A 56,609-nucleotide genomic window follows, 5' to 3' on the forward strand; every position below is an offset into this window, starting at 1 on the left:
GGTTGGCCTCGCCAAGCACCCGGCGCACCGCGGAATTCAGCACCGAGGCGAGCTGGTTGTTGGCGGTGGCGACGCTGCCGACGGTCTGATAGAATTTAAGCGCATCGGCGATCTGGTAGCGCACGAAAGCATCGACTTCGAGCCGCTGGTTGTCGGAAGCCAGCACTTCCTGGCTCGACGATTCGAGATCGAGAATGCGCCGGTCGAGGAAGACCACGGATTCGATGAACGGCAGTTTGAAATGCAGGCCCGGATCGGTCACCAGACCGCGCTCCGGCACCGGCTCGCCGAATCGCAACAGCAGCGCCTGCTGGGTCTGATGCAGTTCGAAGGTCGAGGACAGCGCCAGCGCCAGCACGAGAACCAGGCCAAGCAGCAGCGCGATGAGTTTCGGCTGGTTCATGGCTGGCCTCCCGTCGAGGGTTTGGTCTCGGACAGCAAGGGCGCCAGCGGCAGCAGCGGCGAAACGCCGGCGGCGCGGTCGAGGATGATCTTGTCGCCGGCGCCGAGCACCCGCTCCATGGTTTCGAGATAGAGCCGCTGGCGCGTCACGTCCGGCGCCTTTTTATATTCCTCGAAAACCTTGAGATAGCGCGCCGTCTGGCCTTTCGCCTCGGCCACCGTCTGTTCGCGGAAGGCTTCGGCGTCGCGCAGGATGCGGGCGGATTCGCCGCGCGCCTGCGGCACGATGCTGTTGGCCTGGGCCTGCGCCTCGTTGACGAAGCGGCTGCGGTCCTGCTGCGCCGCGGTGACGTCGCGGAAGGCGGCGATGACGGTCGGCGGCGGATCGACCGACAGCAATTGCACCTGCAAAATCGATACCCCGGATTGGTAGGAATCGAGAATTTTCTGCATCGCCGCCTGCGAGGCCGGTTCGATCACCTTGCGCTCCGCCGTCAGCAGGGCCTGAATCTGGGTGCGGCCGACGATTTCGCGCATGGCGCTCTCGCCCACCGCCTTGATGGTCTCGACCTGATTCTTGATGTTGAAGGCGAAATCCTCCGGGTGAACCGGATCGATCTGCCAGATGACGCGGAACTTGACGTCGGCGATATTCTCGTCGCCGGTCAACATAAGGCTTTCCTCGGGGATGTCGGTCAAAACCCCGGTATCGGTGCGGCCGCGCGCGCCGATGTCGATGGAATTGCGGTCGGTGACATTGAGCTTGAGATAGGAGCCGATCGGCTCCGGCCAGATGTAATTGAGGCCGGGCCCGGTTTTGCCGGTATAGCGGCCAAACACCAGATTGAGCCCGACCTGATTGGGATCGACGGTGTAAAAACCGCTGGCGAGCCAAAGCAGGCAGACCAGCGCCAGCAAGGCCGCGATGCCGCGCGGCGAAAAATCGCCGGCGGTGAGACTGCGCAATTTGTCCTGCGCCTTGCGGACAAAGGCTTCAAGATCGGGACCGGGGCCGCCGGGCGCGCCGCCTCCGGGCGGGCCGCCGCCAAATCCGCCGCCGCCCTGGCCCCAGGGGTTTTTCGGGGCGGAGCGCCAAGGGTCGGCTCTCGGATCGGATCTCGGGTCAGATTTTTGTCCGGGTCCGGCGCCCTCCGGCTGTTGCGGCGGCTCGCCGTCTTGATTGGACCAGGGCATGAATTCCTCGATATGTTGGCTTTGGGCTTTTACGGGCCTGCCGGACCGCCCTTATATAGGATGCGCGGCGCTGCGGCACAATCGAGCTTTTGCAGCCTGTTTGCACTGAAAACCAAGCCTCCGCGAAACCGGCGGGCGGCGCCGGGTCGGCCCGTCCGCTCAAAATGATATAAATGAATTTGCCCTGTCGAAGGCGCTGGTTCGCGGCGCCCCTGTCACAAGTCCGGAGACGTTTCCCTTGCGCGATATCGGCCCCGTTTTGATCACCGGCTGCTCAAGCGGCGTCGGCCAAGCCGCGGCGCGGGCGTTCCGCGCCGCCGGATTCGAAACCTTCGCCACCGCGCGAAATCCCGATGCGCTCCTGGAATTGCAGGCCATCGGATGTCGCCTCCTGCCTCTCGACGTCACCGACGAACCGGCGCGGCGCGCGGCGGTCGAGGCGGTGGAGGCCGAGTTCGGCGCGGTGGGCGTCTTGGTGAACAATGCCGGCTACGCCCAATATGGCCCGCTCGAGGAAATAACGCTCGACGACCTGCGGCGGCAGTTCGAGACCAATGTGTTCGGCGCGCTGCGCCTCGCGCAACTGGTCTTGCCCGCGATGCGCCGCGTGGGGCGGGGCCGCATCGTCAATGTGAGTTCGGTCGCGGGGCGGGTCAGCGTGCTCGGCGGCGGCCCCTATCACGCCTCCAAATTCGCGCTGGAGGCCCTCACCGACGCGTTGCGCCCCGAAGTCGAACCTTTCGGCGTCAAGGTCGTGAACGTGCTGCCCGGACCCATCGCGACGCGGTTTGAATCGACGCTGCTCAAATCCATTGCAGAACCCGGCGCGGACAGCCCCTATGCGCCGTTCCGCAAGCATCTGGCGCGGCGGATGCACGAATTCCTGCGCGCCGGCAGTTTTGGCGTGATGAGCGCCGAGGATGTGGCGAAAATCGTGCTCAAGGCCGGCGCGACGCCGCGCCCGCGAACCCGTTACCATGTCGGCTTCGTCGCCAGATTCGGCCCCTGGGGTCGCGCGCTGGTCCCGGACCGGCTGGTGGACGCGGCGACCCGCTGGCACATGTCGAGCAAGTGGAATTGACGACGCGTCGGCCAAAACCCGGCGGGGCGTCGCCTCGCCCGCGCGCCCGAACCCGATTTACCGCCGCTGGTAATCGACATATTCGAGCGCGAAATCGTCCCTTGCCCCGCATTCCGGCTTCTCGCGGCGCAATTCCCGCCATTGGCTCCAATCGACCGGAGGGAAGAAGGCGTCGGCCTCCGGCTCGCAATCGACCAGGGTCAGGCGCAGATATTCGGCCTGCGGCAAGGCCAGCCGGTAAAGTTCGGCGCCGCCCGCGACGATGATCTCGGCGGCGTGCAGGACGCGCCCGAGCCGGTCCGCCAGCCGCACGGATTCTTCGAAATCAAAGGCGACATGCAGGTTTTCCAGCCCTTGCCCGGAAAAATCGCGGTCGCGGGTGACGACAATGGTTTCGCGTCCGGGCAGCGGCTTGCCGATCGACTGGAAGGTCTTGCGCCCCATGATCAGCGGCCGGCCCCAGGTGATTTCGCGGAAACGCCGGAGATCGCTCGACGCGCGCCAGGGAATGGCGTTGTCCTTGCCGAGCGCGCCATTGCGGGCGATGGCGGCGACCAGCGTCATCGGCAGCAAATCGCTCATAGGGCCGCCTGCGCCCCCGGTTGACCCGAAATCGCTATGATGTGCTTCATGGGAAGGATCATCGTCGATTCGCGCTCAAGGTCAATCGCGTTGGAGCCGGCGCGGCGGGGCGGCCAGGTTCTGGCGGCCCTTTTTTTCCCGTAGTCCCTTGTCCGATCCGCCGGAGGGAAGAAAACCATGAGCAAATACGTTGGCGCCATCGATCAGGGCACGACGTCGACACGCTTCATCCTGTTCGACCGTCAGGGCGAGATCGTCTCATGGGACCAGAAGGAACACCGGCAAATCTATCCCAGGGCGGGATGGGTCGAACATGATCTGGCGGAAATCTGGCGCAACACCGGGGACGTCATTCGCGGCGCGCTGGCGAAGAAGGGGCTGAGCCCCGCCGATCTCGTCAGCGTCGGCGTCACCAACCAGCGCGAGACCGCCGCCATCTGGAATCGCCGCACCGGCGAGGCGCTGCATCATGCGCTGGTCTGGATGGACACGCGCACCGACGATCTCGTGCGCGAATTCGCCAAAGACGGCGGACAGGATCGCCTGCGCGCCAAAACCGGCCTACCGCTGGCGACCTATTTTTCCGCCCTCAAACTGCGCTGGCTGCTCGATCACGCGCCCGGTGCGCAGAAGGGCGCCAGAGCCGGCGAGGTGCTGTTCGGCACGATCGATTCGTGGATCGCCTGGAATCTCACCGGCGGCGTCGACGGCGGCAGGCATATTACCGACGTCACCAACGCCTCGCGCACGCAATTGATGAATCTCGAAACACTCGACTGGGACCAGGATATCCTGAACCTGTTCGACATCCCCCGCGACTGCCTGCCGGAAATCCGCTCCTCGAGCGAAGAAATGGGGCTGGGGACCGGCGTACTCGCCAATGTTCCGCTCGCCGGCATTCTCGGCGACCAGCAGGCGGCGCTGTTCGGTCAGGCCTGCCTCCAGCCCGGACAGGCAAAAAACACCTATGGCACCGGCTGTTTCATCCTCATGAACACCGGCGCGAAGCCTTATCCGTCGAAATGCGGCCTCATCACCACGCTGGGCTACAAACTCGGCAATGAACCGCCCGTCTATGCGCTGGAAGGCTCGATCGCCATCGCGGGAGCGCTCGTGCAATGGCTGCGCGACAATCTCGGCCTGATCGGATCGGCGGCGGAAATCGAGGCGCTGGCCCGAACCGTCCCCGACAATGGCGGCGTCTTTTTCGTTCCCGCCTTTTCCGGACTTTATGCGCCGTACTGGCGCGCCGATGCGCGCGGCGTCGTCGCCGGCCTGACGCGTTTCGCCAACAAGGGTCACCTCGCCCGCGCCGCGCTCGAGGCCACGGCCTACCAGACCCGCGAGGCGCTCGACGCCATGGCTCAAGATTCCGGCGTCCATATCAAGGAATTGCGCGCCGACGGCGGCATGGTCGTCAACGAGTTGCTGATGCAGTTCCAGTCCGACATGCTCGACGCGCCGGTGGTGCGTCCGAAAATCATCGAGACGACGGCGCTCGGCGCGGCCTATGCGGCGGGCCTTGCCGCCGGCTATTGGGATTCCACCGACGACATCGTCGCCAATTGGGCCTTCGACAAGCGCTGGCGGCCCTCGATGGCGCCGGCCGAACGCGACAGGCTCTATGCCCTGTGGAACAAGGCCGTGACGCGTTCTTTCGACTGGGTTGAAGGATAGGCGCGATGGAGCCGACCGATCCCGCCGGGGGGCGCATCCGCAAAATCATCCATCTCGACATGGACGCCTTTTTCGCTTCCGTCGAGCAGCGGGATCATCCGGAGTTGCGCGACAAGCCGGTGGCGGTCGGCTATGGGCGCGAGCGCGGCGTCGTCGCCGCCGCAAGTTACGAGGCGCGAAAATTCGGCGTGCGTTCCGCCATGCCGTCGGTGACGGCGTTGCGCAAATGCCCGGAGCTGATTTTCACGCCGCCGCGATTCGAGGTCTATAAAATGGTCTCGCGGCAGATCCGCGCCATTTTCGCGCAATTCACGCCGCTGATCGAACCCTTGTCGCTCGACGAGGCCTATCTCGACGTCACCGATTTTCTGCAAGGCGAGACGACCGCCACCGAAACCGCCCAGTCGATCCGGACGCTGATTCGCCGCGAAACCGGACTCACCGCTTCGGCCGGCGTCTCCTACAACAAATTCCTCGCCAAACTCGCCTCCGACCGGAACAAGCCCGACGGCCTGTGCGTGATCACCCCGAAACAGGGGCCGGCCTTTGTCGAAAACCTTCCCGTGGCCAAATTTCATGGCGTCGGGCCGGCGACGGCGGAAAAAATGCGGCGGCTCGGCATCGAGACCGGCCGGGATCTGAAAACCTGCCCGCTGGAATTCCTGCAGGAAAATTTCGGCAAGGCGGGTCCCTATTATTACGCCGTCGCCCGCGGAGTCGACGAAAGGCCGGTTCGCCCGGATCGGGAGCGCAAGTCGCTTGGCGCGGAAAGGACCTATCTGGAGGACCTCGTCACCTTCGAGCAAGCTGCCGCCGCCCTGCCCGCAATCATCGACAAGGTCTGGCGCGCCGGCGAAATCGCGCGGATATACGGGCGCACCCTGACGCTCAAAGTGAAATATTCGGATTTCCGGCAAGTCACCCGCAGCCGGACCGACGTCGCGCCGATCGCGACCGTCGCCGAATTCGAACGTCGCGCCCTGGCGCTGCTGGCGCCGCTCTTTCCAACCGAACGCGGCGTCCGCTTGCTCGGCCTGACCCTGTCGGGTTTTGGTCCAACCGCCCGACAAGGCGAGGCCCAGCTGAGCTTCGAACTGCTCGGGCAGGGTTCGAATGTGTCGGACGGGCCTCGGCGGTAATCGGTCCGGACAAGAAGTCCGGGCGTCCGGACGCCCTCGGCCGACCCGTCGCGCCCATCGCGAATGATCTTCGGACCTCCGCGACCGACGCCTGCAAACCGCGCCGATCGCTCTGTCGCGCTGCTGGCGCGCGCAACCAATGTGACCTATGCTGGCGCTGGAGGAAATTCGAGATGTGCGTCGGTTGCACCCCGGGATTTCGGCTGGCGTTTCAATCGCTTTCGCTTCCCTCGCGCCGCAACTTCCTGAAAGGCTCCGGCGCGCTCGCGGCCAGCGGCGTTTTTCTCGCCGAAGCCGTGGACGCCGCGAGGGCGGACGGCGAGATCAACGAGATTCTGACCGACGGCCTGATCGGGGCGCCCACGCCGGACGCGGCGGGCCCGGCGACGATTTTTACCGCCCAAAAAATCATCACCATGGAGCGCGCAGCGCCCGAGGCGACGGCGATCGCGGTCGCGGGCAAGCGCATCGTCGCGGTCGGCTCGCTCGAGTCGGTCAAGACGGCGCTCGGCGCGCGCCCCTACCGCATCGACGACACATTTGGCGCCAAAATCGTGATGCCAGGCCTGATCGACCAGCACCTGCATCCGATCCTCGGCGCCCTTACGCTCGCGGTCGAAGTGATCGCGACGGAAGACTGGAACCTGCCGGGAAGGACCGTCAAAGCGGCGGCGACGCCGGAGGAATATAGCCAGCGGCTCAAGGCCGCCGAGGCCGCTCTCAAGGACCCCGACGCATGGTTGCTGACCTGGGGCTATCATCGGCTCTGGCATGGCAAGCTCGACCGGGCCGCGCTCGACGCGATTGGCGCGACCCGGCCGATCGCCGTCTGGCAACGCTCCTGCCACGAGTTCTATCTCAACACGGCGGCGCTGAAGGCGCTTGGAATTTCCGAGGCCATGACTCAAGGCAAAGGGATCGCCAGCGAGCAGGCGAGCTGGAAGGACGGGCATTTCTTCGAGACCGGCCTGAATCTGATGATGGGGCCGATGTTGAAGGTGCTGGCGACTCCCGAGCGCCTTTCGTTCGGCCTCAGGCAGATGGTCGCCTATCTCCACGCCAACGGCGTCACCGCCTATAACGAGCCCGGCGCGCTCTACACGCCGGAGATGTGGAAGCTCTACGAGCAGATTCTCGGCGCTCCGGATGCGCCGATGTATGCGACATTCCTCGCCGACGGCCGCGGCATTCCCGACCGCGTAGGGCTGGCCAGGGCGCTGGACGCGACGGAAGAACAGATCGCGGTGTCGCCCGAAGGCCCCGGCAAGAAGCTGATGTTCTTTCCCGGTCAGATCAAGCTGTTTGCCGACGGCGCGATCATCTCGCAGTTGATGCAGATGAAGGACGGCTACACCGATGGCCACAAGGGCGAGTGGATCATGTCGCCCGAACAGCTGGAAGAGCGCGCCCGGCTCTACTGGAACGCGGGCTATCAACTGCACATTCACGTCAACGGCGATCTCGGGCTCGAGGTCGTGCTCGATACGCTGGAGCGCCGCCTCAAGGAAAACCCGCGCAACGACCACCGCACCGTGATCGTGCACTTCGCCAATTCGACCGAGGAGCAGGTTGCGCGCATCGCGCGGCTCGGCGCCATCGTCAGCGCGAACCCCTATTACCCCGTGGGCTTCGCCGACAAATACGGCTCTCAGGGCCTCGGCCCGGCGCGCGCCGACGCGATGGTGCGCGCGAACTCGGTGGTCTCCGGCAACATCCCGCTCTCCTATCATTCCGATCTGCCGATGGGGCCGAGCGATCCGCTGTATCTGGCGTGGTGCGGCGTCAACCGGATCACGCCATCGGGACGCGTTGCGGAGCCGGGGCAGCGCGTGACGGTGGATCAGGCGCTGCGCGCGATCACCATCGAGGCCGCCTATTCCTGGCGCAAGGAAGATTTGATCGGCAGCCTCGCGCCCGGCAAGATCGCCAACCTCACCGTGCTGGATCGAGACCCCTATGCGATCGAACCGGAAAAACTGAAGGATATCGGGGTCTGGGGAACGATGTTCGAAGGCCGCGTCTTTCCCGTGCCGGAGAGCGCGAAGCGGAAGGCATGAGTTTGACGCGGCGCTCTCTCACCGCGCCGACTGATGCAGGGGCACAGTAATGTTGATTGCGGGCGCCATCATCGACGACCTGAGCCGCGAGGCGCCCCTTGCCGTGACAGGGAGCCATTGGCGGCTGTTCACCGATCGGGTCATGGGCGGCGTCTCCAGCGGGACGATGGTCCGCGACGTCGTCGACGGCCGGCCCGCCATCCGCATGCGCGGTGAGGTCAGCCTCGAAAACAATGGCGGCTTTGTCCAGATGGCGCTCGATCTCTCGCCCGAGGGCGGAGCGGTCGACGCCAGCGGCTGGAGCGGCATTGAACTCGACGTCTACGGGAATGGGGAAGAATACGGCCTTCATCTGCGGACCGACGCCCTGACCAGGCCGTGGCAATCCTATCGCCAGATTTTCGCGGCCTCCGGGGAATGGCGGACGGTGCAACTGCCCTTCGACCGCTTTCTTCCCTACCGCACCGATGTTCCGCTCGAACCCCGCCGGTTGCGGCGCCTCGGCGTGGTGGCGATCGGCCGCGCCTTCGCCGCCGATCTTGCGCTCGGCGGGCTCCGGTTCATGGCTTAGCCGCGGCCGGCGAAGGCCGGAATCCGGGAACAGAAGCCTGACCGGGGGGCTGCTCGCGCAAGGCGCCATTCGCCGATGCGGTTTGACGCCGGGATCGCCAATTCCGGATCGGGAATCGTCAAGCTCGAAGCCGCAGAAGCATCCAAACCACTTCGTCTTGCCGCCGCAATGCGATTTTGCGGGCGCGCATAAATCCAATCGCGGGGAAGGCGCGTTTCAGCGTTATCGCTGATTTTTGGGTCGCGAGGGCGTTCATGAATTATCCGATCAGGATCGAAGGCGATTTCATGCGTCACGAACAGGAGAGACTGAAGGGCGGGCGATTCGAATTCGCGGGACTTGACGAAAATTGGCGATCGCCGGTGGCGCAGGTTTTTCTGCCCGGCGGGTTTGGCGACGAGATCTGGCTCGAAAACTCCATCGAGAACCGCATCTGGTGGCCCCATTGGGGCGACCACGTCTATTGCGAATGGGGCAAATACAAGGGGCGGTCCATCGCCGGGCGGGACAAGCGCATGGTCCTGCAACCGATCGGGGCGCCCAATCATTTTCGCTCGCCGGGAGCCGTCAAATTAACGATGATCAAGATTTCGACCTCGATGCTGAACCAGGTCGGGGAGGAGATCGGAACAGCCGTCGGCGGCCAGGCGCTGCTGCGCGACGATCTGGTGTTCTTCGAGGATCACGCCTTGCGCCGCGAGCTGGATTATTACGTCAAGCGCGCGCTCGATCGCGACGCGCCGCCAAGCCGGCTGGAAATGGAATCGCGGGCCATCATCCTTGTCGAACTTCTGCTCAGGCGACATCATCTCGACAAGGCGAAGGCGGAAAAGGGCGGCTTGAGCGCGCTTCAGACCAAACGCGCCCTGTCCGCCATCGAAGCGCACTTGCCGGCCGATCTTGGCGTCAAGGCGCTGGCCGAAGCCGCGGGCCTCTCGGTCTTCCATTTTTCACGCGCCTTCAAGAAATCGGTCGGCGCGGCGCCGCATCAATATTTGCTCCGTCTGCGGATCGACAGGGCCAGATCGCTGCTTGAAAACACCCATTTGTCGATCCTCGATGTCGCCGCGGCGGTGGGCTACGACGACCAGGGCAGTTTTGCCCGGAGTTTCCGAAAGGAAACCGGGCTGTCGCCGCGACGCTATCGTCTGGGCGGCTGAAGCGCCGCGCGTTTCGCCGGAAAATCGAGCGCAGGATCGGCCCAAAGCAGCAATTTTTGTACAGGCGGCGGCGGCGGCGAAGGTTTACGCTGCTCCGGGGGTTATGGCATGAAGGTTTTCGACGGCTGCAAGCGTGAACAACGCCGCGCGGGTTTGCGTCCCGGCGCCGCAATCGGCGCGTTCTTATGGAAGGCGCTCGCGCCGGTCGCCCTGCTGGCCGCCGCGTTTTCGATGCCGGCTGCGGCGCAGATGCCGCCGCCCGTCGTCATCACCTCGAAACCCCTGTCGCATCAAGTGCAGCGCTGGGAGGAGTTCAGCGGGCATTTCGAGGCGGTCAAGCAGGTGGAAGTGCGCTCCCGCGTCTCGGGCCTGCTCGAAAAAATCTGCTTTGCCGACGGCGATCTCGTCAAGCAGGGCGACGTCCTGTTCGAAATCGAGCCCAAGCCTTTCCAGATCGCCGTCGACGGCGCCAAGGCCGATGTCGAGCGCGCCCGGGCGCAATTGATCATTGCCGAACGCGATTTTCAGCGCGGTCAGACGCTCGCGACCGACAAGTTCATGTCCACCCGCGACATCGATCAGCGGCGCCTCGCGCTCGATGTCGCGAAAGCGCAGTTCGCCGCCGCCGGGGCCGCGCTGGAAAATGCCGAGCTGAATCTGGAATGGACCCGTGTACGCGCGCCGATCTCCGGCCGGGTGTCCGACCGGCGGGTCGACGCCGGCAATTTCATCACCCAGGGCGGCCAGATGACGTCCACACTGCTCACCACCATCGTGACGCTCGATCCGATTCATTTCGTCTTCGAGGAATCGGAATTCGATTACTTGCGCGGCAAGCGCCGCGCCGCCGGGCCGGGCAACGCCGAACGCGCGCCGGTGGCGAATATCGCGCGGATCAGGCTGGCCGACGAGACCGAATGGTCGCATCAAGGCGCGGTCAATTTCATGGACAATCAGGTCAACCAGCGTTCGGGGACGATCCGCGGCCGGGTGGTTCTGCCCAATCCCGGCCTGATGCTGACGCCGGGGGTTTTCGGCCACGTCCAATTGCTGTCCGACGACCGGCCGGCTCTGCTGGTGCCCGACGTCGCCATCGTGTCCGATCAAACCAGCAAGCTGGTGATGGTGGTCGGTCCGGACCGGACCGTGGCGGCGCGCGCGGTCAAGCTTGGACCGATTTTCGGCGGATTGCGCATCGTCGAATCCGGCCTCGCCGATACCGACGAGGTCATCGTCGGAGGTCTGGCAAATCCGATGGTGCGCCCCGGCGTCAAGGTCGAAACCAGGCCGGGTGAAATCCACCTGGCGTCGAACTGATCGGAAACGCCAATGAAAATCAGCCATTTTTTCATTGAGCGTCCGATCTTTGCCGCCGTCCTCTCGATCATCCTGACCATTGTCGGGGCCATCGCCCAGCGCAGTCTGCCGGTTTCCGAATATCCCGAAATCGCGCCGCCGACGGTCAATATTTCCGCCAATTATCCGGGGGCCTCCGCCGAAGTGATCGCCGATACGGTGGCGGCGCCGATCGAGCAGGAGGTCAATGGCGTCGACGACATGCTCTACATCACGTCGCAATCGACCGGCGACGGGGTGGTGTCGATCAATGTGACTTTCAAGCCGGGCGTCAATGTCGATCAGGCTCAGGTCCTCGTGCAAAATCGCGTCGCCGTGGCTATGCCGCGCTTGCCCGAAGACGTCACCAAACTGGGTGTGGTGGTCAAAAAGGCCTCGCCCGATCTGATGATGGTCGTGCATCTGATTTCGCCCGACGGGTCGCGCAGCCAGCAATATATGTCGAATTACGCCACGCTCTACGTCAAGGATCGGCTGACCCGCATCGACGGCGTCGGCGACGCGCGCATCTTCGGCGCCCGCGATTATTCGATGCGCATCTGGCTCGATCCGAGCAAGGTCGCGGCGCGCCACATGACGGCGGGAGAAGTGGTCCTGGCGCTGCGCGCCGCCAATGTTCAGGTCGCCGCGGGTTCGATCAACCAGCCGCCGGCCAAGAGCGCCGGCGCCTTTCAGGTTTCCGTCCAGACGCTGGGCCGATTGTCGGACCCGAGCCAATTCGACGACATCGTCCTGCGGGCGGACGCCGATGGCGTCGTTCACCTGCGCGACGTGGCGCGAACCGAATTTGGCGCGCAGGACTATACCGTCAACTCCTATCTGAAACGCGACAACGCCACGGCGATGATCATTTACCAGCGTCCGGGCTCCAATGCGCTGGCGACGGCGGCGGCGATCAAGGCCACGATGGAAGAAGCCCGCAAATCCTTTCCGTCGGGCGTAGACTACACGATCATCTACAATCCGACGGAATTCATCCAATTGTCGGTCGATGAAGTGGTCCGCACGCTTTACGAGGCGATCGGCCTGGTCGTTCTCGTCGTTATTCTGTTCCTGCAATCCTGGCGCGCCGCCATTATTCCGGTCATCGCCATTCCGATTTCGCTCATCGGCAGCTTCGCCATCATGCGCGCGGTCGGCCTTACCTTCAATACGCTGTCGCTGTTCGGTCTGGTGCTGGCGATCGGCATCGTCGTCGATGACGCCATTGTCGTCGTGGAAAATGTCGAACGCTATCTGGCCCAGGGGCTTTCGCCAAAAGAGGCGGCCCACAAGACCATGGACGAGGTTGGCGGCGCGCTGATCGCCATCGCGCTGGTGCTTTGCGCGGTGTTCTTGCCGACGGCGTTCATTTCCGGATTGCAGGGTTCCTTTTACAAACAATTCGCCGTCACCATCGCCACCGCCACGCTGATCTCGGCCTTTGTCTCTCTGACGCTGTCGCCCGCCCTCGCGGCCATCCTGTTGAAGCCGCATGTGGAAGGCCGACAGGGGCGCGGTCCGCTCGGCTGGTTCTTTCAAAGGTTCAATTCCGGCTTCGAAAAGCTTGCCAATGGCTATGGCGCCTTGACCGGCCGGATCGTCCGGAAAGGCTTCGTCGCGCTCCTTGTCTACGCCGGCCTGATCCTGCTGGCGGCGAAGCTGTTGATTCAGACGCCGACCGGGCTGATCCCGCAACTGGATCGCGGCTATCTGATCGCGGCCCTGCAATTGCAGCCCGGATCGACGCTTGAACGCACCGACAAAGTATTGCGTGAAGCCAATGAAATCATCTTGAATCACCCTGCGGTGTCGTCGAGCGTTCCCTTCGCCGGTTTCGACGGCGCAACCTTCACCAATGCGCCCAATTCCGGCGTGATTTTCGTCCCCTTGAAGCCTTTCGACGAGCGGGTGAAGTCCGGCTATTCGGCCGAGCGCGTGCAGGGGGAGCTTTACCAGAAACTCGCGGCGCTTTCGGAAGCCTTTGTTTTCGTGTTGCAGCCGCCCTCGGTGCCCGGCATCGGCACCGGCGGCGGCATCAAGGGCTATGTCCAGGACCAGGCGCAGAATGGCGCGGCCGCGCTGGAAAACGCGGCCTGGACGATAGCCGGGTCGGCGAGCAGGGAACCCGGGTTCGAACAGGCGTTTACGCTGTTCAATACCCACACGCCGCAAATTTTCGCCGATGTCGATCGCACCAAGGCGGAAATGCTGGGCGTTCCGGTCGGGCGCGTGTTCGAAGCGCTTTCGGTCTATCTGGGATCGGTGTTCATCAATGATTTCAATGTGTTCGGACGGACCTACCGGGTTACGGCGCAGGCGGACAATGCGTTTCGCCTGGGGATTACGGATATCGGCAATCTCAAGACCAAGAACCTTTCGGGCGAAATGACGCCGATCGGTTCGGTCGCCACCTTCAACGACAAGACCGGGCCTTTCCGCGTTCCGCGCTACAACCTCTATCCGGCTGCGGAAGTTCAGATGAATTTGGCGCGCGGCTTTTCGACCGGCCAGGCGATCGCCCAGATCGAACGTTTCGCGAGGGAAAGATTGCCGCCGGGGTTTTCCTTCGAGTGGACCGAGATCGCGTTGCAGGAAACGCTGGCGGGCGACACCGCGACATTGGCCTTCGGACTGGCGGTCGCCTTCGTCTTTCTGTTGCTGGCGGCGCTCTATGAAAGCTGGCGGCTTCCCGCTGCGGTGATCCTGATCATCCCCATGTGCATCCTCGCCGCCATGACCGGGGTGACGATGCGCGGGCTCGACCGGAACATTCTGGTTGAAATCGGTCTCGTCGTCCTCGTCGGGCTGGCGGCGAAAAACGCCATTCTGATCGTCGAATTCGCCAAGCAGGCGCAGGAGGCGGGCGCGGATCGCTACGAGGCGGCGACGCTCGCGGCGCGGACGCGCCTGCGCCCCATATTGATGACCTCGCTCGCCTTCATTCTCGGCGTGGCGCCGCTGGCGATCGCCGAAGGAGCGGGCTCCGAAATGCGCCAATCGCTCGGAACCGCCGTCTTTGCCGGGATGATCGGGGTGACGTTTTTCGGCTTGATGTTTACGCCGACTTTTTACGTCCTGGTTCGCGGCGGCGCCGGCGGTTCGATCGCCAGGACGCTGCAAACCCTCTCAACACGCCTGTCCGGCTGGCTGGGCGGCAAGGGAACCCAAGAGGAAGCGGGGGAATAAGACGAGATGCGAATGGGTCGGCGCAACAAGCATCTAGAGCAACCAGAAGAAGGCGCGAGGCCCAACGGTTCGATCGCCAAGTCCATTGCTTCGAGCGACAGACCGAACATCGTGCGGATCGGCAATCTCGGCAATCCGTTGTCTGACCTCTATTTTTTGCTGATTCAGATGAGCTGGCTGTCTTTCAGCCTGTTGTTCCTTTCATCTTTTTTTATCTTGAATTGTATTTTTGCCGCTTTATACCGCCTCGATCCAAACGGTTTGAGCGCGACATCCGATCTTCCACCTTTCTGGAAGGAGTTTTTCTTCAGCGTTCACACCATAGCGACCGTCGGTTATGGCAATGTATATCCTGTGAGCATTACGACAAACATTCTTTGTACGGTTGAAATAGCCTTCGGATTATTGTTCCTGGCTCTGACGTCCGGTCTCGTTTTTACCAGATTCGCCCGACCTCATGCGCGCATTCTGTTTTCCGACAAGGCGGTGGTCGCCGATTACAAGGGCGCGCCGACATTGATGTTCCGCGCGGCCAACAAGAGAAATAATTTCATTCTCGAAGCGAGCGTCACCTGCTCGGTGTTGCGCGGCGAAAACGCCAACGGCCGTCAGATGCGCAGCTTCCATGAAATGCGCCTGCTCCGGTCGAGAACCCCGGTTTTCGCACTGAGCTGGCTGGTGATGCACCCGATTGACGATAAAAGTCCGCTCCACGGCATGAACGCGGAACAGTCCAAGGACAGCGACGATGAAATCATCGTGCTGCTGACCGGCACGGACGCCAGCGTTTCCCAGCCGGTCCATGGCAGGATGGCCTATCAGACCAAGGATATTTATTGGAATTGTGAATTTGAGGATGTCTTGACGGTTAATGACAAGGGAACAAGAGTGATCGATTATTCAAAATTTCACGACATTGTCCCGGTTTGACCCTGCATGACTATTCCTGGATTGAATGTTCGGTATCCTGCAAACACCCGGACTCAAGCCGCAGGGTAGCGCCCTTTGACCGACGAAACCGAAATCCTGCTGTCGGCCGAAGGCTGGCTTCGCGCCGGCGTCGGCGTCGCCCTTGCGACCGTGGTCGAGCGGCGGCGGGGGCTGACCACGCGTGAAACTGCGGGACCGCGTGGACGTTGCCGATTTTGCGCATGGCAAGCCCGGCGCAACAAAGGCCCGAACTTGCCCATCGAGCGCTATGACGGTAAGTATAGTTCAACAAAGAAATTCATCGGGTTCATGTTTGAGAACCTCCGTTCGGGCGACAGGACATGCGAAACTCCAAAATCATGACTATGGACGATGGAATGGCAGATGCCGGCGAAAGCAGCGAGGGAGTTCTGCCTCGGTTTCAGTCGGTGCGGCTCGACCGCCGGTCGTTTCTGTTCGGCTCCGCCGCGGGTCTCGGCGCGCTGGGGCTCGCCGGTTGCGCCACGACCGACGGCATGGGCCGCGCCGAGGCGGCGAAGCTTTACGGACCCGTTCCCGACGAGAAATTCCCGATCCCGGCGGTCGATGTCAGCAAGCTGGATCCGAAATATTATCGCCGGGTCGTGCGCTACGACAGCAAGGAAGCGCCCGGCACGATTATCGTCGATCCCGGCAATCACTATGTTTACCGCGTCGAAGGCGATGGCGCCGCCACCCGCTATGGCGCCAATGTCAGCCGCGCCGGGTTCCTGTGGAGCGGTGAAGCCTATGTCGGCCGCAAGGCCGAATGGCCGGTCTGGACGCCGCCCAAGGAAATGATCCAGCGTCAGCCGGAGGCGCGCAAATATGCCGGCGGCATGCCGCCGGGGCTCGACAATCCGCTCGGCGCCCGCACGCTCTATCTCTATCAAAACGGCGCCTACACGCTCTACACGATCTACAGCACCAGCGACCCCGAGACGATCGGGAACGGCGTTACGAGCGGCTGCACCGGCCTCCTCAGTCAGGACATGATCGACCTCTATTCACGAACGCCGGTCAAGACGAAGGTGATCGTCTTGCCGGCATAGGCGCGTCGGCCAGAATTTCGCGCGCCCCTCGGAACGGCTGATTAACGGCATTGCGGCGGCCCCTTGGATACGCAGGCGCGCTGCCGGGTTCGGGGCGACATCCGGCGGGCGCGCGCGACGTCGGGAAGCGCTCCTTCGCGCCGGGCACGATCTTCTCCCGCGTCCGGCTGGCGTCAGAATTCGAGCGTCAGACAAACGCAACATTCCCGTTCTTCAAGGGCACATGGCGGATGCGCTGGCCGGTCGCCGCGAAAAAGGCGTTGAGCACGGCGGGCGCGGCGACGCAGATCGTCGGCTCGCCGACGCCGCCCCAAAAGCCGCCGCTCGGCATCACGATGGCCTCGACCTTCGGCATGTCCTTGATGCGCATGGAATCGTAGGTGTCGAAATTCGCCTGCGCGACGCGCCCGTCCTGGAGCGTGATGCCGCCATAAAACAGCGCCGACAGGCCATAGACGAAGGAGCCGGCGATCTGGCGTTCGATCTGCGCCGGATTGACCGCCGTGCCGGGATCGGTGGCGGCGACGATGCGGTGAATCTTGATCCGGTTTCCCTCGGAGACCGAAATCTCGGCGGCGGCGGCGACGTAGCTGCCAAAGCCCATGAAAGAGGCGAGGCCGCGAAAAACGCCCTTCGGCGGCGCCGCCTTCCAGCCGATGCGCTCGGCCACGGCGTCGAGCACGGCCCTTTGCTTCGGGTGTTTGCCCATCAGGGAGCGGCGGAACGCGTAAGGGTCCGCGCCGGCTTCATGCGCCAATTCGTCGATGAAGGATTCGAGATAGATCGCATTATGGTTGATGTTGACGCCGCGCCAGAAGCCGGGCGGAACCGGCGGATTGCGCATCGCGTGTTCGACCAGCAGGTTGGGAAAATCATAGCCGAGCGCGGCGTCGCCTGTTGCTGCCAGACCTTGCAGCGCGCCGGGGTCGAAGCCGTCCTTGATCGCCTCGGGCCGGATGCTGGCGGTGATCGACTGCCCGGACAGGCGAATGCGCAGGGCGGTGAGCTGGTTGTTCTCGTCGAAGGCGCCCGTCAGCTTGCATTGCGTGATCGGGTGATATTTGCCGTGCTGCATGTCCTCTTCGCGCGACCACAGCAATTTGACCGGCGTATCCGGAAATTGTTTGGCGACCAGCACGGCCTGGGTCACGTAATCGGTAAAACCGCGCCGGCCGAAACCGCCGCCGAGAATGTGCTTGTGCACGTCGCATTTTTCGGGCGGCAGGCCGGAGGCCGCGACGACCGCAGCGAAAGCCGCCTCGCCGTTCTGCGTGCCGGTCCAGACTTCGCAGCGTTCCGGCGTATAGAGCGCCGTGGCGTTGAGCGGCTCCATCGCCGCATGATTTTGATAGGGATAGGAGTAAACCGACTCGACGACCTTTTTGGCGCCGGCGATGGCGGCCTTGGCGTCGCCGACCTTGTTGCCGACCCCGGCGGGCGCGGCATCGTCGAGCCCCTCGGCGAGGAAGGCGGCGATGGACTCGCTCGACACCGAAGCATTCGGGCCTTCGTCCCAGACGATCGGCAAGGCGTCGAGCGCCTTCTTGGCGCGCCACCAGCTGTCGGCGACGACCGCGACCGCCGAGTCGCCAACCTTCACCGCCCTGGGAGAGCCCGGCAATCCGGCGATTTTGGTTTCGTCGAAACTTTTCAGCCTGCCGCCGAACACCGGGCAATCCTTGATCGCGGCGTTAAGCAATCCCGGCAGTTTCACATCTATGCCATAGACCATCGAGCCGTCGGTCTTTTCCGCGGTGTCGAGCCGGAGCAGGCTTTTTCCGGCGATCTTCCACTCGCTGGGGTCCTTGAGCGCGACGTCGGCGGGCGGCTTCAGTTTCGACGCGGCTTCGGCCACCTTGCCGAAGGTCGTCACCTGGCCCGAGGGGGCATGGATCAGCAGGCCCCTTTCCGCCTGAATTTCGCCGGCCGGGACCTCCCATTGATTGGCGGCCGCCTGAATCAGCATTTCGCGCGCCGTGGCGCCGCCCTTGCGGACATATTCCTGCGAGCCGCGTATGCCCCGGCTGCCGCCGGTCGCAAAATCGCCCCAGACGCGCTTGCGCGACAAATTCTGCCCCGGCGTCGGATATTCCGTGGTCACGTTCTCCCAGGCGCATTCAAGCTCTTCGGCGACGAGCTGCGCCAATCCGGTCAGCGTGCCTTGCCCCATTTCCGAGCGGGCGATGCGGATGACGACGGCGTCATCCGGCCTGACGACCACCCAGGCGTTGACCTCGGGCGCGCCTTCTTCCGCCAGCGCGCCCCGGGGTCCGCCGGGTATGTCGAGACCGAGCGCCAATCCGGCGCCGAGCGTGGCGCCGCCGACGATGAAGCCGCGACGGGAGGGCGAAAAGCCTTGCGTCATTTTCGACCCTTTCAAGCTTCAGCCGCGGCGTGAATCGCCGCGCGCGCCTGCTGGAACGTGCCGCAGCGGCAAATATTGCCGATCGCCGCGTCAATATCGCGGTCCGTCGGCTTCGGCTTATCCTTGAGCAGCGCCGCCGCCGCCATCAGCATCCCGCTCTGGCAATAGCCGCATTGCGGGACGTCGTGATCGATCCAGGCCTGCTGCAGACGATGCGGCGCGCCGTTTTCGGCCAGCGCCTCGATGGTGACGATGTTCTTGCCGGTGACATCGGCGACGGTGACGCCGCAGGAGCGGACGGCGGCGCCATCGACATGGACCGTGCAGGCGCCGCATTGGCCGATGCCGCAGCCGTATTTCGTGCCGGTCAGACCGATGTTTTCGCGGATCGCCCAGAGCAGCGGCGTGTCGGGTTCGACATCCACTTCCGCCTGCCGCCCGTTTACATTAAGCGCAACCATTCGCCCGTCTCCGATTTCCGACTAATTAAGTATAAAACAGCCGCCGCCCATCCGCCAATGGTTCTGTCGGCGCCGGCAGTCGGTTTGCGGCCACAATGGTTCAGGGCGCCGCCTGTCCTGCCGTCGCCGCCAGCAAAGCCTCCGGCGGTCGCGTCCAGCCGCCGCCCAATGCCTGATACAGCGTCGTCGTCGCCTGAAAATGCGCCGAGCGCACCTGCACCAGCAAGTCCTCGGCCTGAAAAAGCGTATTCTGGATCACCGCCAGCGTCACAATGTCCATGGTTCCGGTCTGCAATTGCAGAAAGGCGTCTTCATAGGCCCTTTGCGCGGATTTCACCGCAAGCGTCTGCAATCTCAACTGTTCTGCGGTCTTGGCGACGGCGATCAGGCCGTTTTCGACATCGGAAAAGGACGTCAGGATCGTCTTGCGGTAATCGGCCAGCAATTCGTCGAATTTGCCCTTTTGCAGATCGAGTTGCCCCTGCAACGCGCCGCCGTTGAAGATCGGCTGGGCCAGATTGGCGGCGAAGGAATAGGCCGCCGCCTGCGGCGTGAACAGGTTCTTGAACACCGCGCTGAGAATTCCATATTGGCCGGTCAGGGTGACGTCCGGGAAAAAGGCGGCGCGGGCGACACTCACCTGAAGCCCCTGCGCGGCGAGCCGGTCCTCCGCCTCGGCGACGTCGGGGCGGCGCAGCAGCAGTTTCGACGGCAGGCCCGCCCGGACCGCCGGGTCGGTGAGGCGCTCCAGCGAGCCCCCCTTGATCGAAACGCTTTCGGGCGTGCGCCCGAGCAGCACCGCCAGCAGGTTGCGGTCCTGCAATTCGATCTGCTCCAGCGGCGGCACGTTGGCGCGCTGCTGCGCCACGATGGTGGTCTGCTGGGCCTCGTCGAGTGCCGACGAGGTTCCCACCGCCCGGCGGGCGACGATGGCGCGCAGCACATGTTCCGCCAACGCGACGTTCTGGTGGGCGACGCGCAGGCGGTCCTGCGCGGCGAGAAGCTGGAAATAGAGGTTGACCACGGAGGCCGTGGTCGAGAGCGCCACCACGTCGCGGTCGAAAACGGAGGCCTGCGCCGACAACAGCCCCGAAGCGGCGGCGTCGTGGTTCTTGTTCCAGAAGTCGATCTCGTAGGAGGCGTTGAGATTGAGCCCGAACGCATTGGTGCGCTGGCTGCGGTAGGGCGGCGAAAACGCCTTGCTCACGCCGGGAATCAGCGCCTGCCCCCCGGCGCCCCCGGCGGCCACCGTCGGATAAAGCGTGGCGGCGGCGACGCGCGCCTGCGCCTCCGCCTCGGCGATGCGCGCCACCGCCGCGGCAATGTCGAGATTCTGGCTTTGCGCCTGCGCGACCAGATGGGTGAGTTCCTTCGAACCGAACCGCGCGGGCCAGTCGTCGAGTTCTCGCTGGAGCGCCACGCGCCCGCCGCCGCCGACCGCCTGAAAACGCGTCGGCGTGGCGATGCCGGAGTCAAGCGATTCCTTGTCCAGATCGCATCCCGCCAGCGCCAAAACCAGCAAGGCCCAAAATGCCGCCGTCGCCGCGGGCGCGGTCCGGCCCTCGCGCCTGATCGGGTCCCGTTTCGTTCCGCTGCGGCGGCCTGAACCGTTTAATCCTACCATTTAAATACGCTTCTACCGGTCAAAACAGGCCATGACCCCATCAACAGGATGGAAGCCTCTTGCTAATTTCCTATCGTATAAATAGGATTAAATGGCAAGTCTCGTTGTGACCGGTTTTCGGTTATCGGGCGGCGGGTTTTCCCCGCCGCCGCTGCCAATGGTTCGCCCATGAGTTCCGACGTCGTCGCATCCGATCCTTCTTTGACCGCCCCGGCCGCCGAGTCGCGCCCGAAGCGCTGGCGGCGCCGTCTCGCCATACTGGCCGCCTCGCTGGCCGCTCTCGCGGCGGCGGGCTGGAGCGTCAAGACGAGCTATTTCACCGAAGCCGCCCCGCCCGGCCCGCGTGCGCGCGGGCCCGCCGTCACCGTCGAATCCGCGCTGGTCGCCAAGGGCGGCTTTCCGGTGACGCTGAGCGGTCTCGGCACGGTCGCCTCGCTGGCCACTTCGGTCGTCAAGTCGCAGATTTCCGGCCAATTGCAGCAGATCAATTTTCAGGAGGGACAATTGGTCAAGGCGGGCGACGTTCTCGCCCAGGTCGATCCCCGGCCCTACCGCCTGACGCTTGCCCAGGCCGAGGGCCAATTGCGCCGCGACTCCGCCACTCTCGAAAACGCCGAACGCGACCTCGTCCGCTACGAGACCTTGCGCAAAAAAATGGCCGACGCGGTTTCCGGGCAGCAGGTCGACACCCAGCGCGCGCTGATCGAGCAGACCAGGGGCACGGTGGCCATCGATCAGGCGCTGGTCGATCAGGCGCGGCTCAACCTCGATTATACAAGGATCGTTTCGCTGATCGACGGCCAGGTCGGCCTGCGTCAGGTGGACCAGGGCAATTACGTTCAGGCCAGCGATCCCAATGGCCTCGTGGTCGTCACCCAGCTCTCGCCGATCACCGTGGTCTTCACCTTGCCGGCCCGCGATCTGCCCGCCGTGCTGAAACGTTTCCGCGCCGGCGAGGAATTGCCGGTTTCCGTCTATGACAAGGATCGCGGCAAGCCGCTGGCGCGCGGCAAGCTCGCGGCGATCGACAATCAGATCGACCCGACCACCGGCACGGTGAAATTGCGCGCGCTGTTCGCCAATGAGGACGAACGGCTTTATCCCAATCAATTCGTCAATGCCGAAGTGCTGGTGGAAAAGCTGCAAAATGTCGTGCTGGCGCCGAGCGCGGCGGTGCAGCGCGGCGCCAAGGGCGCCTTCGCCTATGTGGTCGGCGCGGAAAATACCGTCAGCGCGCGCAATATTGTGCTTGGCCCCGGCAATGGCGACGCGGTCGTGGTCGAAAGCGGCCTGCGCGAGGGCGAGCGCGTCGTGACGTTGGGCGCGGATCGGCTGCGCGAGGGCGCCAGCGTCACGCTGCCCACGCCCCGCGAGGCTGAACAGGCGCCGCGCAAAGCCGAGGGCGCGGCTCGCGACGGCGCGGAAAAGAATGGCGCGCGCGACGGCAGATCATGAGCGGCGGCGTCTCGAAACCCTTCATTCTCCGCCCGGTCGCTACCTCGCTGTTGATGGCGGCGATCCTGCTCGCCGGCGTCATCGCCTATAAATTGCTGCCGGTCTCGGCTTTGCCGCAGATCGATTATCCGACCATCGAAGTGCGCACCTTCTATCCCGGCGCCTCGCCGGAGGTGATGGCGGCTTCCGTCACCGCGCCGCTGGAGCGCCAGTTCGGCCAGATGCCCGGCCTCGCGCAAATGGGCTCGACCAGCGCCTCCGGCGCTTCGGTCGTGACCTTGCAATTCGCCCTGACGCTGCCGCTCGATTCCGCCGAGCAGCAGGTGCAGGCGGCGATCAATGCGGCCAGCAGCTTTCTGCCCGCCGATCTGCCGGCGCCGCCGATCTACGCCAAGATCAATCCCGCCGACGCGCCGGTGCTGACGCTGGCGATCACCTCGAAAGACCTGCCGCTGACCCGGGTGCAGGATCTCGTAGACAGCCGCATCGCTCAGAAAATCTCTCAGCTCGGCGGCGTCGGCCTGGTCGCGGTCAGCGGCGGCAATCGTCCGGCGGTGGCGGTGCGCGCCGATCCGGCGCGGCTCGCCGCGCTCGATCTGTCGCTCGAGGATCTGCGCGCGGCCATCGCCAGCGCCAATGTCAATATTCCCAAGGGCAATATCGACGGACCGAAACAGGAATTCGCCATCGGCGCCAATGACCAGCTCAAAAATCCACAGGAGTATGAATCGCTGGTGGTCGCCTATCGTCGCGGCGCGCCGGTGCGGCTCATCGACGTCGCGCAGATCGAGGAGGCGGCGGAAAATCGCGAACTCGGCGCCTGGAGCAATGGCGAGCCGGCGATTATCGTCGATGTCCGCCGGCAGCCCGGCGCCAATGTCATCGGCGTCGTCGATCAGATCAAGGCGGTGCTGCCCTCCCTGCAAGCCTCGCTGCCCGCCTCGCTCGATCTGGCCATCGTCTCGGACCGCACCGCCACGATCCGCGCCTCGGTCGCCGACGTGCAGTTCGAACTCTTGCTCGCCGTGCTGCTGGTGGTCGGCGTCATCTATGTTTTTCTGCGCGACTGGCGCGCCACGCTGATCCCGAGCATCGCCGTTCCGGTCTCGCTGATCGGCGCTTTTTCCGCCGTCTCGGCCTTCGGCTTCAGCCTGAACAATCTCACCCTGATGGCCTTGACCATCGCCACCGGCTTTGTCGTCGATGACGCCATCGTCATGGTGGAAAATATCTCCCGCTATCTCGAAGACGGCCATTCGCCGTTGCAGGCGGCGCTGCGCGGCGCGCAAGAGATCGGCTTCACCATCGTGTCGCTGACCATTTCGCTGATCGCCGTGCTGATCCCGTTGTTGTTCATGGGCGACGTCACCGGGCGGCTGTTCCGTGAATTCGCGGTGACCCTCGCCGTGACCATCGCGCTTTCGGCGGTGGTGTCGCTGACGCTCGCGCCCATGCTGGCGGCGAAAATCCTGCGCCGCAAGGATGTCCACACCCATCATATCGATGAGCCCGACGCCGGCTGGTTCGACCGGCTGATCGACGCCTATGGCCGGCTGTTGCGCGTGGTCATCAGGCATTCGCGGATCACGCTGGCGGTGTTCGCCGCGACGCTCGTCGCCAGCGTGGCGCTTTATATCTATATCCCCAAAGGCTTTTTTCCGGTGCAGGACACCGGGCTGATCGAAGCCGTGGTCGAAGGCGGCCAGGACCTGTCTTTCGACGCCATGGCGCGCCAGCAGCAGGAGCTGGCGAGGCGCCTGCTCGACGATCCCGCCATCGCCGGCGTCTCCTCGCTGGTGGGCGTCGATGGCGTCAATCGCTCGGTCAATGTCGGAAGGCTGCTGATCAAGCTGAAACCGCGCGATGAGCGCCGCGAATCGCTCTCGGCCCTGCTGCGGCGCCTGAAGGAAACCGGCGATGCCCAGGCCGGCCTGTCGCTCTATCTCCAGCCCGTGCAGGACATGACCATCGACGCCTCCTTGAGCCGCGGCGAATATCATTTCGTGCTGCAGGACGCCAACGCCGCCGAATTGCAGGACTACGCGCCCAAGCTGGTCAGTCGGCTGCGCCAGTCGCCCCTGCTGCGCGACGTTTCGAGCAGCGCGCAGAATAATGGCCGTTCGCTTTATGTCGATATCGACCGCGACGCGGCGGCGCGTTATGGCATTTCCGTCGCGGCCATCGACAACACCCTTTATGACGCTTTCGGCCAGCGCATTGTCTCGACCATCTTCACCCAGGCGAGCCAATATCGCGTGCTGCTCGAAGCCCAAAGGGGCGAAACCGGCCGCGCCGCGCTGGAGCAACTGCACGTCGCCAACGCCTCGGGCGGCCAGACGCCGCTCTCCGCCCTGGTCAAGCTGCGCGAAGTCGCCGCGCCGCTGACCATCGATCATCTGGCGCAATTTCCCGCCGTGACCTTGTCCTTCAACCTCGCCCCGGGCGCCTCGCTCGGTCAGGCGGTGAAGGCCATTGAAGAAGCCCGGGCCGATCTCGGCACGCCGGCTTCGGTGATCCTGAACCCCCAGGGCGCCATGCAGGCCTTCACCTCTTCGGCGACCGGCACGATCCTTCTGGTGATCGCCGCCATCGTCACCGTCTATATCGTGCTCGGCGTGCTTTACGAAAGCTACATCCACCCGCTGACCATTCTCTCCACCCTGCCCTCGGCGGGCATCGGGGCGTTGCTCGCGCTGATGCTGGCGGGTCAGGATCTCGGCGTGATCGGCATTATCGGGGTCATCCTGCTGATCGGCATCGTCAAGAAAAACGCCATCATGATGATCGATTTCGCCATCGAGGCGCGCCGCTCCGGGCTTGGCGCCGAAGAGGCGATCGTGCGCGCCTGCCTGTTGCGCTTCCGCCCGATTCTGATGACGACGCTGGCGGCGCTGCTTGGCGCCGCGCCGCTGATCTTTGGGGGCGGCGAAGGATCGGAACTGCGCTTTCCGCTCGGCGTCGCCATCGCCGGCGGCCTGATCTTCAGCCAGGTCCTCACCCTGTTCAGCACGCCGGTGATCTATCTGGCCTTCGACCGGTTGATTGGCGCGCCGGCGCCGCAATTACTGGGCGGCGTTGCGGAGGCCGAAACCGCATGAGCCTGATGCTCACGGCTATCAAGCGGCCGGTCGGGACGAGCCTGTTGATGCTCGCGGTGACGCTGGCCGGAGCGGCGGCGTTTTTCCTGCTTCCCGCCGCGCCGGTGCCCCTGATCGATTACCCGGTCTATTCGGTTTCCGCGACCATGCCCGGCGCCGATCCGCAGACCATGGCTGCGTCGGTCGCCACGCCGCTGGAGCGACGGCTGGGCCAGATCGCCGACGTCAACGAAATGACCTCGACCGCTTCGCTCGGTTCGGCAAGGGTTTCGCTGCAATTCGCCCTCACACGCAATGTCGATGGCGCGAGCCGCGACATTCAGGCGGCGATTGCGGCGGCGCGGGCGGACCTGCCGGCGTCGCTGCGCAACAATCCGACCTTCAAGAGCTCCAACCCGGCGGAAGTGCCGGTCGTCATCATCGCCCTGAACACCAACCGGCTGACCATGGGCGATCTGTTCGATTACGCCTCGAATGTGTTGCAGCCGAAATTTTCGCAATTGTCCGGCGTCGGCCAGGTCACGGTGGGCGGCAGCGCCTTGCCGGCGGTGCGCGTCGAAATCGATCCCGGCGCCTTGAACAAATTCGGCGTATCGCTGGAAGACGTGCGCGCCGCGCTCGCCGCCGCCAATGTGCTCAGCCCCAAAGGCGCGATCGACGAAGGCGACCGGCGTTTGCAGATCTACGCCAATGACCAGTCGCGCAAGGCGCGCGATTATGTCGATCTCGTCATCGCCAATCGCAATGGCGCCGTCGTGCGCCTCAAGGATGTCGCGGAAGTCGTGGATTCGGTCGAGGACCTGCGCAATTACGGCATCAGCAATGGCGTCGCCGGCGTGCAGATCCAGATCATCCGCGCGCCCGGCGCCAATTTCATCGACGTGGTCGATCGCATCAAGGCCTTGATGGTCCCGCTGTCCGCGGCCTTGCCCGCCGATATCGAGATGCATCTGGTGCAGGATCGCACCCTGACGATCCGCAGTTCGCTGCGCGACGTCGAAGCGACTTTGCTCATCACGATACTGCTGGTGATTTTCACGGTCTATCTGTTCCTGCGCGACTGGCGCGCGACCCTTGTCCCCAGCATCGCCGTTCCGGTCTCGCTGATCGGCGCCTTCGCCGGCATGTATGCGCTCAATTACAGCCTCAACAATCTGTCGCTGATGGCCTTGACCATCGCCACCGGCTTTGTCGTCGACGACGTCGTCGTGGTGGTGGAGAACGTCGTGCGCCATATGGAGCTTGGCGCCACGCGGATGCGCGCCTGTATCGACGGTTCGCGCGAAGTCATGTCCACGGTTCTGTCGATGAGCCTGTCGCTGGTGGCGGTGTTCACGCCGGTGATGTTCATGGGCGGCCTGATCGGCAAGATGATGCAGGAATTCGCCGTCACCCTGTCGCTGGCCATTCTGATTTCGCTGGTTCTGGCGATCACGGCGACGCCGATGCTCTGCTCTCGGCTGTTGCGCGCGAAGCCGGGGCACGACGATAATTTCCTGCTGCGCGCCAGCGGCCGCGCCTTCGACGCCGTGCATCGCGGCTACCTGTCGTCGCTCGGCGTGGCGATGCGCCATCGCCGGGCCACGCTGGCGGTGTTGCTGGCGGCCATCGGGCTGAATTTCTATCTTTTCTCCATCGTGCCCAAAGGGTTTTTCCCGACGCAGGACACCGGCCGCATGCGCGGCAATATCGTCGCCGATCAGGCGGTGTCCTTCACCGTGATGAAACAGAAAATGGAGCAATTCGTCGCCATTCTGCAAGCCGACCCGGCGATTGAATCGGCGACCGGCGCGATTGGCGGCTCCTTCGGTCCCGGCGGCGCCGTCAATAACGCCGATCTTCTGATCACGCTGAAACCGCTCGGCGTGCGCGGCGTCTCGGCCGAGAAGATTTCCGCCCGGCTGCGGCCGCAATTCGCCAAAATTCCCGGCGCGAGCCTGACGCTGCAATCGGTTCAGGATATTCGCATGGGCGGCAAATCGTCGAGCGCGCTTTATCAATATACCTTGCAGTCCGACGATCTCGAAGCCTTGCGGGCCTGGACGCCGCGTCTGCTGGAGCGGCTGCGGCGCGGCAAGGCGCTGCTCGATGTGGCCTCCGACCAGCAGGACAAGGGCTTGCAGACCGAAGTGACGGTGGACCGCGCCAATGCGTCGCGGCTCGGCCTGAACGCCGCCCAGATCGACAATACGCTTTACGACGCTTACGGCCAGCGGCAGGTCTCGACCATTTTCGAGCCGCTCAACCAGTATCATGTGGTGATGGAGCTGGCGCCGCGATTCCAGGACAGGCCGGAAAGCCTGGCGCAGCTTTATATCGGCGCGCCGGGCCCGACGGGGGCGCCCTATTCGGTCACCGGCAACGCCTCTGGCGGCGCGGCGATCAGCCTGAAGCCGAAAGCGATGATCCCGCTGGCGAGCGTCGGCAGCCTGCGCCAGACGGTCACGCCGATGCAGGTCAATCATGTCGGCAATTTCGCTTCGGCGACCATTTCCTTCAATCTGGCCGAAGGCAAATCCTTGAGCGACGCCGATGCGGAAATCAGACAGGCGCTGGCCGAACTGAACGCCCCTGCTTCGATTCACGGCGCCTTTTCCGGCAGCGCCGCCGGCTATCAAGAGGCGCTGGCCAATGAGCCGATCCTGATCGCGGCGGCGCTGGCGGCGGTCTATATCATCCTCGGCATGCTCTACGAGAGCTTCTTCCACCCGTTGACCATCATCTCCACCTTGCCGTCGGCAGGCGTCGGCGCGGTGCTGGCGCTGATGGCCTTCAACACGGACCTGAGCATCATCGCGATGATCGGCGTGTTGCTGCTGATCGGCATCGTCAAGAAAAACGCCATCATCCTGATCGATTTCGCCATTGACGCGCGACGCAGCCGCCATCTCTCCGCCGAGGCCGCCATCCGCGAGGCCTGCGACCTGCGCTTCCGCCCGATCCTGATGACCACGATGGTCGCCCTGCTCGGCGCCCTGCCGCTGGCGATCGGCTCGGGCGAGGGCGCAGAAATGCGAAAACCGCTCGGCATCGCCATCGTCGGCGGCCTGCTCGTGAGCCAGGCGCTGACGCTCTACACCACGCCGGTGGTCTATCTTTATATCGACCGTCTTCAGGGCTGGCTGAACCGACGCCGGACCCCTGCGCTCTCGGCGGCGCCCGCCGAATGAATTTCAGACGGCGACCTCTGCCGCGATAGGCGGATGCGGGTCATATCCCTCGACTTCGAAATCGTCGATCCGATAATCATCGATGCCGGAGGCGCGCCGCCGGAGGATCAGTTTCGGGAAAGGCCGGGGTTCGCGGGAAAGTTGCAGCCGGGCCTGATCCAGATGGTTCAGATAAAGATGAACGTCGCCGCCGACCCAGACGAAATCGCCAAGCTCCAGGTCGCATTGCTGCGCAATCATCGCTTGCAAGGCGACGGTCGCCGCCCAATTGAAGGCGCAGCCCAGAAACAGATCGACCGAGCGCTGCAGAAGCATGCAGGAGAGCCGCCCGTTGCTGACGTGGAATTGATAGACCATATGGCAGGGCGGAAGCGCCATCGAATCGATTTCGGCGACATTCCAGCCGTGAAACAGGATGCGCCGGCTCGACGGATTGTTGCGCAAGGCGTCAATGACGCCCGCGATCTGATCATATTCGCGACCGTCGGGGCCTTGCCAGCGACGCCATTGCTTGCCGTAAACCGGACCGAGATCGCCCCAGCGCCTGGCGAAGGCGTCATCCTCGACGATGCGCTGCTCGAAAACCTGCTGGCTGACGTCTTCGCCGGTCTCCTTGCGGTAGCGCGCGAGCGGCCAATCCGACCAGATTCGAACATTCTCCTTCAAAAGATCCTGGATGTTGGTCTTGCCGGTCAGAAACCACAGCATCTCCTTGACGGCGGTTTTCCAGTAAACTCGTTTGGTGGTCAGAATGGGCGCCTCGGAGCCGACGTCGAAACGCGTCATGGCGCCGAAAATGGACAGCGTGCCCACGCCGGTCCGATCGATCCGCCGATCGCCGCGCTCGAGAACCTGCTTGAGCAGATCCAGATACTGATATTCGGGGTGGCGGTTCCGCATCCGGTCGGCGCTCCAATAGACCGGCGCTTGTCGGCCAGCGATTCGTCCATCGATAATGGCGCCGGCGCCCAAGAGCAATGTGCGAAAAAGGGGAGGCCGGTTTTTCGCAAAAACGTTGCGCAAACAGGGAAATCCAGAGTCGATCGCGATTCAAGCGAATCGCCATCGACGCTAGGCCTCCACCAGCTTGCGATAGACATGCCAGGAGGCGTGGCCAAGCAGGGGCAGGATCACGATCAGGCCGAGCAGGCCCGACAACAGGCCGACAGCCAGGAACAAGGCGATGATGAAAGCCCAGGCCAGCATCTGCCAGAGATTGGTCTTGACCGCCCGCACCGAGGAAATCATCGCGGTGACGAAATCGACATCGCGGTCGAGCAGCAAGGGAAAGGAGACGACCGTCACCGAAAAAATCGTGAAAGCGATCAGCCCCCCGACGAGATTGCCGACCAGAATGAAAATAATGCCTTTTTGCGTCGATATCGCCTCGCGCATGAACTCGGCGGGATCGGGCATGTGGGCGCCATAAAAAATCAGATAGAGGAAAAATGCATAATCCACCCACAGGATGAAGGCGAACAGCGTCACCAGCGCCATCCAGCCGAGATCGCGTCCCCCGCCCGCCTTGACCGAAGCCAGAATCGCGCCCCACGAAAGCGGCTCGCCGCTTTCCAGCCGCCGGCTGACCTCGTAAAGCGCCGAAGCCATGAACGGCGCCACCAGCGCTATGCCGGTGAGGAAGGGATAGGTGAAATAGTGCATCCCCGAAAGCTGGGAGAAAAAGATCGCCAGCCAGCCGGCCAAAGCATGCAGCGCTCCGATGGTCAGGCCATAGGACGGCGCGCGCTTGAGGTCGCTCCAGCCCTCGACCAGCGAATTGAAAATATCGTCCTTCTGCAATTTACGGATAACGACGGTGCGGCGCGCAAGGCGCTCGGCCTCCTCCGTCGCCGGCGGACTGGCGTTCTGCTGCATGGCGCTTCCCCAAGCCTTGATCTTCTTGTTTCTCCGAAAGCGACAGGTCGCATCCGGCCTGGACTTCCTCGCCGCGTCGGCAAGGGACGCCCGCCCGCCTTTTCGCGAGTCTCGACGCTTCAGATTGATCCAGGTCAACCGCGAGAACAAGGGCCGGCGCGAGATTTTGATAAATCCCCTTTCGCCGGCGCCCGGCCTTCACTATATTCGATTTGCCGTCTCACGACGGCTATGGCGATAAATGGTTATCGGAATAAGCCTTTCGGACCCGGGGGCGGTACCCGGCGCCTCCACCCCAGCCCGAACCCGTCGCGTGCAAAACGCAAGGGATCGGGTTGCGGCGGGGGCGAAACAGGATCGACGAGGGTGTAAAGGATCTACTTTTGCCCGGCATGATACCGCCGTTATCGGGGTCAAACCTATAGTTGCCAATGACAACTATGCTCCGGTGGCCGTCGCCGCGTAATGCGGTTCTGGTACCGAACTTAAGTCCTTAGGGGTTGCACTTTAAGGCGGGGTCAGGAGGCGCCTGGCAACAGAAGCCTCCACTTCATTTGCCGGCCCGCTCCGGCGCAAGCGGCCGGACGCAGAAATCAATGCCGTCCGGCGGCCCGATGGAATTGACGCCGCCTATGTCGACAGATCTGATTCGATATGATCTTCAGGTGCAGGATGCTTTGCGCAGCGTGGTCCGCAAGGTCCTCGCGGACGCGGCGCGCGACGGCTTGCCGGGCGAGCATCATTTCTACATCACCTTTCGCACTCCGGCGCCCGGCGTCAAAATGTCGCCCCGGCTGCGCGAGCAATATCCCGAAGAAATGACCATCATCCTGCAATACCAGTTCTGGGATCTGAAGGTGGAGGATGGTTTTTTCGAAGTCGGCCTGCATTTCAAGAACGTGCCGGAGCGCCTGCACGTGCCTTTTGACGCCGTTTCCGGGTTCTACGACCCCTCGGTGCAATTCGGCCTGAAGTTCGAGGCGCAGGGCGAGGAATCGGACGAATTCGACGAGGGCGACGAAGAGGCCATTCTTGGCCCGGTCGCCAATCCGCAGCGCCCGCCGGAATCGGGCAAGCCGAAATTGCGCGGCGCCGGTTCGGAGCCCGACTTGATCCCGGGCAGGGGTCCGGCCGCCTTGCCGGGTCCCGGAGCCGCAACCAGGACCGCCTCGGCCGAAAAGCCTCCCGCGATCAAGGACAAGCCGTCCGCCAAAGGGCAGGCCAGCGACAAGGCGGCGCCGCAGTCGGCCGAAGAATCGAAAGTCGTGTCGATCGACGCCTTCCGCAAAAAGCCTTGAAATCATGGGCGAAATCGTCAATCTCCGTCGGGTCAGAAAAGCGCGGGAGCGTCTCGCCGATGCGGCATTGGCGGCGGAAAACCGCGTCCGCCACGGATTGAGCAAAGCCGAGCGGACAGGGGCTGAAAACTCCAAGGCGCGGGCCGAAAAGACTCTCGACGGCCACCGGCTCGACGGCGAAAAAGACCGATGAAGGCGCCTGAAAAGGCCTGTTGCGTTTCAAAGCGAAGTGGACCCGGTTCGCGTGAAGAAAACGCTTGAAAACAAGCAACCAGAGCCCCTTTTCCGTTCTATCGGATCGGAATTGGCTGTAGCGGACCCCGACCCCGGCCAGATGCGCAAACATTCGCTGGTCATCGCCGGGCATCGCACCAGCATATCGCTCGAAACGGCGTTCTGGGATGTCCTGCGCGAGCTCGCGCGCCAACAAGGCGTCACGGTTGCGGCTCTTGCCGCCGACATCGACCGGAAACGCGGCGCCGCCAATCTGTCCTCCGCCCTGCGCGTGCATCTGCTGCAAGTTTGCCGCGAAAAGGCGGCGGGAAAGTAAAACGCGCCGCGCTGGCGGCCGTTCCCGGCCCTGCCGCTGTCGCATGTGCGGTGAAGGTCCGCGCCCGCAAAATCAGTCGCGCCGCTCGACAAAGGAATCGAGCACCAGTTTGCGGCCCGCCTTGTCGAAATCGATGGTGAGCTTGGCGCCATCGACCGCCGCCACGGTTCCGGGTCCGAACTTGAGGTGAAACACCCGCGCTCCCGCGGCAAATCCGCTTGCGCCGTCGGCGCGGCCCACAACCTCGCCATCGATGGTCGGCGGCTTTTTCGCCGGGGCCTCGCCCGCCCGCTGCTGCGCGCGCTTCCAGCCCGGCGTCTCGTATTTCGAACCGAAGGAATCCATATTGGCGAAGCGCGACTGGGCGTAGCCGCCGTAATCGGAGCCGCTGCGGGCGTTTTCGACCAGCTGGACATGATCCGCCGGCAGGTCGTCGATGAAACGCGAGGGCATGGTGGTCTGCCACAGCCCATGGATGCGGCGGTTGCTGGCGAAGATGATTTTCGCCCGAAGGCGCGCCCGCGTCACGCCGACATAGGCGAGGCGGCGCTCTTCCTCCAGCCCGGCGCGGCCACTCTCGTCGAGCGAACGCTGGTGCGGAAACAGTCCCTCCTCCCAGCCGGGCAGGAAAACCGTGTCGAACTCCAGACCTTTGGCGCCGTGCAGGGTCATGATCGAGACGCGCTCGCCGGCGTCCTTGTTGTCGACGTCCATGACCAGCGAAATATGTTCGAGAAAGGCGCCGAGATCGGGAAACTCCTCCATCGAGCGCACCAGTTCCTTCAGGTTTTCCAGCCTGCCCTCGGCCTCCGCCGTCTTCTCCTGTTTCCAGAAGTCGGTATAGCCGGATTCCTCCAGAATCTGCTCGGCCAGCTCATGATGCGGCTTGTGCTCGATTTCCGCCGTCCAGCGCGCGAAATCGGCGAGCAGGGCGCGCAAGGCGCCGCGCGGCTTGGGCCGCAACTCCTCGGTCTCGACCAGCGCGCGGGCCGCCTGCATCAGCGGAATCTGGCGCAGGCGGGCGAATTCATGCACCACCTGCAAGGTGCTTTCGCCCAGGCCTCGTTTGGGCGTATTGACGATGCGCTCGAAGGCGAGATCGTCGGCGGATTGCGCGACGCAGCGCAGATAGGCGAGGGCGTCGCGGATTTCGAGCCGCTCGTAAAAGCGCGGCCCGCCGATCACCTTGTACGGCAAGCCGAGGGTGATGAAGCGCTCCTCGAATTCGCGCATCTGGAACGAGGCGCGCACCAGAATGGCGACCTCGTCGAGCGAATGGCCCTGCCGCTGCAATTGCTCGATTTCCTCTCCGACGACGCGAGCCTCCTCCTCCGAATCCCAGACGCCGGCGACGCTCGGCCTTTCGCCCAGTTCGCCATCGGTGAACAGGGTCTTGCCGAGCCGGTCGCGGTTCCTGGCGATAAGATGCGAGGCGGCGGCGAGAATATGGCCGGTCGAGCGGTAATTGCGCTCCAGCCGGATCACCCTGGCGCCGGGAAAATCCTTCTCGAAACGCAGAATATTATCGACATCGGCGCCGCGCCAGCCATAGATCGACTGGTCGTCGTCGCCGACGCAGCAGAGGTTCTGCAAAGCCGAGGGGTCGCTGCGTTGCGCCAGCAGGCGCAGCCACAGATATTGCGCCGCATTGGTGTCCTGATATTCGTCCACCAATATATATTTGAAGCGGTTCTGGAATTCGCGCAGCACATCCCGGTTTTCGCGCAGCAGCCGCAGCGATTCGAGCAGCAGATCGCCGAAATCGGCGGCGTTGAGGATCTTGAGCCGCTCCTGATAAAGCGCGTAAAGCGCCCCGCCCTTGCCATTGGCGAAAGCCTGCGCCTCGCCCGGCGGCACATGTTTCGGGTCGAGGCCGCGATTTTTCCAGTTGTCGATCAGATAGGCCAGGCTGCGCGCGGTCCAGCGCTTGTCGTCGATATTTTCCGCCTTCAGCGCCTGTTTGAGCAGGCGAATCTGGTCATCGGCGTCGAGAATGGTGAAATTGCTCTTGAGACCAACCAGTTCGGCGTGGCGACGCAGGATCTTGGCGGCAATGGCGTGAAAAGTGCCGAGCCAGGACATGCCCTCGGCGCCGGGGCCGATCAGGACGGCTATGCGCTGCTTCATTTCACGCGCCGCCTTGTTGGTGAAGGTGACGGCGAGAATTTCATAAGGCCGCGCGCGCCCCTGCGCCAGAATATGGGCGATCCGCGAGGTCAGCACCCGCGTCTTGCCGGTTCCGGCCCCGGCCAGCACCAGAACCGGGCCGTCCAGCGCCTCCACCGCCTCGCGCTGCTCGGGATTGAGCGCCGTCAGCCAGTCCGGCTTCGGGCGCGCCAGATCGAGCGCGCGCGCCGCCAGACCTCCCGCGCGCGGACCGGCGTGGGATAAATCGTCGTCGCCGCGAAAATCTTCGGCCAGCGAAAAGGGATCGGACAAAGGGGCGCCTTCAGGTGAACGAACAGCGAATCGTTAACCGCAATGTGGGGCCACAAAGAGGCGATGTCCAATCCCCTGGAGTCGATTGCCAGTCGGCAGAATCGCAAGCGAAGCCTCAAGAGCAAGGGCGCCTGTCGCCGCCGCCCGCAAGCTTCGCGAAGGCGAGAGGCGCCAGAAACATTACCGGCGTTGCTCGAATTCGAAGCTTTGGTTTCGCAGACTTTCCACGCATGGCCTTTAGCCTCGGAGCGGAGGGAGGCTCGACCGCCCGGGCGAAACCTTCGTCCCGCCGAAGTTTCATGGAGTTTCCCGTCATGGGAGCAGAGAGGCTTGTTCGCCGCATCAAAGCCCTGTTTCAAGAGCAGTCGGGTTCGGTGGCGATTCTTTTCGCGCTTTCGTCGCTGGCGATGTTTCTGCTGGTCGGCCTGACGCTCGATTACGGACGGGCGGTGGGCCAGAAGAACGCGCTCAATACCGCCGCCGATGCGGCGGCGCTCGCCGCGCTCGCCCAGGCGCAATCCGATTACGCCAGCAACCTCACGATCGCGCAGATGGCGACCGACGGCCAGGCGGCGGCGCAAAGGGCCTTCGTCGCCAATGCCGGCGCCTCCTACGCCAACCTGACCCAGGCGCCGACGATCGGCGTGACGTCGAGCGGCCAGACCATCAATGTCACGATTTCCTATCAGGCGAACTCGCCCAATCTGTTCGGCGGACTCGCCCATGTAAATCAGATGAGCTTCACGGGCTCCGCCGCCGCCTCGATGACCCTGCCGAGCTATCTGAGCTTCTATCTTCTGCTCGACGTCTCCGCCTCGATGGGGATTCCCTCGACGACGAGCGAAATCAACCGGCTCGCCGCGATCAATCCCGATTATCTGAACCTCTATCCCGGCGGCTGCACCATCGCCTGCCATTTCACCGCCTACAAGGCCTGCCAGGACGTGCATGGCGCCACCACCTGGTGCCAGGGCTACAACCTGAGCCGCACCGCCGGCGGCGCCGGCGCGCCGGTCTCCTATTGCCCGCAGCCGGGCCAGAGCAATTGCATCCAGTTGCGGCTCGACGCCGTCGCCTACGCGGTGCAGCAATTGATCGCGACCGCGACGGCGACGCAGACCCTGCAAAACCAGTTCAGCATCGGCCTTTTTCCCTTCGTGCGCTGGATGCAGTCCTACCAGCCGCTGACGACGAGCCTCTCGACCGTCAGTACGGCCGCCGCCGGCCTCACGGCGCTGATCGACAATGGCAATGGTTCGAGCGCGCTGGGTTCGGGCGGCACCCATTTCGAAAACGCCCTGCCCTCGGTCAACGGCCTGATCGCCACGGTCGGCAACGGCTCCAGTTCGAGCACGCCGAAACCCTTCGTCTTCCTGGTGACCGACGGCGCGCAGGACAGCCAGGTTCAGGCCAATAATGGCAGCTGGTCCGGCAGCAACAGCGCCACCACACTCAATACCGCCAACTGCACGACGATCAAGAATCGCGGCATCACCTTGGCCGTGCTTTACGTGCCCTATGTGCCGATTCCCAATCCGACCACCATCTGGGGAAACGAGGACGGCTACGCCAACGCCAATATCCCGCACATCCCGCCCAGCCTGCAAACCTGCGCCTCGCCGGGATTCTTTTTCACTGCTTCGACGCCGGCCGATATCAACGCCGCCATGCAGGCGATGTTCGGCATGGCCGTGGCCTCGGCCCATCTGACGCAATAAGCAACAGCTTAAAGCGCGCGCCGGTCAGGCCTTCTTCAGGAAGCAGGTTTTCAGCACCAACCCCTTGACCTTTTCGGTGCGGCCTTCGATTTCCTCGGGGTCGTCGGTCAGGCGAATGCCGCGCACCACCGTTCCGCGCTTGAGCACGATCGACGAGCCCTTGACCTTGAGGTCCTTGATAACGGTGACATTGTCGCCCTCGTTCAGCAATGCGCCATTGGCGTCGCGCGTTTCCGTCATTTCCCGCTCCTGCTTGCCCTTCGCGCGGGTTAAGCCTTCCGGCGGCGATTGACCAGCGGGAAAAGCGCCGGCCCGGGATTTTCCCGCCGCCGAAGCGGGTCGGACGACGAGGCCGGCGGCGACATGGTCATGCGCGACATGACAGCGCCGCGCGCACAGGGTAAATGGGCGTATGTTATACGCCCTGCTGGTCGCCCCCTTCGTCGATTATGAATTCATGCGCCGCGCTCTGGTCGGCGCCTTCGCGCTGGCTTTGGCGGGGGCGCCGCTCGGCGTGTTCCTGATTCTGCGGCGCATGGCGCTGTCGGGCGACGCCATGGCCCATGCCATCCTGCCCGGCGCCGCCATCGGCTACCTGATCGCCGGCCTGTCGCTGCCGGCGATGACGCTTGGCGGCGTAGTCGCCGGTTTCGCGGTGGCGATCGGCTCCGGCGCGATCGCGCGAACCACCGTGTTGCGCGAAGACGCCTCGCTGGCGGCGTTTTATCTGCTGTCGCTGGCGCTCGGCGTCACCATCGTGTCGGCGCGGGGCTCCAATGTCGATCTCTTGCATATCCTGTTCGGCAGCGTGCTGGCGCTCGACAACGCCACATTAATTCTGCTCGCCTGCATCTCCAGCCTGACGCTCGCCGGACTGGCCGCGATCTACCGGCCGCTGGTGATGGAGACGCTCGATCCGGGCTTTCTCGCCTCGGTCAGCGGCGCCGGCGCCTGGACCCATGCCGCCTTTCTCGCCCTTGTTGCGCTCAATCTCGTCGCCGGTTTTCAGGCGCTCGGCACTTTGCTGGCGGTGGGGGTGATGATGCTGCCCGCCATCTCCGCAAGGCTTTGGAGCAACACCATCACCGGCATGATTTTGATCGCGGCTTTATTGGGGTGTATCGGCTGTTATGCCGGGCTGCTGGCGTCCTATTACTACAGCCTGCCCTCCGGCCCGCTGATCATTCTGGCCTGCGGCGCGCTTTACGCCTTCTCGCTGATCGCCGGTCCTTCGGGCGGGTTTTTACGCAGAATCGCGCCGCGCACCCATCTCGAAGGGTGATCAGGCGATAGCGGCGCAATCGGCGCAAAGCCCCTGAATCTCGATCGCCACGCGCTCGAAGGCAAAATTTTGCCGCGCGGCGGTCCGCGCCAACAAAACCTCGACTTCGGCGTCGGAAAATTCCTCCGCCCTGCCGCAGGCGCGGCAGATCATGAACCCGGCCCGGTGGGCGTGAACAGGCCCGTCGCCGCAGGCCGTATGGCAGGCGACATAGGCGTTGCGCGTCTCCAGCCGATGCGCCAGCCCCTCGTCGATCAGTTTCTGCAAGGCGCGATAGACCGTCGGCGGCGCCAGACGGCCCTGCCCGCGCAGCGCGTCGATGACGTCATAGGCCGACAGCGGCTTGTCGGCGCCGGCGAGCAGGTCGCGGATGCGGGTCTGCATGTCGTTCAATCGCGCGGGCGCCGATGGTGCGGCCATTCTTGTTCCCTTGACGGATGTTATAATATACGGTTCTATTCCGGGACGGCAAAGCCTGTTCCGCAGCCGGCAGGATAAGTGGCTCCCATGCGTCTGAAAAGCCTGTTCGCTTTGGCCAGTTTGTTGGCCGCAGTCCTAGGCGCCGGCGCGCCATGCGCGGAACCGTCGCCGCCGCAGAAAATCGCGGTGGTGGCGAGTTTTTCGATTCTGGCCGATCTGGTCGGCCAGATCGGCGGCGACAGGGTCGAGGTCAAAAGTCTGGTCGGGCCGCAGGGCGACGTCCATGTCTACCAGCCCAGCCCCGCCGACGCGCAAAGCCTCGCCAGGGCGAAGCTCATCGTCGTCAACGGTTTTGCGCTCGAAGGATGGATGGAGCGGCTGATCGCGGCGTCGGGCGCCCATGCGCCGGTTGTGGTCGCAAGCCAGGGCGTGACGCCGCGCGCAGGCGATGCGGAAAGCGGTGAGAAGGGCGTCGATCCCCATGCCTGGCAGAGCATCGCCAACGCCAGAATCTATGTCGCCAATATTTTAGCCGGACTGGTCGCCGCCGATCCCGCCGACGCCGCAGTTTTTGAAGCCCGCGCCGCCGAATTCGACGCGAAACTCGACGCGACGGAAGCGCAGGTCCGCGCAGCGATCGAGGCGATTCCGGCGCAAAACCGCCGCATCGTCACCACCCATGACGCGTTCGGCTATTTCGGCCAGGCTTACGGCCTCGCCTTCATTGCGGCGCAAGGGCTTTCGACCGAGTCCGAGCCTTCGGCGCGCGACGTGGCGAAGCTGATCGATCAGATCCGGCGGGAAAAGGCCCCCGCGGTGTTTCTGGAAAACATCTCCGATCCCCGGCTGATGCAGCGTATCGCCAGGGAATCCGGCGCGAAAATCGGCGGAACCCTGTTTTCCGACCAGCTTTCAAAGCCCGACGGCCCCGCCGCCACTTACATTGCGATGATGGAACATAATATAAGCGAGTTGAAAAAGGCGCTCGTTCCGCCCACGCATTGAACACCCGGAGCCCTCATGTCCGACGAAAAAATCCCCGTCACCGTCCTCACCGGCTATCTCGGCGCGGGCAAAACCACTTTGCTCAACCGCATCCTGACCGAGGACCATGGCCGGAAATTCGCGGTGATCGTCAATGAATTCGGCGAAATCGGCATCGACAACGATCTCGTCGTCGACGCCGACGAGGAAGTGTTCGAGATGAACAACGGCTGCATCTGCTGCACCGTGCGCGGCGACCTGATCCGCATCATAGAGGGGCTGATGCGCCGGAAAGGCAAGTTCGACGCCATTCTGGTCGAAACCACCGGCCTCGCCGACCCGGCGCCCGTCGCCCAGACCTTTTTCGTCGACGCCGACGTCGCCAAGGATGCGCGACTCGACGCCATCGTCACCGTCGCCGACGCCAAATGGCTGGCCGCCCGGCTCAAGGACGCGCCGGAAGCGAAAAACCAGATCGCCTTCGCCGACGTCATCCTGCTCAACAAGGTCGATCTGGTTTCGGCCGCCGAACTCGAAGAAGTCGAGGCGCGCATTCGCGGCATCAACCCCTACGCCAAGCTGCACCGGACCACGCGCTGCGACATCGCGCTCGACGCGGTGCTCGGCCGCAACGCCTTCGATCTCGACCGCATTCTCGAAATCGAGCCGGATTTTCTGGAGGTCGAGGAGGAGCACGACCACGACCATCATGGCCATGAGCATCATGGCCACGATCATGAGCACAAGGGTCATGAGCACAAGCACGACGATCACAAGCACGACGAGACTTGCGCCCCCGATTGCGGCCACGACCATCATGATCATGATCATGACCATGCCCATCACGGCCACGAGCACCACGATCATGCGCCGAAAATCCTGCATGACGAGGAGATGCAATCCGTCTCCATCGTCATCGACGGCCCGGTCGATCCCGATCTTTTCCTGCCGTGGATCAACGAAATCGTGCTGCGCGACGGCCCCGACATTCTGCGCTCCAAGGGCATCCTCGCCTTCCCCGACGAGCCGAAGCGCTATGTCTTCCAGGGCGTCCACATGATTCTCGACGGCGATCTGCAACGCGAATGGAAGCCGGAGGAAAAGCGCAACAGCCGCATCGTCTTCATCGGCCGGCGCCTCAAACAGGACGAATTGCGCCAGGGTTTTCTCGCCTGCGCGGCGTGAGGCCTTCGACGCCCTCTCCTAAAACAGTTAATAGTTCAACGATCTCGCCCCGCTTTGAACGCCCCCTATTCTTCGGGCGCGTCCATGATCGGGTCATACTGGCTGGCGTCGAAGCCGAACAAGTCCCATGATTTTTTCATATGCGGCGGCAGCGGCGCGGTCACGTCGAGCACGCCGCCTTTGGGATGCGGCAGGATCAGCCGGCGCGCGAGCAGGTGCAGCTTGTTCTCCACCCCGGTCGGCAGGTTCTGGTTCGGATCGGCGCGGCGATAGGAATCCTCAAGTGTGTGGCCGTATTTCGGATCGCCGACGATCGGGCAGCCAATGGCTTCCGCATGGGCGCGCAATTGATGGGTGCGACCGGTCAAGGGTTTCATCGACAGCCACGCCAAACGCGGCGCCAGTTTGTCGACAATGGCGTAATAGGTGACCGAATGCTGGGCGTCGGCCTCGCCATGCCTGGCGACGCGCATTTTCTCGATGTCGCGCCGCTCTTCCGGCGCTTGCTTGCCTTTCGGGCGGTGCGCGCGGTTATCCCCCATTCCCTCGCCCTTTGCGAGATAGAGCGAAATGCGCCCCTGCGCGGGACGCGGCACGCCCTCGACCAGCGCCCAGTAAATTTTTTGCGCCTGCCGCGAGCGGAAAATCTCGCCGAGATCGGCGGCCATCTTCCGCGTTTTCGCAATCAATAAAACGCCGGTTGTGTCGCGGTCGAGTCGATGCACCAGCACCGGGCGGTCGCCGCGCTCGTTGGCCAGCGAGGCCAGCATCCCGTCGAGATGGACCTTGGTGCCCGAACCGCCCTGCACGGCGAGGCCGAAAGGCTTGTTGAGCACCATCAGGTCGCGGTCGTCGAGCAAGGTCATATCGCGAATGGCGCGGGCGTCGGCCTCGGAAAACACCGCTTTTTTGACGGAGGGCGCCTTCACCCCCTCGACACTGAGCGGCGGCACCCGCACATTGGCCCCGGCGACGACGCGGGTAGAGGTCTCGACGCGCTTGCCGCTGAGGCGGACCTCGCCCTTGCGGCAGATTTTCGCCAGATGCGACAGCGAAAGCGTCGGGATGCGCCGCTTGAACCAGCGGTCGATCCGCATGCCGTCCTCGTCCTCGGTGACGAGCAGGATTTGCACCGCCGAGGTTTCCTTGTCCGTCGCCGGCGCGGGGGTCTCCCTGGCCTCGGCGGCGTTGAACTTTTCGCTCGCTTCGCGCACGAGGCGCGCCGCCTTGACCGGGTCGAAACCGTCGTCCTCGGCGCGCGCCTTTTTCGGACGCGCGGCGAAAAATTGCTTCGCCTTGGGCGCGGCGGATTTAGCTCCAAAGCCCTTGTCGGCGCCGGTCGCGCGCGACCGGGGACCGGCGGCGCGCCCCTTGCCCTCGCCCGCCGTTCTTGAAGTTCCGGTTCTTGAAAGTCCCTTGGCAGGGCCGGTCCGCATCCGCGTCATGTCAAAGCCCTCATCAAAGCCAGTCCGCCAAACACCCCGGCCAGCGCCAGAGCGACCGAGCCGCCGACATAGGCCGCGCAGAGCCCTAGGTCGCCGCGCTCGAAGAGCAGGGCCGCATCGAGCGAAAAGGCGGAAAAAGTGGTGTAGCCGCCCAAAATGCCGGTCAGCGTGAACAGGCGCACATGCGGCGTCCAGGCCTCGTTGGCGCGAAAGGCGAGAAAGCCGGCGATCAGGCCCATGACCAGCGAACCGGAGACATTGATCAGGAATGTGCCCCACGGAAAATGGGTCCCCAAGGCGCGCGCCGCGAGGAGATTGACCGTATGACGCAGGCAGCCGCCGAGCCCGGCGCCGAAAAACACGAGAAGATAGGCTTGCATCGAGGATGAATAGCGCGAAAAGGGCATTCGCGTCATCAAACCATTTGCATCAGCCCCCGCCCCGCTCCTTGCGCAGCTTTTCCCAATAATCCAGCCGTTTGGAAATCTCGCGCTCGAAACCGCGTTCGACCGGCTGGTAAAATTTCTGCCGTCCAAGCACTTCAGGCCAGTAGTCCTGGCCGGAAAAAGCGTCGGGCAGATCGTGGTCATAGGCATAGCCCGAGCCATAGCCTTCGGATTTCATCAATTTGGTCGGCGCGTTCAAAATGACCTTGGGCGGCATGAGCGAGCCGCGCTCGCGGGCGAGGCGCATCGCCGCCTTGTAGGCCGAATAGGCGGCGTTGGATTTGGGCGCGCAGGCGCAATAGATCACGGCTTGCGCAATGGCCAGTTCGCCTTCCGGGCTCCCGAGAAAATCGAAGGCGTCCTTGGCGGCGTTGGCGACGACGAGCGCCTGCGGGTCGGCGAGGCCGATATCCTCCACCGCCATGCGCACCACGCGCCGCGCGATGAACAGGGGGTCTTCGCCGGCGTCGAACATCCGCGCCAGATAATAGAGCGCCGCGTCGGGGTCCGAGCCGCGCACCGTTTTATGCAGGGCGCTGATGAGGTTGTAATGGCCCTCCTGTCCCTTGTCGTAGATCGGCGCCCGGCGCTGCGCGACCTCGGATAGCCCCCTGGTGTCGAAAACCTCGCCCGCCCGCGCGGCGCGAAAAATCTCCTCGACCAGGGTCAAGGCGGCGCGCCCGTCGCCATCGGCCATGCGGATCAAAGCTTCGCGCGCTTCCGCATCGAGCGGCAGTGGCTTTTTCTCCGCTTCCTCGGCGCGCAACAGCAGCTTTTCGAGCGCGGCGTCGTCGAGGCTGTGAAAGGTCATCACCCGGGCGCGCGACAACAGCGCCGCATTGAGTTCGAAGGACGGATTTTCCGTGGTCGCGCCGATCAGGGTGATGGCGCCATCCTCCATCACCGGCAGAAACGAGTCCTGCTGGGCGCGGTTGAAGCGATGGATTTCGTCGATGAACAGCAGCGTTCCCTGGCCAATTTTTTGCCGTCCGCGCGCCTCGTCGAAGATTTTTTTCAGTTCCGCGACGCCCGAGAAAATCGCCGAAACCTGCACGAAATGCAGCTTGGTTTCAAACGCCAGCAGGCGGGCGACCGTGGTCTTGCCGGTTCCCGGCGGTCCCCAGAAGATCAGGCTGCCGAGCGCGCCCGAAGCGATCTGCCGGGTCAGCGCGCCATTGGCGCCGAGCAGATGGTCCTGTCCGGCGACCTCGCCGAGGTTTTGCGGGCGCAGTTTTTCTGCAAGCGGGCGCGGCGCGTCCCGCTCCAGCCCGGCGCTGGCGAAAAGATCGGTCATGCGCCTTTTTGGCCCTTCTCGCGCGCATGAGCAAGGGCGGGCGGGGCAATTGACGCGCGCGCGCAAAGAGGCCAAATCTGGCCGTCCGAAAAACGAGAAAAACCGATGTCCGACCGCTCCCCCGCCGCCCTCGAAAAACAGCTGATCGCCGAAGAAACCGCCAAAATGTTGCTGGAAGTCGGCGCGGTGCTGTTCAATGCCGAAAAACCGTTCATTTTTACCTCCGGCTGGGCCAGCCCGGTCTATACCGACATGCGCAAGCTGATCGCCTTCCCGCGCCTGCGCAACGTATTGCTCGATTTCGCGGTGAAAACCATCCAGCGCGAGATCGGCTATGAGAGACTCGACATCATCGCCGGCGGCGAAACGGCGGGCATTCCCTTCGCCGCCTGGATTTCCGATCGCCTCGCCTTGCCGATGCAATATGTGCGCAAGAAGCCGAAGGGTTTTGGACGCAACGCCCGCATCGAGGGCGAGGTGCTTGAGGGCGCCCGCACCCTGCTGGTCGAGGATCTGGCCACCGACGGGGCTTCAAAGGTGAATTTCTGCAACGCCATCCGCGAGGCGGGCCAGAAATGCGATCACACCTTTGTTTTCTTTTTCTATGATATTTTCCCGCAGGCGCGCGCGGAATTGCGCAGGGAAGGCATCGCGTTGCACCAGCTCACCACCTGGTGGGACGTGCTCAGGGTCGCGCGCGAGACGCATTACCTGCCCGATGCGACGCTGGACGAGGTGGAAAAATTCCTGCGCGATCCAGCTCCCTGGTCGGCGGCGCATGGCGGCGTCGCGGAATTCGGCAAGAAGGAATGATTTTATGCGCCATCTGATCTTTTCCCTCGCTGCTCTGGCTTTTTGCGTCGCGTCGGCTCAGGCCGACGACCGCTTCTGCGGCGGCGCGAATTTTTCCGACGGCCCGACGTTGCGCATCGGCCAGATCGCGGCCGACGCGCCACGTGTCGCTTTCGTGCGCAACGGCGACCTCGATATCCGCTGCCCTTCGGTCGAGCCCGGCTGCCGCGACAAGGCCTTTCTGGTCGCCCGCGATCTGGTGGTGATCGGGCGGCGGCTCGACGAATTCGTCTGCGCCGATTACTGGACCGCGAAAAGCGCGCGTTCGGGCTGGCTACCCGCCATTGCCTTGGCCCCGGCAAAGGTTTCGGTCAATCCAGCCGACTGGAGCGGCGACTGGACGCGCGTCGAGGCCGAAATCAAGATCATAAATACCGGCGGCGTTCTCAAGGCGCAGGGGTCCGCGACCTATGGCGCGCTCGATCCCGACCGCGTCAAGCGCGGCGGGGTCAATCTCGGCGAATTTTCCGGCCCGCTGGTTCTGGCCGACGGCCAGGCGACATTCGCCGACAAGGACGTCGATCCGAGCAAGCCCGATTCCTTCGGCTGCCGCGTCCGCCTGGCGCTCGCCGGGGATTCGCTGTTCGTGCAGGACAATGGCCAATGCGGCGGGGCGAATGTGTCGTTCACCGGGCTTTATCGGCGCGCGGGGAAATAGACCGGCCTACCCGCGCGCAGTTCAGGTTTCGGGCGGAACGAGCGGCTCCAGCCTCTCGATCAGCTGAGGCAGGCGCTTCTGAACCACATCCCAAACGATGTCCAGCCGGATATCGGCATAGGCGTGGATCAGCCTGTGACGCATATTGACGATCTCGCGCCATGGAATTTCCGGGAAGCGACCGACAACTTTCCCGCCGCCTCGCCGATGATTTCCAGCGCGCGGATCACGGCATTCTGATGCAGCCGACTGCCGAGAAAAGCGGGAAAGTCCATATCCCCTGCGAAATCGCGCGCGTCCTTCGACGCGAGAACAATGTCGAGAACCAGCGCGTCGTCACGCCACACAAACCGGTTCCGCCTCGGCGAGGATATGACGGCGGCGCAAATAATTGCGGCTCGACTCGACGGCCTTGCGATCGACAAGATCGATCGGGCGACCGAGAATTTTCTCGAACGCCTCTTTGAGGTCGAGAAAATGGTCTTGACCCGAAGCGGGCGGGAAATCGACGAGAAAATCGGCATCGCCGCTTAGCGGGTCGAAATCCCGCCCTCGCGCCGCCGAACCGAAAATGTCCAATCTCGCCACGCCATATTTCTGGCAGGCGGCGACAATTTCCGGCTTTTTGTCGAGAATGGCTGGATGCATCTCAAAACTCGCTGGCCATCGATATAGCATGACCGCAAGCCGGTTTCAGCCTCAAAACCTTCACCACATATCCAGCGCCGCGCGCGCCTCGTCCGACATCCGGCTCTGGTCCCATGGCGGATCGAACACCATTTTCACCTCGACGCCGGCTATTCCCGGCACGGCGGCGACGGCGTTCTCGACCCAGACCGGCATTTCCCCGGCCACCGGACAGCCGGGCGCGGTCAGGGTCATGTCGATGGCGACGAAATGGCTGTCGTCGATATCGACGCGGTAGATCAGGCCGAGTTCGTAGATATCGGCCGGGATCTCCGGGTCATAGACGGTTTTCAGCGCGGCGACGATGTCGTCGGTGAGCCGCGCCAGTTCTTCCGGCGCCATGGTTTCCTCGCCCGCGAAGTCCGGGCGGTTGGGCTGCAATTCACTTTCGGGCGCCTTGTGTTCGTTCATGGCGTTCATCCGGTCAGGAGAAAAGATCGGCCGCGCGCTTGAGCGCCGCGACCAGGGCGTCGGCTTCCTCGCGCGTGTTATAGAGCGCGAAGGAGGCGCGGCAAGTCGAGGTGACGCCAAAGCGCGACAGCAGCGGCTGGGCGCAATGGGTTCCGGCGCGCACCGCGACGCCGGAGCGGTCGATCACCGTGGCGATGTCATGGGCATGCGCGCCTGCGATATTGAAAGAGAACAATGCGCCCTTGCCTGGCGCGGTCCCGAACAGCGTGATGCCGGGGACTTCGGCGAGGCGCTTTGCCGCATAGGCGCCAAGCTCGGCCTCATGGGCGTTAATCGCCGGGCGGCCGATCTTCTCGATATAATCGAGCGCCGCGCCAAGGCCGATCGCCTCGACAATCGGCGGCGTCCCCGCCTCGAAGCGGTGCGGCGGAACCCCATAGGTCACCGTGTCGAAACTCACCGTCTCGATCATTTCGCCGCCGCCGGCATAGGGCGGCAGGCGCTCCAGCCATTCCCGCTTGCCGTAAAGCGCGCCAATGCCGGTCGGGCCATAGAGCTTGTGGCCGGTGACGGCATAAAAATCGACATCGAGATCGCGCACATCGACATCGCAATGGACCGCGCCCTGCGTTCCGTCGACCATCACCGGAATTCCGCGCTCATGCGCCAGACGCACGATTTCCTTGATCGGCGTGACCGTGCCCAGAACATTGGACATATGGGTGATGGCGACGATTTTGGTCTTTTCGGTCAGCGCGGCGGCGAAGGCTTCGAGCGAAAAGGAGCCGTCTTCCTCGACATCGACCCATTTGATCACGGCGCCCTTGCGCTCGCGCAGGAAATGCCAGGGCACGATATTGGAATGATGCTCCATCACCGAGAGCAGAATCTCGTCGCCCTCCTCGATATGGGCAAGGCCGAAAGACGCGGCGACGAGGTTCATTGCCTCGGTGGCGCCGCGCGTGAAAATGATTTCGTCGGTCGAGGACGCGTTGAGGAAGGCGCGCATTTTTTCGCGCGCCGCTTCGAATGCGTCGGTGGCGGCGTTGGCGAGATAGTGCAGGCCGCGATGGACATTGGCGTAGCCATGTTCATAGACCTGATCCATGCGCTCGATGACCGCGCGCGGCTTCTGCGCCGAGGCGGCGTTGTCGAGATAGACCAGCTGCTTGCCATAGGGTCGTTCTGACAGAATGGGGAAATCGGCCCGGATCGCCGCCACATCGTAAGCGCTGATCTTGCTTTGGTGGTTCATGCGAAGGCCCCGGTTTGCAATAGCGCCGCGAGATCGGCATTGAGCAGATCGCGCAAGCTTTCATCGCGCAGAATGTCGAAGGCTTCCGCCGCGAAAGCCTGGATCAGAATGGCCTGGGCCTCGGGGCGCGGAATGCCGCGCGATTCCATATAGAACAACTGATTGGCGTCGAGCTTGCCGCAGGCGGCGCCATGGCCGCAGGCGACGTCGTCGGCGAAAATTTCCAGCTCCGGCTTCGCCTGCAAACTGGCGTCGTCGGACAGCAACAGGCCGCGGCACACCATCTTGCCATCGGTTTTCTGCGCCTGCGGCGGCACCACGATCTTGCCCTGGAACACGCCTTCAGCCTGTTCCGCGAGGACAAATTTGAACGTCTCGCGGCTCAGGCAGGCGGGCGCTTGATGCGTCACGACCAGCGTTATATCTGCATGCTCCTGCCCTGTCAGCATGCTGGCAGCGGACAGATGCAATTCAGCTTTTTCGCCGGCGCAGGTCACAAACAGCTGGCGGCGCAGAAAAGCCGCCCCGGCAACCAGCGCCGTGGCGCACAGGCGCGCGCCGGCTTCGAGCGAAACGACGCAAGTTTGCACATCCACGGTTGCGCTGTCGCGCGAGCGGCAGGCGTAATCGAGTTCCGCCGCCTTGCCGAGCGACAGCAACAGCGCGCTGTCGCCAAAGCCGCCGAAGCCCTCAGCGCGGGTCTCAATCAGGCTGGCCCGCGCGCCCTCGCCCAGCACGACATGAACGCGCGAAAAACGGCTGCGCCCGCCATTGGCGCCGCAAAGCGCGACGATCTCGATTGGCTTTTCCAATGAAATCCCGGCGGCGATTTCAATGGTCAACCCGCCGGGCGAAAAAGCACCGTTGAGATCGAGCAGCGGATCGTCGGCCTGCAAAGCCAGGGTGGCGCGATCGTTCGACAGCGCGGCGAGCGGGCGGATTTCGACGCCCGCGACACGGGAAAAATCATCCGACAAATCGGGCGCGAAAAAGCCGTCGATCGACACCAGTTTCAAGGCGCCGGGCGCCGCGACTTTTTCAAGCTCGGCGCGAGCGTAATCGAGCGAAACGTGATCGGGCGGTTCGGCCAAAGGCGACGCCTGCCGCAATTTGACGCGCAGGTCGCTGTAATGCCAGGATTCGACCCGGCGGCTCGGCAGGCCGGCGCGGGCGAAGCGGTCGAAAGCCGCCTGCCTTTCCGCCGCGTCGCCCGGCGCCTTGTCGAGCAACAGCGCAAATTCGCGCAAAAAATCCTGCTCGGCCTGTGTAGGGTTTTTCAGCGGCGCGCCCATTACGCCGCCTCGCTGGCGTAATCGGCATAGCCGCTTTTTTCGAGCTCCAGCGCCAGTTCCGGACCGCCGCTGCGGACGATTTTTCCCTCCGACATCACATGCACCACGTCGGGAACGATATAGTCGAGCAGGCGCTGGTAATGGGTGATCACCAGAAGGCTGCGCTCCTTCGAGCGCAACGCATTGACGCCATCGGCGCAGATGCGCAGCGCGTCGATATCGAGGCCGGAATCGAGTTCGTCGAGAATGGCGAAACGCGGCTCCAGCAGCGCCATCTGCAGGATTTCCATGCGCTTCTTTTCGCCGCCGGAGAAACCGAGATTGACCGGACGCTTGAGCATGTCCTGCGGGATGTTCAGCCGGGCCGCGGCCTCGCGCACGCGCTTCATGAAATCGGGAATCGCCATCTCGGCCTCGTCGCGCATTTTGCGCTGGGCGTTGAGCGCGGCCTTGAGAAACGTCATGGTGGCGACGCCGGGAATTTCGAGCGGATATTGAAACACCAGAAACAGCCCGAGCGCCGCGCGTTCGGCCGCCGTCTTGTCGAGCAGATCGACGCCGCCGAGCCTGATCGAGCCCTCGGTGACGTCGTAGTCGGCCCGTCCGGCGATGACATAGGACAAAGTCGATTTGCCGGAGCCGTTGGGCCCCATGATCGCGGCGACCTGCCCCGCCGGCACGGACAGCGAAAGCCCGTCGAGGATTTTCTTGCCGGCGACGGAAACGTGGAGGTTTTCAATTTCGAGCATGGACTTGAGCCTTGAAAAAAGGGGGCGCGCGGCGTCGGCGCGTTCAGCCGACGCTGCCTTCGAGCGAAATGGCGATGAGCTTTTGCGCCTCGACCGCGAATTCCATCGGCAATTGCTGCAACACGTCCCGGACGAAGCCATTGACGATCAGCGCCGTCGCCTCTTCCGCCGAAAGCCCGCGCTGCATGACGTAAAACAACTGGTCGTCGGAGATTTTCGACGTCGTCGCCTCATGCTCGAAAGTCGCGGTCGCGTTTTTCGCCTCGATATAGGGCACGGTATGCGCGCCGCATTTATTACCGATCAGCAGCGAGTCGCATTGGGTGAAATTGCGCGCATTGGCGGCCTTGCGATGCGCCGAAATCTGGCCGCGATAGGTGTTCTGCGAATGGCCGGCGGCGATGCCCTTGGAGATCACGCGGCTCGACGTGTTGGCGCCCAGATGCAGCATCTTGGTGCCGGAATCGACCTGCTGATAGCCGTTGGAAATGGCGATCGAATAGAATTCTCCACGCGAGGACTCGCCGCGCAAGATGCAGGAGGGATATTTCCAGGTGATGGCCGAGCCGGTCTCGACCTGGGTCCAGGATATTTTCGAACGGTCGCCGCGGCAATCGCCGCGCTTGGTGACGAAGTTGAAAATGCCGCCCTTGCCCTCGGCATCGCCCGGATACCAGTTCTGCACCGTGGAATATTTGATTTCGGCGTCTTCCAGCGCTATCAACTCGACCACGGCGGCGTGCAACTGGTTCTCGTCGCGTTGCGGCGCCGTGCAGCCTTCGAGATAGGAGACGTAGGAACCCTTGTCGGCGATGATCAGGGTGCGCTCGAACTGGCCGGTGTTCTTCTCGTTGATGCGGAAATAGGTCGAAAGCTCCATCGGGCAGCGCACGCCGGGCGGCACATAGACGAAGGAGCCGTCGGAAAACACCGCCGAGTTCAAGGTGGCGAAAAAATTATCGGTCACCGGCACGACCGAGCCGAGATATTTCTTCACCAGTTCGGGATGGGTGTGCACGGCTTCCGAAATCGGGCAGAAGATCACCCCGGCCCGTCCCAGTTCTTCCTTGAAGGTGGTGACGACGGAAACCGAATCGAAAACCGCATCGACCGCGACCCGGCGTTCCTGGACGCCGGCCAGCACCTCTTGCTCGCGCAAGGGAATGCCGAGCTTTTCATAAACCCGGAGCAGTTCGGGATCGACGTCTTCGAGCGACCTCGGACCCTCGGCGGTTTTCGGCGCCGAATAATAATAGAGATCCTGATAATCGATCGGGGAATGATGCACCCGCGCCCAGGTCGGCTCGACCATGGTCAGCCAGCGGCGAAAGGCGTCGAGCCGCCATTGGGTGAGCCAGTCCGGCTCGTTCTTTTTCGCCGAAATGAAGCGGACGATGTCCTCGTTCAGCCCCTTCGGCGCCTTGTCCGATGCAATATCGGTGGAAAACCCGTATTTATAGGCTTCGACGTCAAGCGTCTTCACCTTGTCGACAGTCTCCTGGACAGCCGCCATTTTCAATTCTCCTCACCTAACGCGGTTTCAAGGGCCGCTGGTTGAGTCCATGTCGAGGCGTTTCAGGCTGAATTCGCCAGCCGGCTTCGCATTCTCTCCCGCACTCTAGCCAATATTTGCAGAAAACGCACCACCTCTTCGTCGTCCGTCTTCCAGCCCATGCTGATTCTCAACGCCGAACGCGCCAGCCCCGCGGAAACGCCCATCGAGGCGAGCACGGTCGAGGGCGCCACCTTGCCGGAGGAACAGGCCGAGCCCGAAGACAAGGCCACGCCCTCGACATCGAAAGCCGCAACCAAGGTCTCGGCGGCCAGACCCGGCAGGGCGAAAGCCAAAGTATTGGCGACGCGCGCCGCGCCTTCGCCGAATATGGCGGCTTCGGGCGCGATTTCCAGCACGCCGGCCTGCAAATCGTCGCGCAAGGCCCGCAAACGCTGCGACTCGGCCGCGCGTCCGGCGAGACTGGCGGCGACGGCGGCGCCGAAACCCGCCAGCGCCGCCGGATTTTCGGTGCCGCCGCGAAAGCCGCGCTCCTGCCCGCCGCCACGGATCAGCGGGGTTTTGGGGAGAAGCTCGCGCCGGGCGAAAGCCAGGGCGCCGGCGCCTTTCGGCCCGCCGAGCTTGTGGCTCGACAGGAACAACAGATCGGCGCCGGTGGCGGCGAAGTTCGTTTCGACGCGTCCGAAGGCCTGAACCACATCGCAGACCACGAGCCCGCCCGCCGCATGGACCATGGCGGCCGCTTCCGCGACCGGCTGAATCACCCCGGTCTCGTTATTGACCGCCTGCAGCGCGAGCATGGGGCGCATTTGTTCGGACAAAGCTCGCTTTTCGGCCAGTTTTTCGCGCAAGATTTCGAGATCGAGCCGGCCCTGCGCGTCGAGCGCGACAATTTCGACTTTTTCGGGCGCAAAACCATGTCCGGCAACCACGCAAGGGTGTTCGCCGCCGCCGATCAGCAAAAGGTCGCAGGCTTTCGAGGAAGTTTGGGGGCGAAGCGCCATGTTGGCCGCCTCGGTGGCCCCCGAGACGAAGACGACGAGATCGGCTTGGGTCCCAAGCGCAGCGGCCAGCGCGGCGCGCGCCAGTTCGATCGACTGCCGCGCCGCGCGCCCTTCCCGATGGACGCTGGAGGCGTTGCCGGCGTCGAGCGCCTGCACGGCCGCCGCCCGCGCTTCGGGTCGCAGCGGCGCGGTGGCGTTATAGTCGAAATAGATGCGGCCCATGGAATAACCCGATTGGCGACCGATTAGAGCGTTTTCACGCGAAGCGGCCCCGGTTCGCGTGAAGAAAAAGATTAAAAAAGCAACCGAATAGAGCCGCCTTTCCGTTCTATCGGATTGGAAAGGGCACTACCGGGCGTCAAGGGATCATGGCCATTGATACGCGGTGATTCGAAGTCCGGACCCATCGCATTGGCGACGCCCTCGCGCAAGCCTGGGTCTGGGAAGGCTTTCCAGCCTTGAGCCATCGGCGCGGTCTTGGTCGAGACGCCGGAAGCCGAAAAAATCCGTCTCGATATTATTGACGCGGATGACAGCACGGCCGATGGCGACACGCGGTCGAGCCGCCGCGTTTCAGACCATGCCGATGAGGCGGGTCAGCGCGGCTTCGTCGCCGGTCGCGAGAATCCAGCCCAGCCCGATCAACAGAGCCACGAGGCCCGTCGTCGTCAAAAGCCGCGCGGCGGAAAGCGCGGCGGCGAGGCGATGATTTTTTCGCCGCAGCGGAGCGGGCCGTTCATTTGAACCCTCGGCAAAGCGACTCATCAACCTCTCCTGCGAAATTTTTTTCGTAACGGCCCCGGCGTGCGTGCCGCACCGTCAGGGCCAGCGATAGCAAGTATTGGTTATTTTTTCGCTAATACAGATACTTGGAGAAAAAACCTGATTCAGGCGGGACGACGTGAGGATTCAATTCCATTGTATTGATATAGCGTCAAATTTGGTTATGAATTTAATGTTTCTAGTCACCTCACCTACGTAGAAATACGGTTATTGACTTGCAACCTGACGCTACGTAAATTTTAGCGATGAGAACAACTTGAACTTAACCGTAAGTTGATCTCAAAAATGGCCTAAATATTGGGGGAGATCATGAACAAATTCATTTTCGGAACTGCACTGGTGACGCTTATGTTCGCCACCAGCGCCAACGCAGCTATTGTTCTCGGTCCAGGAAACGGGAATCTCTGGACTTTCAACGATAACCCTGCCCGCCCTTCCAACTACGTCGGCCCCGATTCCGGCAACTCATATTGGGATCCGGGACCGATCAGCTGGAATACCACCGGCGCCAACAGCTTCGTGGTGAATGGATCGGTCACAAATCAGTATCTGGCGCCGCTCGGCGACACCACCAACTATCTTTTCGCGACGCCCGGCTCGGACGCGATCGTCAGCTGGGGTAAGAACATCAATTCGTTCGTCATACGTTGGGGCTCGCCCGACGATTATAACACCCTGACGTTGAGCAATGGCGACTCCGTCACCGGCACTCAGATAGGCGCATTTTTTGGCTTCACGGCCAATGGAAACAACGCCAACACGCGCTGGGTGACCATTTACGACCGCACGCCGTTCACCGGCTTCACTGCGAGTTCGACGGGAGTCGCGTTCGAATTCGACGGAACGGCCGTTCCGGAGCCTTCGAGCTGGGCGCTGATGCTGTCGGGCTTTGCGGCTCTCGGCTTCGCCGGCTATCGTTCGCGCAAGAAGGTCGCCGCCTGATACAAGGTCCTCACGGACGCCGGAAAGGCCGCCCCGACCGGGCGGCCTTTTTTGCAATGGCCCGGCGCCCCAGCCAACGAACGGCCTTCACACCACCAGGACCCGCCGCCCCAAAACCGTGCGATCCTGCCAGCCGCAGCGCGCGAGTTCCGGCTCGACATGCTCCTCCTCCGGCCAGCCGAGGCAAAGAAAGCCGATCAGCTTGAAAGACTCTGGCGCCTCCAGCGCCAGGCGGACCTTTTCCGGATCGAGGATCGAAATCCAGCCAAGGCCAAGCCCCGCCGCGCGCGCCGCCAGCCAGAGCATGTTGATCATGCCGACCACGGAATAATCCAGCATTTCCGGCATGGTGCGCGTGCCAAGGCCAAAGCCTTGGGTGGTCGCGCGGTCGCAGAAAACCGCAAGCTGCAGCGGCGCCTTGTCGAGACCCGCCAGTTTCAACTGCGCGTAAAGCGCGGCCCGCTCGCCTTGTTGCTCCGCCAGCGCCTCCGCGTTGCAGGCGAGGAAATTATCGCGGATCGCCGCGCGCTTTTCCGCGCTTTCGACCCGTATCAGCCGCCACGGCTGGCTGTTGCCGACCGAAGGCGCGAGCTGGGCGAGATCGAGCAGATGGTCGATCAGCTCCTCCGGCGCCGGATCGGCGCGAAACCGCCGCACATCGCGCCGCCAGCGCATCAGCTGCGCCAGCTCCGCGCGAAAATGGACATCGAACACCGGCCCCGGCCTGTTCATGAAACCTCCGCGATGCAATGAAAAAAGCTGCCCGAGACATTTCCGCGCCGCGAGCCGCAGGGCGCCGGCGCCCCGCCATAGGCGTCGGCGGCCATCGCCATGGGCTGGTCCGCGCCGATTGCGACAATGCTGGCGTAATGGAATTCATGGCCGCGCAATTTCTGCCCTTTGCGCCCCAGAGCGCAATCGGCCAGCAGAATCGCATCGCGATAGCCGAGCGTCATGCGGCGTTTGGCGAAAGAGGTTTCGACCGACAGCAATTTGGCCATCGCGTGAACCTGCCCTTCGGCGTCGGTAAGGCTTTCGCCAAGCACCATATAGCCGCCGCATTCGCCATGCACCGGCCGGGTTTGCGCGAATTGTCGCAAGCCCCCGAGAAAGCGCGCGGCGCCGGCGAGGCGCCCGGCGTGAAGCTCGGGATAGCCGCCCGGCAGCCAGGCGGCGTCGCAGCCCTGCGGCGGCGGCTCGTCGGCCAGCGGCGAGAAGAACGAAAATTCCGCGCCGCGCGCCCGCCAGTCGGCCAGAAGATGCGGATAGAGGAAGGAAAAAGCGTCGTCGCGCGCAATGGCGATGTTCTGGCCCGGCGGCGTCAGCGCGCGCGGCGCGCCCATTGGCAGGCCGATGGGCGCCGCCAGCGACAGGATCGCGTCGAGATCGAGATGATTTTCGACAAAAGCCGCCAGAGCGTCGAGCCGCGCCTCCAGCTCCGCCGTCTCGCTGGCCTGGACCAGACCGAGATGACGCTCCGGCAACACGATTTCCGCCTGTTTCGGCAAGGCGCCCACAAATTTCAGGCCCGCCGCCTCGACGCCGGAGCGGGCCAGCAGCAGATGGCGCGGACTGCCGATCTTGTTCAGCGCCACGCCGACGATTTTCACCCGTGGATCGAAGGTTGCACAGCCCTTGGCGACGGCCCCGGCGGTCTGCGCCTGGCCCGAGGCGTCGAGCACCAGCAGCGCCGGCAGGCCGAGCGCGGCGGCGATATCGGCGGAAGCGCCGCTGCGCCCAATGGCTGCGGGAACGCCGTCGAACAGGCCCATCGAGCCCTCCGCCAGCACCAGCGAAGCGTCTTGCGCCGCCAGTCCCGCCAGCGCGCCGATGAGGCCGGGCTCCATCGCCCAGCTGTCGAGATTGAAACTGTCACGGCCGAGCGCCGCGCGATGAAAGGCGGGATCGATATAATCGGGCCCCGATTTCAGACCGGCGACGCTGAGGCCGCGCTGGCGGAAGGCGCGCATCAGCCCGAGCGTCACCGTGGTCTTGCCGCCGCCCGAGCGCGGCGCGGCGATGAGCAATCCGCGCAGGCTCATGCGAGAAAATCCTTTGGCCCGGGCGACGCGACGCGGTAGCAAGGAGCATGGACGGGATGGAACAAAGCCCATTGCGGCGCGGCTGGACCACGGGCGCCTGTGCGGCGGCGGCGGCGCGCGCCGCCTATGCCGGTTTGATCGGCGCCGCCTTTCCCGATCCGGTCGCCATCCGCCTGCCCGGCGGCCAGAATCCGGCCTTCGCCCTCGCCCTGCAGGAAAAGGGCGACGGCTTTTGCCGCGCCGGCATCGTCAAGGACGCCGGCGACGACCCCGATGTGACCCATGGCGCGCTGGTCGTCGCCCGCGTCACCTTGGGCGCGCCGGGGGAAGGCGTCACTTTCGCCGCCGGCGAGGGCGTCGGCACGGTGACGCGTCCCGGCCTGCCGCTGGCGGTCGGCGAGCCGGCGATCAATCCGATACCGCGCCAGATGATCCGCGAGGCGATTCAAGCCGAGGCCGCGCTCCAGAACGGCGCAACCGACGTCCGTGTCGAGATTTCCATTCCCGGCGGCGAAAAGATCGCAGAGCGCACGCTCAACGGGCGGCTCGGAATCGTCGGCGGCCTGTCGATTCTCGGCACCACCGGGATCGTCACGCCGTTTTCCTGCGCCGCCTGGATCGCCTCGATCCACCGGGGCATCGACGTCGCCCGCGCCTGCGGTCTCAAAACCATCGCCGGCGCCACCGGCTCGACCTCGGAGGCCGCCGTCAAGGCTTTGCACGGCCTGCCCGACGAGGCCCTGATCGACATGGGCGATTTCGTCGGCGGCATGCTGAAATATCTGCGCCAGCATCCAGTAGCCCGGGTGGTCGTCGCCGGCGGCATGGCCAAGATGACCAAACTGGCGCAGGGCCTCGCCGACCTCCATTCGAAACGCGGTTCGGTCGATCTCGATTTTCTGGCGAACCTGGCCGGGGGCGAGAC

General features: G+C 63.7%; 49 protein-coding genes, 1 other RNA gene and 1 pseudogene (1 of these 51 running past the window's edge). 26 read left to right on the forward strand and 25 right to left on the reverse strand.

What is annotated here, in order from left to right; genetic code table 11:
• Both QZY01_RS09010 and hflK read right to left on the reverse strand, forming a co-directional pair.
• Positions 1–403: SPFH domain-containing protein (locus QZY01_RS09010; protein ID WP_294536131.1), on the reverse strand; the 403-nt coding region annotated here is incomplete at its 3' end.
• Entirely contained in the window at positions 400–1,596 is a 1,197-nt protein-coding gene (gene hflK / locus QZY01_RS09015; RefSeq protein WP_294536136.1) for an FtsH protease activity modulator HflK, read from the reverse strand. The genes QZY01_RS09010 and hflK, both read right to left, overlap by 4 nt.
• A 238-nt stretch (positions 1,597–1,834) precedes the next feature.
• Between hflK and QZY01_RS09020 the strand changes: the two genes are divergently transcribed.
• Entirely contained in the window at positions 1,835–2,677 is an 843-nt protein-coding gene (locus tag QZY01_RS09020) for an SDR family oxidoreductase (protein WP_294536139.1), read from the forward strand.
• A 57-nt stretch (positions 2,678–2,734) separates the two neighbouring features.
• Here the strand turns inward: QZY01_RS09020 and QZY01_RS09025 are convergent, their stop codons facing one another.
• Positions 2,735–3,259, reverse strand: a complete 525-nt coding sequence (locus tag QZY01_RS09025; RefSeq protein ID WP_294536143.1) for a dihydrofolate reductase — start codon at positions 3,257–3,259, stop codon at positions 2,735–2,737.
• A gap of 177 nt (positions 3,260–3,436) precedes the next feature.
• Between QZY01_RS09025 and glpK the strand changes: the two genes are divergently transcribed.
• From glpK to QZY01_RS09075, 10 genes are all read left to right on the forward strand, one after another.
• Complete coding sequence (gene glpK, locus QZY01_RS09030) at positions 3,437–4,936, forward strand: glycerol kinase GlpK (protein ID WP_294536146.1); 1,500 nt, start codon at positions 3,437–3,439, stop codon at positions 4,934–4,936.
• Positions 4,937–4,941: 5 nt separating this feature from the next.
• Positions 4,942–6,075: a DNA polymerase IV gene (gene dinB / locus QZY01_RS09035; RefSeq protein WP_294536148.1), complete on the forward strand. Its 1,134-nt coding sequence runs from the start codon at positions 4,942–4,944 to the stop codon at positions 6,073–6,075.
• Between the two features lie 173 nt (positions 6,076–6,248).
• Complete coding sequence (locus QZY01_RS09040) at positions 6,249–8,132, forward strand: amidohydrolase (RefSeq protein WP_294536151.1); 1,884 nt, start codon at positions 6,249–6,251, stop codon at positions 8,130–8,132.
• Between the two features lie 49 nt (positions 8,133–8,181).
• A complete protein-coding gene (locus tag QZY01_RS09045; RefSeq protein ID WP_294536153.1) occupies positions 8,182–8,703 on the forward strand; it encodes a CIA30 family protein in 522 nt (173 codons plus the stop codon).
• 254 nt (positions 8,704–8,957) lie between these two features.
• The gene (locus tag QZY01_RS09050; RefSeq protein ID WP_294536156.1) at positions 8,958–9,863 is read left to right on the forward strand and encodes an AraC family transcriptional regulator; all 906 of its coding nucleotides are present in this window, start codon (positions 8,958–8,960) and stop codon (positions 9,861–9,863) included.
• 108 nt (positions 9,864–9,971) lie between these two features.
• Positions 9,972–11,180 carry an efflux RND transporter periplasmic adaptor subunit gene (locus tag QZY01_RS09055; RefSeq protein ID WP_294536159.1) on the forward strand — a complete coding sequence of 403 codons (1,209 nt, stop codon included), beginning with the start codon at positions 9,972–9,974 and terminating at the stop codon, positions 11,178–11,180.
• A 12-nt stretch (positions 11,181–11,192) separates the two neighbouring features.
• On the forward strand, positions 11,193–14,387 hold the full coding sequence (locus tag QZY01_RS09060; protein WP_294536161.1) for a multidrug efflux RND transporter permease subunit: 3,195 nt from the start codon (positions 11,193–11,195) through the stop codon (positions 14,385–14,387).
• A gap of 12 nt (positions 14,388–14,399) precedes the next feature.
• Positions 14,400–15,317, forward strand: coding sequence for an ion channel (locus QZY01_RS09065; protein WP_294536163.1), 918 nt, complete (start codon positions 14,400–14,402; stop codon positions 15,315–15,317).
• Between the two features lie 75 nt (positions 15,318–15,392).
• Positions 15,393–15,680, forward strand: coding sequence for a hypothetical protein (locus tag QZY01_RS09070; RefSeq protein ID WP_294536164.1), 288 nt, complete (start codon positions 15,393–15,395; stop codon positions 15,678–15,680).
• Positions 15,677–16,387, forward strand: a complete 711-nt coding sequence (locus tag QZY01_RS09075) for a L,D-transpeptidase (RefSeq protein WP_294536167.1) — start codon at positions 15,677–15,679, stop codon at positions 16,385–16,387. Before QZY01_RS09070 ends, QZY01_RS09075 begins: the two co-directional genes overlap by 4 nt.
• A gap of 187 nt (positions 16,388–16,574) precedes the next feature.
• Here QZY01_RS09075 and QZY01_RS09080 read toward each other — a convergent pair whose 3' ends face one another.
• The 3 genes from QZY01_RS09080 to QZY01_RS09090 form a co-directional block, all read right to left on the reverse strand.
• The gene (locus QZY01_RS09080) at positions 16,575–18,752 is read right to left on the reverse strand and encodes a molybdopterin cofactor-binding domain-containing protein (protein WP_294536170.1); all 2,178 of its coding nucleotides are present in this window, start codon (positions 18,750–18,752) and stop codon (positions 16,575–16,577) included.
• 11 nt (positions 18,753–18,763) lie between these two features.
• Positions 18,764–19,213, reverse strand: coding sequence for a (2Fe-2S)-binding protein (locus QZY01_RS09085; RefSeq protein WP_294536173.1), 450 nt, complete (start codon positions 19,211–19,213; stop codon positions 18,764–18,766).
• Between the two features lie 100 nt (positions 19,214–19,313).
• Entirely contained in the window at positions 19,314–20,837 is a 1,524-nt protein-coding gene (locus tag QZY01_RS09090) for an efflux transporter outer membrane subunit (protein ID WP_294536175.1), read from the reverse strand.
• Between the two features lie 168 nt (positions 20,838–21,005).
• Here QZY01_RS09090 and QZY01_RS09095 point away from each other — a divergent pair, with 168 nt between their 5' ends.
• Genes QZY01_RS09095 through QZY01_RS09105 form a run of 3 tightly spaced genes read left to right on the forward strand, consistent with a single transcriptional unit; the run spans position 21,006 to position 28,560 of the window.
• Positions 21,006–22,292, forward strand: coding sequence for an MdtA/MuxA family multidrug efflux RND transporter periplasmic adaptor subunit (locus tag QZY01_RS09095; protein WP_294536177.1), 1,287 nt, complete (start codon positions 21,006–21,008; stop codon positions 22,290–22,292).
• The gene (locus QZY01_RS09100) at positions 22,289–25,390 is read left to right on the forward strand and encodes an efflux RND transporter permease subunit (RefSeq protein WP_294536180.1); all 3,102 of its coding nucleotides are present in this window, start codon (positions 22,289–22,291) and stop codon (positions 25,388–25,390) included. Before QZY01_RS09095 ends, QZY01_RS09100 begins: the two co-directional genes overlap by 4 nt.
• On the forward strand, positions 25,387–28,560 hold the full coding sequence (locus QZY01_RS09105; RefSeq protein ID WP_294536183.1) for an efflux RND transporter permease subunit: 3,174 nt from the start codon (positions 25,387–25,389) through the stop codon (positions 28,558–28,560). Before QZY01_RS09100 ends, QZY01_RS09105 begins: the two co-directional genes overlap by 4 nt.
• A 3-nt stretch (positions 28,561–28,563) precedes the next feature.
• Here the strand turns inward: QZY01_RS09105 and QZY01_RS09110 are convergent, their stop codons facing one another.
• Both QZY01_RS09110 and QZY01_RS09115 read right to left on the reverse strand, forming a co-directional pair.
• Positions 28,564–29,460, reverse strand: coding sequence for a thymidylate synthase (locus QZY01_RS09110; protein ID WP_294536186.1), 897 nt, complete (start codon positions 29,458–29,460; stop codon positions 28,564–28,566).
• Positions 29,461–29,631: 171 nt separating this feature from the next.
• Positions 29,632–30,435: a DUF2189 domain-containing protein gene (locus QZY01_RS09115; protein WP_294536188.1), complete on the reverse strand. Its 804-nt coding sequence runs from the start codon at positions 30,433–30,435 to the stop codon at positions 29,632–29,634.
• 175 nt (positions 30,436–30,610) lie between these two features.
• On the opposite strand from QZY01_RS09115, the gene ssrA reads away from it, so the two are divergent.
• The 4 genes from ssrA to QZY01_RS09135 all read left to right on the forward strand — a co-directional run bounded on the left by ssrA (position 30,611) and on the right by QZY01_RS09135 (position 32,283).
• Positions 30,611–30,985: a transfer-messenger RNA gene (gene ssrA, locus QZY01_RS09120) on the forward strand.
• 82 nt (positions 30,986–31,067) lie between these two features.
• Positions 31,068–31,733 (forward strand): ClpXP protease specificity-enhancing factor SspB, encoded by a 666-nt coding sequence (locus QZY01_RS09125; RefSeq protein ID WP_294536190.1) that lies wholly within the window; start codon positions 31,068–31,070, stop codon positions 31,731–31,733.
• A 4-nt stretch (positions 31,734–31,737) separates the two neighbouring features.
• On the forward strand, positions 31,738–31,926 hold the full coding sequence (locus tag QZY01_RS09130) for a DUF4169 family protein (protein ID WP_294536192.1): 189 nt from the start codon (positions 31,738–31,740) through the stop codon (positions 31,924–31,926).
• Positions 31,927–32,037: 111 nt separating this feature from the next.
• Positions 32,038–32,283, forward strand: a complete 246-nt coding sequence (locus tag QZY01_RS09135) for a ribbon-helix-helix domain-containing protein (protein WP_294536194.1) — start codon at positions 32,038–32,040, stop codon at positions 32,281–32,283.
• Positions 32,284–32,355: 72 nt separating this feature from the next.
• Here the strand turns inward: QZY01_RS09135 and QZY01_RS09140 are convergent, their stop codons facing one another.
• A complete protein-coding gene (locus QZY01_RS09140) occupies positions 32,356–34,704 on the reverse strand; it encodes a UvrD-helicase domain-containing protein (RefSeq protein WP_294536287.1) in 2,349 nt (782 codons plus the stop codon).
• Positions 34,705–35,036: 332 nt separating this feature from the next.
• Here QZY01_RS09140 and QZY01_RS09145 point away from each other — a divergent pair, with 332 nt between their 5' ends.
• Positions 35,037–36,440, forward strand: a complete 1,404-nt coding sequence (locus tag QZY01_RS09145; RefSeq protein WP_294536196.1) for a pilus assembly protein TadG-related protein — start codon at positions 35,037–35,039, stop codon at positions 36,438–36,440.
• Positions 36,441–36,464: 24 nt separating this feature from the next.
• On the opposite strand, the gene QZY01_RS09150 is transcribed toward QZY01_RS09145, so the two are convergent.
• Positions 36,465–36,680, reverse strand: coding sequence for an alkylphosphonate utilization protein (locus tag QZY01_RS09150; RefSeq protein WP_294536198.1), 216 nt, complete (start codon positions 36,678–36,680; stop codon positions 36,465–36,467).
• A 172-nt stretch (positions 36,681–36,852) separates the two neighbouring features.
• Here QZY01_RS09150 and QZY01_RS09155 point away from each other — a divergent pair, with 172 nt between their 5' ends.
• Positions 36,853–37,722 carry a metal ABC transporter permease gene (locus QZY01_RS09155; protein WP_294536200.1) on the forward strand — a complete coding sequence of 290 codons (870 nt, stop codon included), beginning with the start codon at positions 36,853–36,855 and terminating at the stop codon, positions 37,720–37,722.
• Here the strand turns inward: QZY01_RS09155 and QZY01_RS09160 are convergent, their stop codons facing one another.
• Positions 37,723–38,142 (reverse strand): Fur family transcriptional regulator, encoded by a 420-nt coding sequence (locus tag QZY01_RS09160; protein WP_294536201.1) that lies wholly within the window; start codon positions 38,140–38,142, stop codon positions 37,723–37,725.
• A gap of 87 nt (positions 38,143–38,229) precedes the next feature.
• Between QZY01_RS09160 and QZY01_RS09165 the strand changes: the two genes are divergently transcribed.
• Both QZY01_RS09165 and QZY01_RS09170 read left to right on the forward strand, forming a co-directional pair.
• Positions 38,230–39,147 (forward strand): metal ABC transporter substrate-binding protein, encoded by a 918-nt coding sequence (locus QZY01_RS09165; protein WP_294536203.1) that lies wholly within the window; start codon positions 38,230–38,232, stop codon positions 39,145–39,147.
• Between the two features lie 15 nt (positions 39,148–39,162).
• Positions 39,163–40,311: a GTP-binding protein gene (locus tag QZY01_RS09170; protein WP_294536205.1), complete on the forward strand. Its 1,149-nt coding sequence runs from the start codon at positions 39,163–39,165 to the stop codon at positions 40,309–40,311.
• Positions 40,312–40,376: 65 nt separating this feature from the next.
• Here QZY01_RS09170 and QZY01_RS09175 read toward each other — a convergent pair whose 3' ends face one another.
• From QZY01_RS09175 to QZY01_RS09185, 3 genes are all read right to left on the reverse strand, one after another.
• A complete protein-coding gene (locus tag QZY01_RS09175) occupies positions 40,377–41,408 on the reverse strand; it encodes an RluA family pseudouridine synthase (RefSeq protein ID WP_294536289.1) in 1,032 nt (343 codons plus the stop codon).
• A gap of 344 nt (positions 41,409–41,752) precedes the next feature.
• On the reverse strand, positions 41,753–42,172 hold the full coding sequence (gene crcB / locus QZY01_RS09180) for a fluoride efflux transporter CrcB (RefSeq protein WP_294536207.1): 420 nt from the start codon (positions 42,170–42,172) through the stop codon (positions 41,753–41,755).
• Between the two features lie 13 nt (positions 42,173–42,185).
• Positions 42,186–43,496, reverse strand: a complete 1,311-nt coding sequence (locus QZY01_RS09185) for a replication-associated recombination protein A (protein WP_294536209.1) — start codon at positions 43,494–43,496, stop codon at positions 42,186–42,188.
• Positions 43,497–43,601: 105 nt separating this feature from the next.
• Between QZY01_RS09185 and QZY01_RS09190 the strand changes: the two genes are divergently transcribed.
• Entirely contained in the window at positions 43,602–44,309 is a 708-nt protein-coding gene (locus tag QZY01_RS09190; protein ID WP_294536211.1) for an orotate phosphoribosyltransferase, read from the forward strand.
• Between the two features lie 4 nt (positions 44,310–44,313).
• Entirely contained in the window at positions 44,314–45,006 is a 693-nt protein-coding gene (locus tag QZY01_RS09195; protein WP_294536213.1) for a hypothetical protein, read from the forward strand.
• Positions 45,007–45,027: 21 nt separating this feature from the next.
• Here QZY01_RS09195 and QZY01_RS23865 read toward each other — a convergent pair.
• From QZY01_RS23865 to QZY01_RS09245, 9 genes and pseudogenes are all read right to left on the reverse strand, one after another.
• A pseudogene (locus QZY01_RS23865) lies at positions 45,028–45,281 on the reverse strand (HepT-like ribonuclease domain-containing protein).
• A gap of 61 nt (positions 45,282–45,342) precedes the next feature.
• Entirely contained in the window at positions 45,343–45,654 is a 312-nt protein-coding gene (locus tag QZY01_RS09210) for a nucleotidyltransferase domain-containing protein (RefSeq protein WP_294536219.1), read from the reverse strand.
• 60 nt (positions 45,655–45,714) lie between these two features.
• On the reverse strand, positions 45,715–46,035 hold the full coding sequence (locus QZY01_RS09215; protein WP_294536290.1) for an SUF system Fe-S cluster assembly protein: 321 nt from the start codon (positions 46,033–46,035) through the stop codon (positions 45,715–45,717).
• A gap of 82 nt (positions 46,036–46,117) precedes the next feature.
• A complete protein-coding gene (locus QZY01_RS09220) occupies positions 46,118–47,359 on the reverse strand; it encodes a cysteine desulfurase (protein WP_294536220.1) in 1,242 nt (413 codons plus the stop codon).
• The gene (locus QZY01_RS09225; protein WP_294536222.1) at positions 47,356–48,651 is read right to left on the reverse strand and encodes a SufD family Fe-S cluster assembly protein; all 1,296 of its coding nucleotides are present in this window, start codon (positions 48,649–48,651) and stop codon (positions 47,356–47,358) included. Before QZY01_RS09225 ends, QZY01_RS09220 begins: the two co-directional genes overlap by 4 nt.
• The gene (gene sufC / locus QZY01_RS09230; RefSeq protein ID WP_294536224.1) at positions 48,651–49,400 is read right to left on the reverse strand and encodes a Fe-S cluster assembly ATPase SufC; all 750 of its coding nucleotides are present in this window, start codon (positions 49,398–49,400) and stop codon (positions 48,651–48,653) included. The genes QZY01_RS09225 and sufC overlap by 1 nt, the downstream gene beginning before the upstream one ends.
• A 43-nt stretch (positions 49,401–49,443) precedes the next feature.
• Positions 49,444–50,913: a Fe-S cluster assembly protein SufB gene (sufB, locus tag QZY01_RS09235; RefSeq protein WP_294536226.1), complete on the reverse strand. Its 1,470-nt coding sequence runs from the start codon at positions 50,911–50,913 to the stop codon at positions 49,444–49,446.
• A gap of 62 nt (positions 50,914–50,975) precedes the next feature.
• Positions 50,976–52,139 (reverse strand): cysteine desulfurase family protein, encoded by a 1,164-nt coding sequence (locus tag QZY01_RS09240; RefSeq protein WP_294536228.1) that lies wholly within the window; start codon positions 52,137–52,139, stop codon positions 50,976–50,978.
• Between the two features lie 351 nt (positions 52,140–52,490).
• Positions 52,491–52,682, reverse strand: coding sequence for a hypothetical protein (locus QZY01_RS09245; RefSeq protein WP_294536230.1), 192 nt, complete (start codon positions 52,680–52,682; stop codon positions 52,491–52,493).
• Between the two features lie 327 nt (positions 52,683–53,009).
• Here QZY01_RS09245 and QZY01_RS09250 point away from each other — a divergent pair, with 327 nt between their 5' ends.
• Positions 53,010–53,642, forward strand: coding sequence for a PEP-CTERM sorting domain-containing protein (locus QZY01_RS09250; protein ID WP_294536232.1), 633 nt, complete (start codon positions 53,010–53,012; stop codon positions 53,640–53,642).
• 87 nt (positions 53,643–53,729) lie between these two features.
• Here the strand turns inward: QZY01_RS09250 and bluB are convergent, their stop codons facing one another.
• Positions 53,730–54,374, reverse strand: a complete 645-nt coding sequence (gene bluB / locus QZY01_RS09255; RefSeq protein WP_294536234.1) for a 5,6-dimethylbenzimidazole synthase — start codon at positions 54,372–54,374, stop codon at positions 53,730–53,732.
• The gene (locus QZY01_RS09260) at positions 54,371–55,684 is read right to left on the reverse strand and encodes a cobyrinate a,c-diamide synthase (protein ID WP_294536236.1); all 1,314 of its coding nucleotides are present in this window, start codon (positions 55,682–55,684) and stop codon (positions 54,371–54,373) included. Before QZY01_RS09260 ends, bluB begins: the two co-directional genes overlap by 4 nt.
• Before the next feature lie 47 nt (positions 55,685–55,731).
• Between QZY01_RS09260 and QZY01_RS09265 the strand changes: the two genes are divergently transcribed.
• Positions 55,732–56,609, forward strand: the 5' portion of a protein-coding gene (locus QZY01_RS09265; protein WP_294536238.1) for a cobalt-precorrin-5B (C(1))-methyltransferase. It continues 211 nt past the right edge of the window; only the first 878 of its 1,089 coding nucleotides appear in the window; its start codon is at positions 55,732–55,734; its stop codon lies off the right edge, out of view.

Source organism: uncultured Rhodoblastus sp. (assembly GCF_903903185.1).
Taxonomy (GTDB): domain Bacteria; phylum Pseudomonadota; class Alphaproteobacteria; order Rhizobiales; family Beijerinckiaceae; genus Rhodoblastus.

Bases quoted from the DNA above. Each gene is read 5' to 3' on its own strand.
- hflK (WP_294536136.1), bottom strand. From the start codon at position 1,596: ATGCCCTGGTCCAATCAAGACGGCGAGCCGCCGCAACAGCCGGAGGGC.
- QZY01_RS09025 (WP_294536143.1), bottom strand. From the start codon at position 3,259: ATGAGCGATTTGCTGCCGATGACGCTGGTCGCCGCCATCGCCCGCAAT.
- glpK (WP_294536146.1), top strand. From the start codon at position 3,437: ATGAGCAAATACGTTGGCGCCATCGATCAGGGCACGACGTCGACACGC.
- dinB (WP_294536148.1), top strand. From the start codon at position 4,942: ATGGAGCCGACCGATCCCGCCGGGGGGCGCATCCGCAAAATCATCCAT.
- QZY01_RS09040 (WP_294536151.1), top strand. From the start codon at position 6,249: ATGTGCGTCGGTTGCACCCCGGGATTTCGGCTGGCGTTTCAATCGCTT.
- QZY01_RS09045 (WP_294536153.1), top strand. From the start codon at position 8,182: ATGTTGATTGCGGGCGCCATCATCGACGACCTGAGCCGCGAGGCGCCC.
- QZY01_RS09050 (WP_294536156.1), top strand. From the start codon at position 8,958: ATGAATTATCCGATCAGGATCGAAGGCGATTTCATGCGTCACGAACAG.
- QZY01_RS09055 (WP_294536159.1), top strand. From the start codon at position 9,972: ATGAAGGTTTTCGACGGCTGCAAGCGTGAACAACGCCGCGCGGGTTTG.
- QZY01_RS09060 (WP_294536161.1), top strand. From the start codon at position 11,193: ATGAAAATCAGCCATTTTTTCATTGAGCGTCCGATCTTTGCCGCCGTC.
- QZY01_RS09065 (WP_294536163.1), top strand. From the start codon at position 14,400: ATGGGTCGGCGCAACAAGCATCTAGAGCAACCAGAAGAAGGCGCGAGG.
- QZY01_RS09075 (WP_294536167.1), top strand. From the start codon at position 15,677: ATGACTATGGACGATGGAATGGCAGATGCCGGCGAAAGCAGCGAGGGA.
- QZY01_RS09080 (WP_294536170.1), bottom strand. From the start codon at position 18,752: ATGACGCAAGGCTTTTCGCCCTCCCGTCGCGGCTTCATCGTCGGCGGC.
- QZY01_RS09085 (WP_294536173.1), bottom strand. From the start codon at position 19,213: ATGGTTGCGCTTAATGTAAACGGGCGGCAGGCGGAAGTGGATGTCGAA.
- QZY01_RS09090 (WP_294536175.1), bottom strand. From the start codon at position 20,837: ATGGTAGGATTAAACGGTTCAGGCCGCCGCAGCGGAACGAAACGGGAC.
- QZY01_RS09095 (WP_294536177.1), top strand. From the start codon at position 21,006: ATGAGTTCCGACGTCGTCGCATCCGATCCTTCTTTGACCGCCCCGGCC.
- QZY01_RS09100 (WP_294536180.1), top strand. From the start codon at position 22,289: ATGAGCGGCGGCGTCTCGAAACCCTTCATTCTCCGCCCGGTCGCTACC.
- QZY01_RS09105 (WP_294536183.1), top strand. From the start codon at position 25,387: ATGAGCCTGATGCTCACGGCTATCAAGCGGCCGGTCGGGACGAGCCTG.
- QZY01_RS09110 (WP_294536186.1), bottom strand. From the start codon at position 29,460: ATGCGGAACCGCCACCCCGAATATCAGTATCTGGATCTGCTCAAGCAG.
- QZY01_RS09115 (WP_294536188.1), bottom strand. From the start codon at position 30,435: ATGCAGCAGAACGCCAGTCCGCCGGCGACGGAGGAGGCCGAGCGCCTT.
- QZY01_RS09125 (WP_294536190.1), top strand. From the start codon at position 31,068: ATGTCGACAGATCTGATTCGATATGATCTTCAGGTGCAGGATGCTTTG.
- QZY01_RS09130 (WP_294536192.1), top strand. From the start codon at position 31,738: ATGGGCGAAATCGTCAATCTCCGTCGGGTCAGAAAAGCGCGGGAGCGT.
- QZY01_RS09145 (WP_294536196.1), top strand. From the start codon at position 35,037: ATGGGAGCAGAGAGGCTTGTTCGCCGCATCAAAGCCCTGTTTCAAGAG.
- QZY01_RS09150 (WP_294536198.1), bottom strand. From the start codon at position 36,680: ATGACGGAAACGCGCGACGCCAATGGCGCATTGCTGAACGAGGGCGAC.
- QZY01_RS09155 (WP_294536200.1), top strand. From the start codon at position 36,853: ATGTTATACGCCCTGCTGGTCGCCCCCTTCGTCGATTATGAATTCATG.
- QZY01_RS09160 (WP_294536201.1), bottom strand. From the start codon at position 38,142: ATGGCCGCACCATCGGCGCCCGCGCGATTGAACGACATGCAGACCCGC.
- QZY01_RS09165 (WP_294536203.1), top strand. From the start codon at position 38,230: ATGCGTCTGAAAAGCCTGTTCGCTTTGGCCAGTTTGTTGGCCGCAGTC.
- QZY01_RS09170 (WP_294536205.1), top strand. From the start codon at position 39,163: ATGTCCGACGAAAAAATCCCCGTCACCGTCCTCACCGGCTATCTCGGC.
- QZY01_RS09175 (WP_294536289.1), bottom strand. From the start codon at position 41,408: ATGCGGATCGACCGCTGGTTCAAGCGGCGCATCCCGACGCTTTCGCTG.
- crcB (WP_294536207.1), bottom strand. From the start codon at position 42,172: ATGACGCGAATGCCCTTTTCGCGCTATTCATCCTCGATGCAAGCCTAT.
- QZY01_RS09185 (WP_294536209.1), bottom strand. From the start codon at position 43,496: ATGACCGATCTTTTCGCCAGCGCCGGGCTGGAGCGGGACGCGCCGCGC.
- QZY01_RS09190 (WP_294536211.1), top strand. From the start codon at position 43,602: ATGTCCGACCGCTCCCCCGCCGCCCTCGAAAAACAGCTGATCGCCGAA.
- QZY01_RS09195 (WP_294536213.1), top strand. From the start codon at position 44,314: ATGCGCCATCTGATCTTTTCCCTCGCTGCTCTGGCTTTTTGCGTCGCG.
- QZY01_RS09210 (WP_294536219.1), bottom strand. From the start codon at position 45,654: ATGCATCCAGCCATTCTCGACAAAAAGCCGGAAATTGTCGCCGCCTGC.
- QZY01_RS09215 (WP_294536290.1), bottom strand. From the start codon at position 46,035: ATGGCGCCGGAAGAACTGGCGCGGCTCACCGACGACATCGTCGCCGCG.
- QZY01_RS09220 (WP_294536220.1), bottom strand. From the start codon at position 47,359: ATGAACCACCAAAGCAAGATCAGCGCTTACGATGTGGCGGCGATCCGG.
- QZY01_RS09225 (WP_294536222.1), bottom strand. From the start codon at position 48,651: ATGGGCGCGCCGCTGAAAAACCCTACACAGGCCGAGCAGGATTTTTTG.
- sufC (WP_294536224.1), bottom strand. From the start codon at position 49,400: ATGCTCGAAATTGAAAACCTCCACGTTTCCGTCGCCGGCAAGAAAATC.
- sufB (WP_294536226.1), bottom strand. From the start codon at position 50,913: ATGGCGGCTGTCCAGGAGACTGTCGACAAGGTGAAGACGCTTGACGTC.
- QZY01_RS09240 (WP_294536228.1), bottom strand. From the start codon at position 52,139: ATGGGCCGCATCTATTTCGACTATAACGCCACCGCGCCGCTGCGACCC.
- QZY01_RS09245 (WP_294536230.1), bottom strand. From the start codon at position 52,682: ATGAGTCGCTTTGCCGAGGGTTCAAATGAACGGCCCGCTCCGCTGCGG.
- QZY01_RS09250 (WP_294536232.1), top strand. From the start codon at position 53,010: ATGAACAAATTCATTTTCGGAACTGCACTGGTGACGCTTATGTTCGCC.
- bluB (WP_294536234.1), bottom strand. From the start codon at position 54,374: ATGAACAGGCCGGGGCCGGTGTTCGATGTCCATTTTCGCGCGGAGCTG.
- QZY01_RS09260 (WP_294536236.1), bottom strand. From the start codon at position 55,684: ATGAGCCTGCGCGGATTGCTCATCGCCGCGCCGCGCTCGGGCGGCGGC.